Annotated in this window: 41 protein-coding genes and 1 pseudogene (1 of these 42 running past the window's edge); 23 read left to right on the forward strand and 19 right to left on the reverse strand. The window is 57.5% G+C overall.

Features of this window, described 5'->3' with window-relative positions; genetic code table 11:
• Both T518_RS12100 and T518_RS07100 read left to right on the forward strand, forming a co-directional pair.
• Nucleotides 1-492, forward strand: a pseudogene (locus T518_RS12100) (Rpn family recombination-promoting nuclease/putative transposase); the annotation flags it as partial.
• A 42-nt stretch (nucleotides 493-534) separates the two neighbouring features.
• Entirely contained in the window at nucleotides 535-738 is a 204-nt protein-coding gene (locus T518_RS07100; protein ID WP_051652238.1) for a hypothetical protein, read from the forward strand.
• 178 nt (nucleotides 739-916) lie between these two features.
• Here T518_RS07100 and T518_RS07105 read toward each other — a convergent pair whose 3' ends face one another.
• Nucleotides 917-1,558 (reverse strand): MmcQ/YjbR family DNA-binding protein, encoded by a 642-nt coding sequence (locus T518_RS07105; protein WP_248617168.1) that lies wholly within the window; start codon nucleotides 1,556-1,558, stop codon nucleotides 917-919.
• Between the two features lie 56 nt (nucleotides 1,559-1,614).
• Here T518_RS07105 and T518_RS11985 point away from each other — a divergent pair, with 56 nt between their 5' ends.
• The 5 genes from T518_RS11985 to T518_RS07125 all read left to right on the forward strand — a co-directional run bounded on the left by T518_RS11985 (nucleotide 1,615) and on the right by T518_RS07125 (nucleotide 6,016).
• The gene (locus tag T518_RS11985; protein ID WP_155948100.1) at nucleotides 1,615-2,004 is read left to right on the forward strand and encodes a hypothetical protein; all 390 of its coding nucleotides are present in this window, start codon (nucleotides 1,615-1,617) and stop codon (nucleotides 2,002-2,004) included.
• A gap of 116 nt (nucleotides 2,005-2,120) precedes the next feature.
• Entirely contained in the window at nucleotides 2,121-2,666 is a 546-nt protein-coding gene (locus T518_RS07110; protein WP_036377470.1) for a ferritin family protein, read from the forward strand.
• Nucleotides 2,667-2,926: 260 nt separating this feature from the next.
• Nucleotides 2,927-3,448 carry a MoaF-related domain-containing protein gene (locus T518_RS11395; protein ID WP_051652239.1) on the forward strand — a complete coding sequence of 174 codons (522 nt, stop codon included), beginning with the start codon at nucleotides 2,927-2,929 and terminating at the stop codon, nucleotides 3,446-3,448.
• 211 nt (nucleotides 3,449-3,659) lie between these two features.
• Nucleotides 3,660-4,292, forward strand: coding sequence for an NAD(P)-dependent oxidoreductase (locus tag T518_RS07120; RefSeq protein WP_036377473.1), 633 nt, complete (start codon nucleotides 3,660-3,662; stop codon nucleotides 4,290-4,292).
• A 479-nt stretch (nucleotides 4,293-4,771) separates the two neighbouring features.
• The gene (locus T518_RS07125; RefSeq protein ID WP_072003587.1) at nucleotides 4,772-6,016 is read left to right on the forward strand and encodes a replication initiation protein; all 1,245 of its coding nucleotides are present in this window, start codon (nucleotides 4,772-4,774) and stop codon (nucleotides 6,014-6,016) included.
• A 326-nt stretch (nucleotides 6,017-6,342) separates the two neighbouring features.
• On the opposite strand, the gene T518_RS07130 is transcribed toward T518_RS07125, so the two are convergent.
• Entirely contained in the window at nucleotides 6,343-8,265 is a 1,923-nt protein-coding gene (locus T518_RS07130; RefSeq protein ID WP_036377479.1) for an EAL domain-containing protein, read from the reverse strand.
• Nucleotides 8,266-8,505: 240 nt separating this feature from the next.
• Between T518_RS07130 and T518_RS07135 the strand changes: the two genes are divergently transcribed.
• Nucleotides 8,506-9,387, forward strand: a complete 882-nt coding sequence (locus tag T518_RS07135; protein WP_244881905.1) for a L,D-transpeptidase family protein — start codon at nucleotides 8,506-8,508, stop codon at nucleotides 9,385-9,387.
• Nucleotides 9,388-9,470: 83 nt separating this feature from the next.
• Here the strand turns inward: T518_RS07135 and T518_RS07140 are convergent, their stop codons facing one another.
• The gene (locus T518_RS07140) at nucleotides 9,471-10,601 is read right to left on the reverse strand and encodes an ROK family transcriptional regulator (RefSeq protein ID WP_244881906.1); all 1,131 of its coding nucleotides are present in this window, start codon (nucleotides 10,599-10,601) and stop codon (nucleotides 9,471-9,473) included.
• 227 nt (nucleotides 10,602-10,828) lie between these two features.
• Between T518_RS07140 and T518_RS07145 the strand changes: the two genes are divergently transcribed.
• The 4 genes from T518_RS07145 (at nucleotide 10,829) to T518_RS07160 (ending at nucleotide 15,310) form a co-directional block, all read left to right on the forward strand.
• Nucleotides 10,829-11,605 (forward strand): SDR family oxidoreductase, encoded by a 777-nt coding sequence (locus tag T518_RS07145; RefSeq protein ID WP_036377485.1) that lies wholly within the window; start codon nucleotides 10,829-10,831, stop codon nucleotides 11,603-11,605.
• Between the two features lie 69 nt (nucleotides 11,606-11,674).
• Nucleotides 11,675-13,267 (forward strand): xylulokinase, encoded by a 1,593-nt coding sequence (locus T518_RS07150; protein WP_036377488.1) that lies wholly within the window; start codon nucleotides 11,675-11,677, stop codon nucleotides 13,265-13,267.
• Nucleotides 13,268-13,280: 13 nt separating this feature from the next.
• A complete protein-coding gene (locus tag T518_RS07155; protein WP_051652240.1) occupies nucleotides 13,281-14,672 on the forward strand; it encodes a glycoside-pentoside-hexuronide (GPH):cation symporter in 1,392 nt (463 codons plus the stop codon).
• 17 nt (nucleotides 14,673-14,689) lie between these two features.
• Nucleotides 14,690-15,310: a cytidylate kinase-like family protein gene (locus T518_RS07160; RefSeq protein WP_036377491.1), complete on the forward strand. Its 621-nt coding sequence runs from the start codon at nucleotides 14,690-14,692 to the stop codon at nucleotides 15,308-15,310.
• 78 nt (nucleotides 15,311-15,388) lie between these two features.
• On the opposite strand, the gene T518_RS12215 is transcribed toward T518_RS07160, so the two are convergent.
• The 4 genes from T518_RS12215 to T518_RS07175 form a co-directional block, all read right to left on the reverse strand.
• Nucleotides 15,389-16,762 carry a diguanylate cyclase domain-containing protein gene (locus T518_RS12215; protein ID WP_211248192.1) on the reverse strand — a complete coding sequence of 458 codons (1,374 nt, stop codon included), beginning with the start codon at nucleotides 16,760-16,762 and terminating at the stop codon, nucleotides 15,389-15,391.
• The gene (locus tag T518_RS12220; protein ID WP_211248193.1) at nucleotides 16,759-18,144 is read right to left on the reverse strand and encodes an EAL domain-containing protein; all 1,386 of its coding nucleotides are present in this window, start codon (nucleotides 18,142-18,144) and stop codon (nucleotides 16,759-16,761) included. Before T518_RS12220 ends, T518_RS12215 begins: the two co-directional genes overlap by 4 nt.
• A 326-nt stretch (nucleotides 18,145-18,470) precedes the next feature.
• The gene (locus T518_RS07170; RefSeq protein WP_248617169.1) at nucleotides 18,471-21,338 is read right to left on the reverse strand and encodes an EAL domain-containing protein; all 2,868 of its coding nucleotides are present in this window, start codon (nucleotides 21,336-21,338) and stop codon (nucleotides 18,471-18,473) included.
• 367 nt (nucleotides 21,339-21,705) lie between these two features.
• Nucleotides 21,706-23,094 (reverse strand): replication initiation protein, encoded by a 1,389-nt coding sequence (locus T518_RS07175; RefSeq protein ID WP_036377496.1) that lies wholly within the window; start codon nucleotides 23,092-23,094, stop codon nucleotides 21,706-21,708.
• Between the two features lie 217 nt (nucleotides 23,095-23,311).
• Here T518_RS07175 and T518_RS12105 point away from each other — a divergent pair, with 217 nt between their 5' ends.
• Together T518_RS12105 and T518_RS07180 are read left to right on the forward strand one after the other, a co-directional pair.
• Nucleotides 23,312-23,524, forward strand: a complete 213-nt coding sequence (locus T518_RS12105) for a hypothetical protein (protein WP_162177218.1) — start codon at nucleotides 23,312-23,314, stop codon at nucleotides 23,522-23,524.
• Between the two features lie 443 nt (nucleotides 23,525-23,967).
• Nucleotides 23,968-25,155, forward strand: a complete 1,188-nt coding sequence (locus tag T518_RS07180) for an MFS transporter (RefSeq protein WP_036377499.1) — start codon at nucleotides 23,968-23,970, stop codon at nucleotides 25,153-25,155.
• Nucleotides 25,156-25,215: 60 nt separating this feature from the next.
• On the opposite strand, the gene T518_RS07185 is transcribed toward T518_RS07180, so the two are convergent.
• Both T518_RS07185 and T518_RS11400 read right to left on the reverse strand, forming a co-directional pair.
• A complete protein-coding gene (locus T518_RS07185; protein WP_051652241.1) occupies nucleotides 25,216-26,949 on the reverse strand; it encodes a sensor domain-containing diguanylate cyclase in 1,734 nt (577 codons plus the stop codon).
• A 91-nt stretch (nucleotides 26,950-27,040) separates the two neighbouring features.
• On the reverse strand, nucleotides 27,041-31,375 hold the full coding sequence (locus T518_RS11400; RefSeq protein WP_051652242.1) for an EAL domain-containing protein: 4,335 nt from the start codon (nucleotides 31,373-31,375) through the stop codon (nucleotides 27,041-27,043).
• A 313-nt stretch (nucleotides 31,376-31,688) separates the two neighbouring features.
• Between T518_RS11400 and T518_RS11625 the strand changes: the two genes are divergently transcribed.
• Nucleotides 31,689-32,471, forward strand: coding sequence for a DUF134 domain-containing protein (locus T518_RS11625; protein ID WP_036377501.1), 783 nt, complete (start codon nucleotides 31,689-31,691; stop codon nucleotides 32,469-32,471).
• A 270-nt stretch (nucleotides 32,472-32,741) separates the two neighbouring features.
• On the opposite strand, the gene T518_RS07200 is transcribed toward T518_RS11625, so the two are convergent.
• The gene (locus T518_RS07200; RefSeq protein WP_036377504.1) at nucleotides 32,742-33,287 is read right to left on the reverse strand and encodes a glutathione peroxidase; all 546 of its coding nucleotides are present in this window, start codon (nucleotides 33,285-33,287) and stop codon (nucleotides 32,742-32,744) included.
• A 224-nt stretch (nucleotides 33,288-33,511) separates the two neighbouring features.
• Here T518_RS07200 and T518_RS07205 point away from each other — a divergent pair, with 224 nt between their 5' ends.
• Nucleotides 33,512-34,552, forward strand: a complete 1,041-nt coding sequence (locus T518_RS07205) for an alpha/beta hydrolase (protein WP_081828457.1) — start codon at nucleotides 33,512-33,514, stop codon at nucleotides 34,550-34,552.
• A 90-nt stretch (nucleotides 34,553-34,642) separates the two neighbouring features.
• Here T518_RS07205 and T518_RS11410 read toward each other — a convergent pair whose 3' ends face one another.
• The 3 genes from T518_RS11410 to T518_RS07220 all read right to left on the reverse strand — a co-directional run bounded on the left by T518_RS11410 (nucleotide 34,643) and on the right by T518_RS07220 (nucleotide 41,544).
• Nucleotides 34,643-39,373 carry an EAL domain-containing protein gene (locus T518_RS11410; RefSeq protein WP_051652243.1) on the reverse strand — a complete coding sequence of 1,577 codons (4,731 nt, stop codon included), beginning with the start codon at nucleotides 39,371-39,373 and terminating at the stop codon, nucleotides 34,643-34,645.
• A 226-nt stretch (nucleotides 39,374-39,599) separates the two neighbouring features.
• Nucleotides 39,600-40,058, reverse strand: coding sequence for a MarR family winged helix-turn-helix transcriptional regulator (locus tag T518_RS07215; protein WP_036377507.1), 459 nt, complete (start codon nucleotides 40,056-40,058; stop codon nucleotides 39,600-39,602).
• 256 nt (nucleotides 40,059-40,314) lie between these two features.
• On the reverse strand, nucleotides 40,315-41,544 hold the full coding sequence (locus T518_RS07220) for a M20 family metallo-hydrolase (protein ID WP_036377510.1): 1,230 nt from the start codon (nucleotides 41,542-41,544) through the stop codon (nucleotides 40,315-40,317).
• A gap of 149 nt (nucleotides 41,545-41,693) precedes the next feature.
• Here T518_RS07220 and dcuC point away from each other — a divergent pair, with 149 nt between their 5' ends.
• From dcuC to T518_RS07235, 3 genes are all read left to right on the forward strand, one after another.
• Complete coding sequence (gene dcuC, locus T518_RS07225; RefSeq protein ID WP_036377513.1) at nucleotides 41,694-42,956, forward strand: C4-dicarboxylate transporter DcuC; 1,263 nt, start codon at nucleotides 41,694-41,696, stop codon at nucleotides 42,954-42,956.
• 67 nt (nucleotides 42,957-43,023) lie between these two features.
• Entirely contained in the window at nucleotides 43,024-44,337 is a 1,314-nt protein-coding gene (locus tag T518_RS07230; RefSeq protein ID WP_081828459.1) for an amidohydrolase, read from the forward strand.
• 184 nt (nucleotides 44,338-44,521) lie between these two features.
• Nucleotides 44,522-45,673 carry an MFS transporter gene (locus T518_RS07235; RefSeq protein ID WP_036377583.1) on the forward strand — a complete coding sequence of 384 codons (1,152 nt, stop codon included), beginning with the start codon at nucleotides 44,522-44,524 and terminating at the stop codon, nucleotides 45,671-45,673.
• A 62-nt stretch (nucleotides 45,674-45,735) separates the two neighbouring features.
• On the opposite strand, the gene T518_RS07240 is transcribed toward T518_RS07235, so the two are convergent.
• Both T518_RS07240 and T518_RS07245 read right to left on the reverse strand, forming a co-directional pair.
• A complete protein-coding gene (locus T518_RS07240; RefSeq protein ID WP_036377519.1) occupies nucleotides 45,736-46,392 on the reverse strand; it encodes a flavodoxin family protein in 657 nt (218 codons plus the stop codon).
• Nucleotides 46,393-46,476: 84 nt separating this feature from the next.
• The gene (locus T518_RS07245; protein WP_155948101.1) at nucleotides 46,477-47,595 is read right to left on the reverse strand and encodes a metallophosphoesterase; all 1,119 of its coding nucleotides are present in this window, start codon (nucleotides 47,593-47,595) and stop codon (nucleotides 46,477-46,479) included.
• Between the two features lie 259 nt (nucleotides 47,596-47,854).
• Here T518_RS07245 and T518_RS07250 point away from each other — a divergent pair, with 259 nt between their 5' ends.
• A complete protein-coding gene (locus T518_RS07250; protein WP_072003588.1) occupies nucleotides 47,855-50,707 on the forward strand; it encodes a zinc-ribbon domain-containing protein in 2,853 nt (950 codons plus the stop codon).
• An 86-nt stretch (nucleotides 50,708-50,793) separates the two neighbouring features.
• The gene (locus T518_RS07255) at nucleotides 50,794-51,414 is read left to right on the forward strand and encodes a Flp family type IVb pilin (protein ID WP_036377528.1); all 621 of its coding nucleotides are present in this window, start codon (nucleotides 50,794-50,796) and stop codon (nucleotides 51,412-51,414) included.
• 212 nt (nucleotides 51,415-51,626) lie between these two features.
• Here T518_RS07255 and T518_RS07260 read toward each other — a convergent pair whose 3' ends face one another.
• The 3 genes from T518_RS07260 to T518_RS07270 all read right to left on the reverse strand — a co-directional run bounded on the left by T518_RS07260 (nucleotide 51,627) and on the right by T518_RS07270 (nucleotide 53,883).
• Entirely contained in the window at nucleotides 51,627-51,887 is a 261-nt protein-coding gene (locus tag T518_RS07260; protein WP_036377532.1) for a nitroreductase family protein, read from the reverse strand.
• Nucleotides 51,888-51,967: 80 nt separating this feature from the next.
• Entirely contained in the window at nucleotides 51,968-52,921 is a 954-nt protein-coding gene (locus T518_RS07265) for a DUF1848 domain-containing protein (protein ID WP_036377535.1), read from the reverse strand.
• Nucleotides 52,922-52,938: 17 nt separating this feature from the next.
• A complete protein-coding gene (locus T518_RS07270) occupies nucleotides 52,939-53,883 on the reverse strand; it encodes a hypothetical protein (protein WP_155948103.1) in 945 nt (314 codons plus the stop codon).
• Between the two features lie 192 nt (nucleotides 53,884-54,075).
• Here T518_RS07270 and T518_RS07275 point away from each other — a divergent pair, with 192 nt between their 5' ends.
• Entirely contained in the window at nucleotides 54,076-55,440 is a 1,365-nt protein-coding gene (locus T518_RS07275) for a helix-turn-helix transcriptional regulator (RefSeq protein WP_036377542.1), read from the forward strand.
• Nucleotides 55,415-56,365, forward strand: a complete 951-nt coding sequence (locus T518_RS07280; protein WP_036377545.1) for a WYL domain-containing protein — start codon at nucleotides 55,415-55,417, stop codon at nucleotides 56,363-56,365. The genes T518_RS07275 and T518_RS07280 overlap by 26 nt, the downstream gene beginning before the upstream one ends.
• A 171-nt stretch (nucleotides 56,366-56,536) precedes the next feature.
• Here T518_RS07280 and iadA read toward each other — a convergent pair whose 3' ends face one another.
• Nucleotides 56,537-57,671: the 3' portion of a beta-aspartyl-peptidase gene (iadA, locus tag T518_RS07285; protein ID WP_036377547.1), read on the reverse strand. Its footprint extends 56 nt past the window's final position; the window shows 1,135 of its 1,191 coding nt (coding positions 57-1,191); the start codon falls outside the window, past its right edge; it ends in the stop codon at nucleotides 56,537-56,539.

Genomic DNA, 57,671 nt, shown 5'->3' on the forward strand with positions numbered 1-57,671 from the left:
CGAAGCCTCTACACGTTCCGTGAGACGTGCCAGGAAGAGCCTGCATTCCTGATGGGCGATGAGACAGCCAAGATCTTCTTGAACAGCAAGGGCAGCCGCGAGGGCATCAACCATGACCTCGCCGCATTCCTCGACTACATCGAGGGCAAATCCCCGCAGGGAAAATTTACCGAGAGTATCGCTGATGCGGTAGAAGCAGCGAAAGAGAACAAAGAAATGAAGGTGGAGTATATGACGTTTTTCATGGAATTGCGCCGCCGTGAAGAAAAAGGCCGTGAGGAAGGACGCGCTGAAGGACGCGCTGAAGGACGTGCCGAAGGACGTGCCGAAGGACGTGCCGAGGGACGCGCTGAAGGGCTTGCCGAAGGGGCGATAAAGGGTAAGGCAGAGGCATTGATGGGACTCGTGCATGATGGCCTCCTCACGATGAAAGAAGCGGCGAAGCGGGCAGGCATGACGGAAGAGGCGTTCCGCAAGCTGGCCATGCATTGATGGATGCTGATGCATATGTAGAAGCAGCGAAAGAGAACAAAAATGAAGGTGGAGTATATGACGTTTTTCATGGAATTGCGCCGCCGTGAAGAGAAAGGCCGTGAGGAAGGACGCGCCGAAGGCCGAGCCGAAGGACGTTGGGTTACATTGGTGGAACTCGTGCATGACGGCCTTCTCACGGTGAAAGAGGCGGCGAAGCGGGCAGGCATGTCGGAAGAGGCGTTCCGCAAGCTGGTGACGCGTTGATTGGACGGCATTAGACGCCTGCGACAGTCCGACTGTGAACGTCTCAGACGGAAGCATCTCATCTTCCGCCTGATCAGCGACTGAGTCACCAGACTTGACCCGCTGTGGTAGAATACAATATAATACACAGCAAAAATCCCGGCGTACTGCTCATGCGCCGGGATTTTTGTGTCTGCATTCATTTAGTGAGCCGGTAGCTCTCATCGATCCACTTCATGATGGCCGCATCGGGATGCGTGTCATCCAGCACGACGGAGATCCAGGTCTTGTGGTTCATGTGATAGGCCGGATAGACACTTGGCAGCTGGCGGAGGGCTTCCCCCTGCTCCGGCTGTATCTTCAAGTTGATGATATCGACGGGATCGGGATTATCGTCCTTATCGAGCACGGCGCGTTTGACGTGCATGATCAGGGCAAACCATTTCCGATTGGAAGCATGACGAAAGGTTCCGTAGGACTGATAGTGCGTTTCTTTCTCCCATGGGAAATCCGGCGCAACCTGAAAGCGCTCAAGGATGCTCTGCGTCAGTCGGTTAGCCTGGTCGGACGCGAACAGCACATCTTGGCAGCAGGCCGCCGCAACCGCCTCCAGAAGTTCCTCATAGGCTGCGCGGACGGTGTTGACATATGCGCCCGTAGCATTCTTCTGGCGCAGCTGGTAGTACTCCTCATGGGAAATCGCATCAATCACACGGCCTGTGACCATTCCCTTCTCCGTCACCGTCAGGATGGCCTCGAAGTCTCCATTCAAAAAGCGCCGCTCAAGCACATAGTCATCCCCGACTTGTTGGAATCCAAAAGCGAGCATCTTCTTCAGCACCCATCGCTTCCGGGTAAAAATAGTTTCCTCGATTGACACCATGAGTAGTCCTCCCTTTGACAAAACCTGCAATGACACCATTCGCTGCGCCATCACAAATACGAGATACAGGACAAAAAGCAAAGCAAAAGCCGTTCAATCTGTTTCGACTGAACGGCTATTTGCTTTCTGTTTGTTTGTCCATGTTACTGTTCACCGCATGGCACCTTCAGTGGCCCATCGGACTCCCCTCCTTCGGAGAAATCACTTACCCGTCTTTCGAGCTTCGTTTCAAGCATCCGGTAAGAAGTCATCCTATCGATTCGAGCCTTGTCAATCTCTCTATGGCTTTCTTCCTTTTGCTTGACTATATTGTAGCAAAAGCGTGTAACAAAGTCAAGCATTTTCTATTATTATTTTTGGATTTCTGTAATGGCATGTATTATTTCATCAGGCTATTCGATTGATTTTTGTCTTTTAGGAGAGGGGATGCTATTTTATATTTGACAAAATTGATTTTATACAATATAATAAAGCCATATGATGAACAACTGACATGTGCAAGGATTTTAGGAGGACAAACATGAGCTTGAACGGAATCACAAAAGGTACAGAATTCGAGGACATGATGAAGCGCCTGATGCAGGCAGAGGCCAATGGCGTCATGATGTACTACGCGCTGGCACAGCTCGCACGTGAGCAGGGTCTTAAAGATGTAGCAGAGGGCTTTGTCGCTGCAGCCAACGAAGAAGCCGTCCACGCCGGCTTCTACGCCGTACTCAACGGCAAATACCCGTCCGACTTCTGGGGCCTCGTGCGCGCCGTGCAGAAAGCTGAGGAGAACGGCGAGGCACAGGTCAAGACGATCGCCGACAAAGTCCGCGCCGCTGGCTTCGATGAAGCTGCTGACCAGATGGAAATCTTCGCTCGCCAGGAAGGTGGCCACGGTGTACGCCTGCAGGCCATGCTCGACAAGTATCAGCCGAAGAAAGAAGACACGGCTGGCAAGAAAATCTACGTCTGCCCGGTCTGCGGCTACGAGTATGTCGGTGACATCAACGACGAGGACGATTCCTATGTCTGCCCGCTCTGCGGCCAGCCGAAGAGCGCCTTTGTCCTGAAGAAGTAAGATAGACACATTGCGCAGCTGATTCCCCGTGGTTGCAAAAATCCCCAATTCCCAATCAATCCTTTTCCTAAAAAGTGCAGAAACGCCCCGACTGACTGGATCCCCCACCAGTCAGTCGGGGCGTTTGCTATTTTTCCGCCATTACACCAATACGCAAGCATTTCATACTGACGCAAGAAAAAAATCGTACTTGCAGAACGCCTGCAAATAACTTAGCATATAAGTATGTAATACATGACTTTGATAGGGAGGAACCGATTATGAAAATGAAAAAAGTACTTGTCACCATGCTTGCCGCACTTTCTTTTGCCAGCATTTGCTCGGCAGCGGACACGAACGCCAAGAGCGTCGTGCCGACAGCGGAGCAGGTTGCAGCTGCACAGGCTGCGGCAGAAAAGAGCAAGATTGCCACGGCTGCGACGGCTGAGAAGGAGAAAGAGGCCTTTTTCAAGCACGTCCAGGGCAAGACCATCGCTGTGAGCTATGACAGCGGCTTCAAGTTCAACATCGACTATCCGGAAGTCGGCGTGCTGAGATGGACGCCGACGACCGGCCTCTCGCTCGCTCCTTCGGATAACGAAGAATATGAAGTGGCCGAAGTCGGCAAGGATATCTATCAGATCAACTGGATTGAGCAGAAGGGCATCGTCATCTCCCAGGTCATCAACTTCAAGACCCACAAGGTCTTTGCCTACATGACCTGGAACAAAGAAGGCGAGCGCGGTAACCGTGCATCCATCTTCCATCGCGGCACTTTCACGATCCACGAGGCCAATAAATAAGCAACCCGGCAACAACAGACGCTCCCGCCGACTTGTCGTGGACGAGCCGACCGGGCGTATCCCGTTGTTGCCAAAAAATACCTTTTGTTGTAATAAAAACGTTGACATTAAACTAAAAACATGGTATCGTATAGATCACAAGATGAAATTACAGCAATTACAACAATAGCGATTGAGGGCACTAGCCCGTATACGAAAAGGAGCGTTTATCATGAAAATTGCAGTTGTAGCAGCAAATGGTCGTGTCGCAAGAAAAGTCATCGCGGAGGCAGTGAGCCGCGGTCATGAAGTCGTCGCCTTCGGCCGCCATGACGAGAATGACACGCAGGCAAAGATTTACCACAAGAAGGATATCCTCGAGCTTACGAAAGAGGACCTCGCTGGATTCGATGTGGTCGTCGACGGCTTTGGCGCACGGACGGCTGAGCAGCAGCCGATGCACGTCAAGACGTCGCAGTACCTCTGCGACCTTCTCTCTGGGACGGATACGCGTCTCCTCGTTGTCGGCGGCGCAGGCAGCCTTTACGTAAACCAGGAGCACACCGCGGTATTAAGCGATAGCCCGGATTTTCCTGCAGAATTCCTGCCTGTTGCGCGGGCACAGGGCGAGGAACTGGCAAAGCTCCGGGAGCGCAATGACGTCAAGTGGACGTTCATCAGCCCGGCCGCCGACTTCCAGGCCGACGGCGAGCGCACGGGCAAGTATCTCCTCGCCGGTGAACAATTCACGCTCAACAGCAGGAACGAGTCGATCATCTCCTACGCCGACTACGCCATCGCCATGGTCGACGAGATTGAGAGCGGCAAGCACATCCAGCAGCGCATCTCCGTCGTCCGCGCGTAATCCCCACTCTTTGCAAGGATCCCCTAAAAGATCAAGCCCTTCCCCCGAATGGAGTCCCCGCCAGTCGGTCGGAGGGGCTTTGTACATTTTGGGAAAGGCATGCAGGCAAAGATTGTACTATGGAACTGCTTGGGAACTGCTTGTGGATAACTTCTCCTTGCTATGCTTGCTTTCAGCATAAATGCTTTTATATGCTTTCCGCGATTTCAGCCCAGTAATGGCGCGGTTTTGGAGCATTTTCGATTAGGGATTGTGACCTAACTATTAGGGATTGTGACCTAATAGAGTACAAAGTATTAGGAAATGTGACCGGAAGTATTAGGGATTGTGACCTATTTTGAGGTGATTTGATAAAATTACCTATTGAACGCCTAATACTTATTTGGTATAATGAGCCAAAAAGTAGGGATTGTGACCTACGGAAGGAAAAACAGGTCACAATCTCTACTCTAAAACCTAGCGAAAGCGAGGACACATTTATGGGGACATCAGAAGTGAATGAGAAATGTGCCATCTATCAGTCAAATCCCTTAATCGAGGCTAGGAAGCCCTTGAATGCTTTGGAGATGCGGCTGTTCCTGCTGGCTGTAGAAAATGTCAATCCACATATCTCTGGTAGCGACAAGTACTATGACAAGGACTTTGAAGAGTTCCATCTGACGCCTGCGGAGGTTAAGAGTATCTTTGGGCACGGTGAATACCTGAAGCGGCTGGAACATGTCTGTGATGAGATGCTGCAGAAAATCGTCACAGTGCGCGACCACGATGGTGGTTTTGTCAAGTTCTCCGTTTTTGTTCGCATTAAATACACGCCGAAGGATGGTTTGTACATCAAGTTCAACGAGGATATGCGACCCTTCCTGCTCGATATCTACGAGAGCGGTGATGGCTATACGAAAATCAACATGAAGCAGATCTTTAACTTATCTTCGGCCTATGCGATGCGCCTACTGGAACTCATGTTGCAATACCGTGGCACGATGCAGGGGAAAGTCATCACACGCCACATCGAATTGGATAAGCTGCGCTTCTTCTTTGACATAAAGCCTTCGCAGTACAAACAGATTGGTCCATTCTGTAAATATGTGCTGGATAATCCCATTCGTGAAATCAATGAAAAGACACAGTATCATGTGACGTACGTGCGGACGAAGACCGGACGAAAAGTGACGGGATTCACCTTTTCTATGGACTGCCGCCATCTCTTGCTCAATCGTACAGCCGAGGAACAAGTCACGCTGGAAGCACTGCCACCAAAGAAAGACCGTCATGGACTTTCGGAAAAGATGGTCAACAGACTGACGACGTTGTGCGGCAGCAACGAAGAGTTCCTGCGCCGCATGGATTATGCCATCGAACTGACAAAAACACGCAAGGTCAAGAATGTACCTGCTTTTCTCTACAAGGCTATTGCCGAGAACTATCTACAGCAGGATAAGGACATGCAAGCGGCAATTGAACACGAATTCCAGGCTAAGCAGGAAAACGCTGCCTGGGAGCTTGATGCCATCAAGATGTTCGGGGATTCGATTTCCCTCGACGTTGAAGAAATACCATTCGATCTGTCCGATGAGATGGAACGTGCCATGGTCAGCGTCGTGAAAAAGGCACTCGAGGAACGCCATCTCAACATCACAGCAAAACGCTTGCTTGAAACCCACGGCATGTCTGTTGCTCGCTTTATTGCTCTCTATTGCCAAGATGAAACACACTCATCAAAATGACAAATTTATACTGTTCGACAAATTTCCAGAAGGGGACGTATCTTAACCACCATTGATTCCACGGCAATCGAATCGGGTTAAAATCCGTCTCCTTTTCCTGTTATCGGGCTATCTGAGGCAATTTTGGGGAAATGTAGACATCATGGGCAGAGGATTTCTATCTTTAGGCGGCCGCTGGGGTAAAATACGTCGGTGTTTGGCACGGTTGGGGTTAAAATGCGTCACTCTATGAAAAAGTCCAGCACTGGACTTTTTGCCAGTGCTGGACTCTGGGATGAATGTCGACGGTCGGACGGTCGGACTGCTGACGGTCGTGCTGCTGTGTATCAGTCGATGGTGGAGCTGACTTTGGGTGTGGTCGTCTTGAGGTAGTGGAGGAAGTCGTCGAGGGGTAGGGGCTTTGCGAAGTAGAAGCCCTGGAGGATACGGCAGCCAAGGCTGGTGAGGGTGTCGGCCATCTGCTTGTTCTCGACGCCTTCGGCGGTGATCTGGACACCGAAGGACTGGAAGCCGTCGATGATGGCGGGCAGCAGTTTGTTGGTGTGATCGAAGTAGGCGCGGACGAAGGTCATGTCGAGCTTGACATCCTCAAAGGGGAACTTCAGGACGCGCATGAGGTTGGAGTAGCCAGTCCCGAAGTCATCGAGCGAGATCGTGGCGCCCTGCGCCATGAGCATATCGATATTCTGATGCAGGCGCGCTTCGTATGAGAGGGCCGACTCTGTGATCTCGAAGCAGAAGGAGCGGAGGGGGATGTGGTGATGCTGTGCGATGCGGCAGATGCGTTCGGCCATGTGAATATCGCGGCATTGGATCGGCGAGAGGTTGACATTGAGCCGCTTCAGGCCGAGTTCCTGAAGCGGGTGCTCGTTCAGGAACAGGCAGGTTTTCTCGAAGACCTGCTCGCCGATCTGGGTGATGGTGCCACTGCGCTCTGCTGCTGTGATGAAGAGGTCTGGCCTTATGAGGCCGAGTTCCTCGTCATGGATGCGCGCGAGCACCTCAGCGCCGATGATACGCCGCTCCTGCGTGCCGTAGAGCGGCTGCAGGTAAATCTGTACCGCATGGTTCTCAATGGCGCGGTCGACGGCCTGACGGATTTTTATCTTAAGGCGGGCCTGCTGGAAGAGCGACTGCTCCATGATGACGACATCGTGCTGCTGCTCGGCGCGCTGCAGGGCCATGGCTGTGTAGTCGAAGAACTGCTCGACTTCTTCCTGCTGCAGATGGCCGCTGAACATGGCATAGCTGGCCGTCAGATAGAGGTGGGCATGCGTGTCGATCCAAGGCGCCTGCATGCGCGCTTCAATCTCGTCATGGATCCTGGAAAAGTCGTGCTTCTTCGTCGTGATCAGGAGGAAGCGCCCGGCAGCCGCGTAGATGACCTGGCAGTCCGGAAAGGCCGCCTTGAGGTAATGGACGATGGCGCGCAAGCCCTTTGCCATCTGCCGCTCCCCGTAGAGGGCATTGCCCTCGGTATAGTCGTTGAGGCCGATGGCCACAGCAAAGAAATCACCCCTCTGGTTGATCTCCCGCAGATAGGGCGTGGCCGTCGCATAGTTCAGGGCGCCTGTCTTGCGGTCGATGAAGATGTCGGGATTCTGGAAGGCGAAGTACTGGATGAGGATGGCCAGCATGTAGAAGGAGTTCATGACGAGATACGGCGCGGCGTACATGCGCACGATATAGCCGATCACAAGCACGGCCCAGGCCCCGATGAGCGAGGCCTTCTCGACCGGATTCCAGGAGAAGCGGCGCAGGCCGATGTACGAGAGGAGCATCATGAGCAGCAGGTAGAAGTAGGCGTTGGCGTAGATGATGCGGTAGAGAAGGCCGCTGTGGTAGCCCTGCGCATCGATGGAGAAGACGAGCCCCGTCAGCGGTGAACTCAGGATCAGGATCGAGGTCAGGATGGCGGGAAGCTCGACAAGCCAGCGCGGGAACCTGGTAAAGCGCCCCCGCTCGTGCACGAGTGCCTCGATGTACGAGAAATCGAGAAAGGAACGCCAGATAAAGCCGAGGAAAAAGGCGGCGTTGACCGCATACAGGAGCCCGCTCGAGAAGAGCAGGTGATGAGCGTCCATCTCGCTCGACACGATGTCAAAGGCAAGCGTCAGGCCCTCTGCCCCCAGGAGCGCGCGGAAGAAGAAGTTCCGCCGGATGGGGAGGTAAACGCGCCGCAGGGACAGGATGCAGAGCAGGATGAGAACGATAAAAGAAGCCAGTGCAAATTCATAATGGTAAATCATGAGAAATCTCCCAAAAGGTATTAAAAACAAACTGTTTACCACGATTATAGCATAATCTTGTACGCATCTAAATGCTGTCATATAATTTGCCTGAAATTTCATTGGGGTGAAAACGGGATACATGGGAATGATTTTGCGTTTCTCTGCAGAATGTGGTACATTGTTGGAAGAACTGATTTTCATGAAGATTTAACGAAGCGGGCCACACCTGGCGACCTGCTGAAAAGGGATGGAGTGTATATGGAACGAAAACAATGTTACATGCTCCTCGGAGCATTTTGCCTGATTGCCATACTCGTCATGGGCGCGCTGGGCTGCGTCAGCGGCTCGCCAATCGGTGGGCTGGCGGCCAAGAATGTCAAGCCGGTGCCGCTGACACCGATGGAGCAGGCCCAGAAGGACTATGCAAGCGTCACAATCACGTATCAGATTGGGGATGCAAGCGAAGTCCTCGACAGCGACCGTATCCTCTCGTGGCTCAGGGAGAATGAGGACGGCAGCGTCGCCTTTGATGAGCAACAGGCAAAGGCCTTCGTCAAGTCGCTTGCCGAGAAGTACGATACGGCCTACACGACGCGCACCTTCCACACGACCTCGGGCCACGACATCCAGATCGCGCAGGGCGACTACGGATGGCGCATCGACCAGGAGGCCGAGACAGCGCATCTCCTGCAGCTGCTCGCCGCAAAAGAGAGCGCGACCTGCGAGCCAATCTACGCGCAGACAGCCGCCGTGCACGCCAAGAACGACTGGGGCACGAGCTACGTCGAGGTCAGCCTGACGGATCAGTACCTCTGGCTCTACAAGGACGGCAAGTGCATCCTCGAGAGCTACTTCGTCTCGGGCAATCCGACCCGCGGCCATGCGACACCGAGAGGTATCTACGGCCTGACCTACAAGACACGCAACGCGACGCTGAGCGGCGAGGGCTACGACTCGAAAGTCAAGTACTGGATGCCGTTCAACCGCAACGTCGGCCTGCACGACGCCCCATGGCGCTCGAGCTTCGGCGGCCAGATCTACCGCTCGAACGGCTCCCACGGCTGCATCAACCTGCCGCCAGCCAACGCCGCCAAGATCTATGAGAATGTCGAAAAGAACACGCCTGTCATCGTCTACTGAGCGACGGCCCCTGCTCATACAGAAGACCGCTGCAAAAGCCTCCAAGCTTTTGCAGCGGTCTTTTTTGCTGCGCCTTGCGCATATCAGATTTTCTCGAGGAACGCCTGCACGTAAGGCAGTGCTGCGCCGATGGTGATGTTGTGCTTCGGCATGCGGCTGACCTCCAGGAAATCGTGCGCCTCAGAGAACGGCGTCTGCTCGGCAATCTCCTGATAGAGGTAGTCGATGTCGGCCTGCTGCAGGTAGGGCGCGAGATAGCCGCCGAGGATGAAGGTCTTATCGTAGATGAGGTGAAGCATGTTGATGGCCCGCGCCAGGTTCTTGAGGTACGTAATCCAGATTTCCTGTGCCCGCCGGTCCGCAGCGCGCACCTTCTCGAAGAATGCATCGAGATCTTCCAGGTCCCATTGGAGTGTGCGCAGCGAGCAGAGCGTCTCGAGACAGCCTCGCTTGCCGCAGTAGCAGCGCGCGCCATCTGGATCCATCTGAATGTGCTCAATCGTGGCGCTGTGGCCGTGACGGCCTGTGATGATCTTGCGGTCCAGGATCAGCGCAGCAGCGAGGTGGCGGCTCAGCGAGAGGTAGAAGGCATCGTCCAGTCCGGGTGCGGCCCACAGCTCTGCAATCGCAGCGCTGTCGGCATCGTGGGCAAAGCGGCAGGGATACGGCAGGTATTGCTGAACGGCAGAGACATGCAGCCCTGTGCAGTCGAGGATCTTCCCGTAGATGACGCGCTGGCCGTCCGACGAAATCAGGCCTTGCATGGCAAAGCCGACGCCGAGGACTTGCTCGTCGCAGAACTGGCAGTCGTCCTTGAATTGCAGGATGCGGGCACAGACCGCCTTAAAGTAAGCATCCGTCGGCTGGAAGTCGATGGCAAAGACCGTGCGGTCAATCTTCCGGCCGTAGAGGTCGATGGCGATGATCTTGATCAGGTGACTCAGGAGCTCCACGCCGATGCTGACGCGATACTGCGGCTGGATAGCGTAGGCACTAGGCTTGCGCCCGACGACTTCGCTCTCGATCTGCCCCGCTTCGCGGATGAGCCCTTCCTCCTTCAGGGCATTGAGATTCGTCGTGATGGTCGGACGGCTCAGATGCAGGTCATAGGCGATATCCTGCTGTGCGACGCTTTCCTTTTGATAGATGTATTGATAAATCCGCTGGCGGTTCGTCTGGCGGATTTCAGATGGTGTGATGCTCTTCTTCATCATGATCCTCTCTTTTTACAAAATGACTTTTAAAAATGCTGTCATCATTATAGCACACAGCGAAAAAGAACGCCATATCACGGGGTACCTGCCAGATCGACAGGGATTTGCCCCGTGTTTTTTATGTTTTTTTCGATTTTCCTCTTGACAATCGGACGGCATGCGATTATTATATAAACAGATTTGAAAAATGATTTTACAAAATAGATAAACAGAAAGGAAGTCTTATCATGGGTATCCTTGAAAAAATGGCACTGACTGGCAAAAAAGGTTTCGTCACGGGCGCAGCTCGCGGCATCGGCAAGTGCACAGCTACGGCATTCGCTGAGGCTGGCGCAGATGTCGCGATCGTCGACCTCGACATCGAGACGGCCAAGAAGACGGCTGCTGAGCTTGCCGAAAAGACGGGCCGCAAGGTCATCGCGATCCAGACCGACTGCACCAACAAGGAACAGGTCGACGCTATGGTCGAGGAAGTCGTCGCCAAGCTCGGCGGACTCGACTTCTGCCACAACAACGCAGGCATCTGCATCAATGCTCCGGCAGAGGAAATGACGTATGAGCAGTGGCTGAAGGTCATCAACATCAACCTCAACGGCATCTTCCTGACGGACATCGCCGCAGGCAAGTACATGCTCGCACATGGCGGCGGCTCCATCATCAACACGGCTTCTATGTCGGCGCACATCGTCAATGTGCCGCAGCCACAGTGTGCCTACAACGCCTCGAAAGCTGGCGTCATCCAGCTCACGAAGTCTCTGGCGATTGAATGGGCCAAGAAGGGCGTCCGCGTCAACTGCATCAGCCCGGGCTACATGGCAACGGAGCTCACGATGAACTCCCCGACGCTGATCCCGCTGATCGAGAAGTGGAATGCGATGGCTCCGATGGGACGCATGGGCAAGCCGGAAGAACTCGAATCCATCTGCGTTTACCTGGCCGGTGACACGAGCACCTTCACGACGGGCACAGATGTCATCGTCGATGGCGCGTTCACCTGCTTCTGATCGAATCCAGCAAAATAGCGATGGGCCAGCAGAGACTGCTGGCCCGTTGTATAGAAAGAGAGGAAAATCATGACTGCGAAAGAGGCTCTGATTCAGGGAAAGACAGCCTTGGGCATCGAATTCGGATCCACGCGCGTCAAGGCTGTACTGATTGATTTATCGGGAACGGTACTGGCAGTCGGCATCTACGATTGGGAAAATTCCTTTGAGCATGGAATCTGGACCTTCCCCCTCGATTCCATATACAAGGGACTGCGCAGCTCGTACCGTGCCTTGAAGCAATCCGTCAAGGATCAGTATGGGGTGACGCTCACGACCATCGGCTCCATCGGCATCAGCGCGATGATGCACGGATACATGGCGTTTGACCGCCAGGGGACACTGCTTGCACCCTTCCAGACGTGGCGCAATACGAATACGCAAGAAGCAGCGGACCGGCTGACGGAACGCTTCCAGTTCAACATCCCACTCCGCTGGACGGTCGCACACCTCTATCAGCGCATCCTGGATGGAGAAGCGCACGTAAAGCACCTGGATTACGTCTCGACGCTGGCCGGATTCATCCACTGGCAGCTGACAGGCCAGAAAGTCATTGGCGTCGGCGATGCGGCGGGGATGTTCCCGATCGATCCGGCGACGAATGATTACGATGAATCGATGGTATCGTCCTTCCAGGCGCTCTTACAGCCGTATGGGTTCTCATGGGAAATGCGGGACGTATTCCCGAAGGTATTGGTCGCTGGCGAGGATGCCGGTTCCCTGACGAAACGCGGCTGCCTCCTTTTGGATGAGGACGGCGATCTTCTGCCCGGCATCCCGTTCTGCCCGCCGGAAGGCGACGCGGGAACCGGCATGACGGCAACTAATGCCGTGGCGCCGCGCACGGGAAACGTGTCGGCCGGAACGAGCACCTTCGCCATGATTGTCCTGGAGCATCCGCTGCAGAAGCTGCACCGCGAGATCGACATGGTCGCGACGCCGACCGGTGCCCCCTGCGCCATGTCACATGCCAACAACGGCACGACAGACCTCAATGCCTGGGTGCATCTCTTCGGCGAATTTGCCGCGCTCATGGGCCATCCTGCCAGCATGGATACGTTATTCACAAAGCTCTACACGAATGCCATGCAAGGCGATCCGGACTGCGGCGGCCTGCTCCCCTACGGCTATTACTCGGGTGAGAATATCACCATGATCAATGAAGGGCGCCCCATTTTCCTTCGGACGACGAAGAGCCGCTTCACCCTCGCCAATCTCATGCGGGCACATCTCTATACGTCATTGGGGGCCGTCAAGATTGGCCTGGACATCCTGCGCGATGAAGGCGTCGAGATGGACCGCATCATGGGCCATGGCGGGTTCTTCAAGACGAAAGGCGTCGGTCAGCGCTGCCTCTCGGCCGCCTGTGGCGCTCCCGTGACGGTCATGAATACGGCGAGCGAAGGCGGCGCCTGGGGCATTGCGCTCCTGGCTGCTTATCGGATTGACCGGCAGCCGGGCGAGACGCTCGACATGTATCTGGATCAGCGCATCTTCGCGCATCTCGGCGGTGTGACGCTGTCGGCAACCGAAGCGGAAACGCAGGGGTTCGAAGTCTTCATGCGTCATTATCGGGCCGGGCTCTCTGTCGAAAAAGCCGCCATCGATGCGTTAGATTGGTGAGGAGGGATTCTTGATGAGTAAATGGCGTGTTCGCATCGGATACGGCATGGGCGACCTTGGCTGTAATCTGGTGTTCAGTACGATGGCATCGTATCTGATGGTATTCTACACGGATGTATTCGGCATCGCCGCAGCAGCTGCTGGCACGATGATGCTGGTGACCAAGTTCATCGATGCGATGACCGATACCATGATGGGCATCATTGTCGATCACACCCACACGCGCTGGGGGCAGGGGCGCCCGTACTTCCTGATTGGCGCCGTCCCCTTTGCAGTCTTCACGTTCCTGACGTTCTATATCCCCGACTTCGATGCGACGGGCAAGCTGATCTGGGCCTATGTCACCTACTGCCTGCTCTGCACCGCGTACACGGTCGTGAACATCCCGCTGAACACGATTGTCCCGCGCCTGACCTCGGATATCCATGAACGCGATATTCTGGTATCGACCCGCATGATCTGTGCGATGATCGGCACGGCCATCGTCATGTCCATCACCGCGCCGCTCGTCGACTTCTTTGGTGCAGGCGATGAAGCGCAGGGCTATCTCGTCACGATGACGCTCTACGGCATCGTTGCGATGCTTATCTTCTTCTTCACGTTCTCGAGTACGAAAGAAGTCGTTCCCCCGACGGTCAGCAACGAGCACATGAGCCTCAAGGACAGCTTCAAGGGGCTGACGGGACAGGCATGGATCCTGTTTTTCCTGAACCTGTTCTACTTTTCCCTCTACGTGGTCCGCAATACGACGGTCATCTATTACTTCAAGTACAACCTGGACCGCTCGGACTTACTGGCGCTTGTCGGTCTGCTCGGAATCCTGTCAGGTCTTCCTATGCTCCTGGCCTTGCCGACACTTGAGAAACATTTCAAGAAACGCAGCCTGATGTTCTTCAGTGTCGCGCTCTATGTAGCAGGCGACTTACTGATCTACTTCGGCCAGTCCTCGATCTTCTGCCTACTGGCCGGTCTCGTCATCACGGGCCTCGGCATCTACGGCATCTTCGGCGTCACCTTCGCGATGCAGCCGGATGTCATCGATTACTCGGAGTACAAGAAGAACCGCAGCGTTGCGGGCCTGATTGCAGCCTTCCAGGGCTTCTTCGTCAAAGGCGGCATGGGCCTGACGAGCTTTGTCGTCGGCCTGTTCCTGAACATGGGTGGATACGTCCCGAACGCCGTACAGACTGCCTCAGCACTTTCCGCCATCGAAGACTGCTTCATCTGGATCCCGATCCTGCTCTGCGCCATCATCGCGGCCCTTATCTACTTCTACAAGCTGGACAATATCCGCACCGATATGACGGCAGAACTCGATCTGCGCCGCCAGATCCTGGCAGGACAGCACGAGATGCCCGACATCGTGCAGGCCATCCCGCAGTATGATCCCAAAGCCAAGCAGTGAGAAGAGGAGGATTTGCTATGGCAAAGACACTGATTACGATTTCCAGGCAATTTGGCAGCGGTGGACGAGAAATCGCCGAGATCCTGACCAAGAAGCTGCACTGCCACCATTTCAACAGCAAGATCGTCGAGATGGCTGCAGAGAATCTGCACAACGGTGTGGATATCGAAGAGGCAATCGCGCGCTCATACCACACGCCGGAAGAAGCCCAAGGCAATCTCGATAAGTACGAAGGCTTTGAGCGGATGGTGGAGAACAACCGCATGTATGTGGAACAGGCGAAAGTCATCCTCAATGTGGCAGACCGTCCGGAGAGTGCCATCTTTCTCGGCCGCTGCGCCGATTACATCCTGCGCAACCGGCCGGACGTGTTCTCCTTCTTCATCTATGCCGACGATGATTTCCGCATCGCACGCGGAAAAACGAAATACCACGGCATGAGCCTGAAGGAGCTGAATCACGAAGAGAACCGCCGCAAGCAGTATTATGAGTTCTACACCGGGCAGCGCTGGGGCGAGCCGACGAACTACGACATGATGATCAACACGAGCAATATTTCCCTGGAAACGGCCGCGAATACGATTCTTGCGTATATCCAATGCTGCCAGAATGAAGGACGACCGCTCTCTTTCAGATAACGATTGCAGAAAGCAGGGCTGGACTACTTCGAACACCCGCAAACAAAAAAATCGAGGAACACATTGTTCCTCGATTTTTTATTGGCCGTGACGCAAGCGCTCCAGTGCCAGGCGGTAGATGTAGCTGGCATTCCTGCCTGTGGTCTTGTGGTGGGCAAGGTCGGCAGCGTGGACGATGCTGTACTGGAAGTTGACGGTGACAGGATTGCCGTCAATCTGGTGGATGGCCTGCAGGTGGCTCTGTATGGTGTGCGCGAGAAGTTCCGAATCCATGGCATCCTTCTGGCTGTTCTCGCGGCGCAGGATGGCAAACATCGCGTGCTGGACGCGCGCGATGACGGAGTCCTTCCCGACGAGGTCGCGCAGGATGGATGCCTCTTTGCGGATGAGCGCGCGCAGCAGAGGCGAGCCGTATGACCGCTGGATCCGCTCATCGAAGCGGCTCTCCAGGAGGATGAGGGTATAGGGCTGATTATCGATGGCATACGCCTCCTGATACTGGAGCAGGTCGCCGAGGAAGCCCTGGCGGTTGTGCAGGCCTGTGATCGGGTCTTCGTAGGGCGAGGGGAGGTTCTGGTGGAGTTTGCGGTACATGTCATCGGCCTCAAAGAAGATACCCATGAGGCCGATGATCACGCCATCCCGGTAGAGCGGCCACTTGTAGCAGGTGATGTGGCGCAGGACGCCGTGAATGATGCAGTCGCCCGCGACGTTCTCGATGACACGGCCCTTCTGGATGACCTCGAGCTCATCGAGGCGGTACGAATTGTTGTCGAGATGCCAGTTCATATCCTCATCCGTCTTGCCGAGGATCTCCTGATCCGTGCGAAAGCCGTAGAACTTCAAAAAGGCATCCGTCGCGCCGAGGAAGCGGCGCTCGCGGTCCTTCCAGAAATAACAGAACTTCGTATGGTGCACGAAGCTCTGCCAGAGCAAGGCGTCAAGAGAAGGATGATGCGCCTCATGGCTGCCGGAAGGGGCGATCGGCGCGTGGATGCTCTTGGTCGCCGTCAGCAGGAGCGGCGCCTCTTCTTCCCTCCCGTTGTTGAGCAGGATGACGACGCATTCCTGCCAGACATAATTGCCCTGTTTGTCACGCATGCGGAAGCAGTGCTCCAGTCGCCCGTAGGGGCTCTTCTGGATGCGCTCTACGATCGTATCGGGATTGAAGAAGGCCAGATAGCCCTCCTGGTCCTCTTCGTAGATGTACGCACGGCTGACACTCTGCAAGATTTCGTGGAAATCGCCTGTCTGCGCAGCCTGTTCCAATTGGAACAGAGAATCGTGAACGTAGAGGGGTTCGACCTTATGGTGCTTGAGATCCACGAGGTTGATGTACTCGAACATGGTGTAGAGATAGCGCAGGTTGTCGTCGAGCTTGCCCCGCTGCAGATTCGCGGCGCTCTTCGAGATGTTCTCCAGCTCGGAGTGGATGAGCACATGCTGGTTCATCTCACAGACGATGCGCAGGCGGATGTTGACGTAGTCCCCGTTCTCGACGTAGCAGAACGATTCGGGCCTGCCGCTCTGGCGTGACTGGTCGATGAACTCCCGAAACGTGTGGGCAAAGTCGGACGGTTGAACATATCTTCGACATCCTGGCAGGAATAGCCCAGTGCGTGGAGCTGCTGCCGGTAGGGCTTGTTGACGTAAAGGAAATGGAGATACCCGTCCTTGTGCAGGTCAAAGAGCGCACTCGTCCGGTCGGTCTGCCGGATGGCCATGCTGGCCGTATCATAATAGTGGCACCACTTGCGCGGTTCAGTGCGGCGGGCGTCGGCCTCTATGTGGGCCAGCGTGCCGACTAGCGGCTGCGGTTTGCCGTAGAGATAGCCCTGCTGGCGGCCGCAGCCGATCGAGGCAAGGAATTCGGCATGCTCCTGTGTCTCGACGCCTTCGGCAAGCGTCTTGATGCCGAGCTCCTTGGCCATGTCGATGACCGAGCAGATGATGTCGCGCGACTTCTCCGTGAAGCTGCGCAAGAAGCCCATGTCGAGCTTGATGAGGTCGACCGTGTAGTCTTTAAGGATGTTCAGCGAGGAATAGCCGCTGCCAAAATCGTCGAGCCAGATCTCATAGCCCTCGTTCCGCAGGCGGTCGACGGCCTGGTGGACGGCGTCGTCATTCTCGGCGAGCGCGCTCTCCGTGATCTCGACATGCAGGTAGTCGCGCGGAATCTGATATTTGATGCGCGTCTTTTCGACGAGAGAGAAGATGTCGACGGCGCTGAAGTCATAACGCGACAGATTGAATGAGACGGGTGTGACCGGCAGATCGTGGTTGAAGCGCTGGCGCAGCATGCGGCAGACCTCCTCGAGCACATAGGCGTCGAGCTGGTGGATCAGGCGCACCTGTTCCAGGACCGGGATGAAGGACGCCGGGGAGAGAAAGCCAATCTGCGGATCGACCCAGCGAGCCAGGGCCTCCATGCCGCAGAGCTCGCCCGTCAATGTGCGGATGACCGGCTGATAGTAGACCTGGATCCAGTGGTTGTCGATGGCCTCTTGGAGATGGCCGACAATATAGTCGCGGATATCGCGGTCGATGACCTGCCCTGGCTGCGGGACGTCGATCTCCTGCAACGTGCAGTAGAGCACATTGCCATACGCCTGCGTATGGACGAGATGCCCCGCGAAATCCGCATAGCGGATGCGGCTCGTGCGCGTGAAGAGATGCCCCTGGATGTGCGAGAAGCGGCCGTGTCGCTCCAGGAGCGCATGGCTGACCTCCTGCTCGACGCGAGCGCGGTCGTCCAGCGCAATGAAGTTCGGCGCTTTTCCTTCGATATGGCGGTAGAGCTCTTCGTAGCTGCGGCAGTCATACACCCGCATCATCTCATCATTGGCGTAAAGCAGCTCATACGGCTTTTCTGCTCGTGCGATGAAAAAACAACAAGGCAGATTCTCCGCAATGCCGGGGAATCCGCTCAGATCTTTCCGTTCATAATCCATCATGCATTCCTCTTGCTGAACATAGGTGATTCACCAGACAATGTCATTGTCTATTATGACGTCTATTATAGCAACTCTCTCTTAGAGAACCAAGATAAGCCCTCCTCTTTTCGCCACCCAGATGAATCAGAAAATGCGGCATTCTCATCACAAAAAATGATTCCTGCCAGCGCATGGAGCAGGCAGAAATCATCTTGTTGCCGGGACGGTCATGCCTTGTGGCGCAGCCGCTCGCTGGCGAGGCGGTAGATGTAGCTGACATTGCCGTCGGCGGTCTTGTGGATGGCAGGATCGGTCGCGTGGACGATGCTGTAGCGGAAGGTGATGGTGACAGGATTGCCGTCAAGCTGGTGGATGGACTGCAGGCGCTGCTGGAGGTCGCGCGCGATGGCCTCGGAGGCGGTGCAGTCCTCAGAGCTTGTCTCGCGGCGCAGGATGGCGAAAGTCGTGTGCCGGAGGCGCGAGATGACGGTATCCTTTCCCGCATGTGTGCGCAGGATGTCCGCCTCCTGGCGGATGAGCGCGCGCAGGAAGGAAGGGCCATACGTCTTCTGGATCTGCTCGTCGAAGCAGCTCTCTAGGAGGATCAGCGCGTAGGGCTGCTGGTCGACCGCATACGCTTCCTGGTAGCTGATCAGATCGCCGAGAAAGCCCTGGCGGTTGTGCAGCCCTGTGACAGGATCCTCATAGGGAGAGACGAGGCTCTGGTTGATCTTGCTAGAGAGATCCTCCGCCTCGAAAAAGACGCCCAAGAGGCCGATGATCTCGCCCTCGCGGTAGAGGGGCCACTTGTAGCAGGTGATGTGGCGCAGGACGCCCCGGATGATGCACGTTCCCTTCACATTCTCGACAGGCTTGCCCGTTTGCAGGAGCGCGATCTCGTCGAGGCGGTAGGTGTCGTTGTCGAGATGCCAGTTCATCTCCTCGTCCGTCTTGCCGAGGATATCGGCCTCGGAGTTGAAGCCGTAGAACTTCAGGAATGCCTTTGTCGCGCCGAGGAAGCGGAGGTCCTTGTCTTTCCAGAAGTAGCAGAACCGCGTGTGATGCATGAGACTCTGCCAGAGCAGGGTGTCGAGCGTGCTCTGCTCTGGTGTGCGGGACTCCGTCAGGAGGACTTGCTCTTCGATGGTCTTTTCGGCCGTCAGCATGAGTGGGGTATGACCGCTTCTTTCCGTCAGGCCTTTCTGGAGCAGGACAGCCACGCACTCCCGCCAGTGGTAATTGCCGTGCGGATCGCGCACGCGGCAACAATGTGCGATGCGGCTGTAGCGGCTCTTCTGGATGCGCGCGACGGCGGTGTCCGGATTGCAGAAATCCAGATAGCCCTGCCGGTCGGGTTCGTAGACATATTCCTGGGCGAACGACTGCAGATACCTGCGGATGCCGTGGACCGTCTCACGCGTAGGCGCATCGTGGACGTATATCGGCTCAATCGTATCACGCTGGAAATCGACGAGAGAGATGTTCTCGAACATCGTGTAGAGATAGCGCAGGTTGTTGTCGAGCTTGACGAGCTGCTCGCCCGCATCGCTCCGGGAGATGTTCTCGAATCCCGTGTGGATGAGGAGATGATGGTTCATCTCGCAGATGACGCGCAGGCGGATGCGGATGTAGTCCCCGCCGTCAATGTAACAGAACGACTCCGGTGAGCCGGACTGGAGCGAGCGGCTGACATAGTGCCGGAACGTGGCAGAGATCTCGGGACGTGCCTTATGATTGAGAAATCCCTCGACATCCCGGCAGCGATAGCCGAGTGCATGGAGCTGTTCCCGGTAAACCCGGTTGGTGTAGAGGTAGTGGAGATATCCGTCCTCATGCAGGTCGAAGAGTGAACTCGCCTGGTTCGTCTCGCGGATGGCCATGCTTGCGACATCGTAATAGTGGCACCACTTGCGCAGCTCGATCTCCCGCCCCTCTGCCTCGATATGCGCGAGCGTTCCCACGAGCGGCTGCGGCTTGCCGTAGTAGTAGCCCTGCTGTCGCCCGCAGCCAATCGAAGCGAGGAACTCAGCATGCTCCTGCGTCTCGACGCCCTCGGCAAGTGTCTTGATGCCGAGTTCCTTGGCCATGTCGATGACCGAGCGGATGATGTCGCGCGACTTCTCCGTGAAGCTGCGCAAAAAGCCCATGTCGAGCTTGATGAGGTCGACCGTGTAGTCCTTGAGGATGTTCAGCGAAGAGTAGCCGCTGCCGAAATCGTCGAGCCAGATCTCATAGCCCTCGTCCCGCAGGCGGTCGACAGCCCGGTGGACGGCGTCGTCATTCTCGGCGAGCGCGCTCTCCGTGATCTCGACATGCAGGGCATCACGCGGAATCTGGTACGCGGCGCGCGTCTTTTCTACAAGGTGAAAGACATCGACCATATCGAAATCGTAGCGTGAGAGATTGAACGAGACCGGTGTGATCGGCAGGTCGTGGTTGAGCCGCTGGCGCAGCATGTGGCAGACCTCCTCGAGCACATAGGCGTCGAGCTGGTGGATCAGGCGCACCTGTTCCAAGACCGGGATGAAGGACGCCGGTGAGAGGAAGCCGATCTGCGGGTCGACCCAGCGGGCCAGGGCCTCCATGCCGCAGAGTTCCCCGGTCAGCGTGCGGATGACCGGCTGGTAGTAGACCTGGATCCAGTGATTCTCGATGGCCTCATCGAGGTGGCTGATGACATAATCGCGGATGTCGCGGTCCACCGTGACGCCCGGCAGCGGGATATCGATTTCTTGCAGCGTGCAATAACAGACCTTGCCATGCGCCTGCGTCTCGACGATGCGCCCCGAGACGTCCGCATAGCGGATGCGGCTCGTGCGCGTGAAGAGATGGCCGCGGGCATGGTCGAAGCGGTCATTTCTCTCGGCCAGTTCATGCACAATTTCCTGCTTCACGCGCGCACGGTCATCCATCGCGATGACATGGAAGGCATCGCCATCGACATGTCGGTAAAGCTCATCAAAGTCGCGGCAGTCAAACAGCCGCAGCATTTCCTCATTGGCATAGAGCAGCTCATACGGCTCCTCCGCCTGCGTGATGTAGAAACAACACGACAGGTTCTCTACCACTCCTGGGAAGTCGCCCAGGTTTTTCATTTCCTGTTTCATTATGCGTTCCTCTCACGAAAAATCATTTTGTTCTTGCTCGCGGGATTCGTCGTTCAAGGAAAACGTCCAATTCTAGACGTTTTGAGCTGTGCGCAGCTGCATCCCGTTGGTCGTGGATGGAGACTCCACCAGCAAGAGTCCCATTCCTGTAGACGATTACACGAATTATTCTTTCTACGTCTATTATACAAGTACACGCCCGAAAAGAGAAGATGTTGTTTTCAGCTGTAACCATGCGCTCTATGTCAGATTCGGATCGATAAAAAACCAGCCTCCACGGTGATGAGCGGTGAGGCTGGTTTTGTTTTGTGCTCGTATCTAGCTTTTGTTTGCAGTATCGAAAGTACGATGGCATTCATTCAAAAAGCGAGCTGCTGTTCACTGATACCGGGATCTCGCCTGCCATCATCTTTCCGAGTACGACCTGTGTCAGCAGGCGGTATTCACGATACGTCTTCTTGCGCGAGCAGGCATGTTCGCGGTTGAAGCCCCTGCGGCCTGCGAGGTAGTCGAGCTGGGAAGCATGGCGCTTCATGAAGGCGAGGAGATCGGACAGTGTCATAGCGGCGACGTACTCCTTGGCATGTTTCAGATAATAATCCGCGCGGTCCTGGTTGTCCTCTTGTTCCTTAGCCTCACGCATACGCTCCTCGAGCTGCTTATTCTCGATGCGAGCCATGCCCTTCTTTAGGGCTGTTTTCCCCTGGTGCGAGGCTCCAGCCCAGTCCTGCTTGACTGCGGTGATGAAGTAACGTCCGTAAGTATCCGGCCCCTTCTTCTTGCCCATGCGCGCATCTTTGGTGATACGATCAAAGACGAGGTGGAAGTTGCTGACGATGCAGGCTTCTGAGATTCCGTCAAAGCTGTCCTTGATGTAGCTGGGCTCAAAGCCCTCGTCACAGGCCATGCTGAAGAGGACAAGAATGCGCTCACTGAACTTTTCCCGCAGCTGTTTGACGAGTGCAGGCGCGAGATTTGGGAAGTACGTGTCTCCAATCGGCGTCTTGGTAAAGCCGAAGACGATGGTTGTGGCCTTGCGTCCTGGGCCACCGTCGTCATCGATGAAGAAGTCCTTGTACTTTGTATGGCATCGAATTTCCTCGATAGAGGGCGTGATTACTCTGCGTTTGAACTCCTTGTAAGAGGATTCTGGATAGAGTGCAATTTCCCTGCGCAAGCGGTCTACCGAGATTTCATGGATGTTCAGACGACCGAGATTGCGCAGATAGATAAAGAGGCGCATCGATACGATGGTATCTAGGGCTAAGATGTCTTCGATGTCCATCGAGATGTACGTTCCTTCGCGGAGGTTGAAGAGATACTGGTTGAGGCGCGGCGGGATGCTGACTTCGAGGATGTGCGTTTTGCGGTTGTAGGAGAGCTCTGAGATGAAATTGGCGTGGTAGATATCTTGTTCACCGCTGCCATCTTCTCTCGACCGAAGGTCTATATAGTTCTGAGAGAGCTTGGTGAAGATTTCCGCGACAATCATGCCGCGTGCCTTGGTTGCGTTGATGTTGAGCTTGTCCGCAAATCGGACGGCATCGAAGGTGTACATCGTGCCCTGCTCCGGTACATGGTGTTCATCCATGGAAGCGATGAAGAGATACCATGCCTTGAGCTGGTTCTTGCTCAGAGCGTACTTTGCCGTGGCGAATTCCTGTGCGATTGTCATCGGGCCGGTATCTTTCGGGATTAGGAATACCGAGCGATGTACCAAATCCATCTCTTCTTGTGCCGACATGTGTCGTTCTCCTCTCGTTTGCGCTTAATGTTCCCATGCTAGGAATATTATACATGGACTAGATGAGAAAAAGAAGGTGAAGCGGCAACTTTCTCCCTTTGCAATCTGCCTATATACAGTATTATAGTATATTAGTATAGTATAGTAGTGCCAAAGGTGTACCGTTTGGTCGAAGCCGCCAGACCGCATAAAACCTAGATTCTTGCGAAGATGCCAGATGGAAGAAGTCCGGAAAGGTGTACCGTTTGGTCGAAAGGTGTACCAAACGGTCGAAATGCAAAAATGCCCGCAACCCCTTGGTATTGCTGGATTCTTGGACCAAAATACAGCAATGAAAGGTGTACCGTTCGGTCGTTGCCGGAAAAAGCAAGTGCAAAAGACTATTCTGACAAATCAGCAACCCCTTGTAAATCCTCACTTTTTCCTTTGATGAAACATCAAAAATGACAATCGAAAGGTGTACCAAATGGTCGAGGATTTTAGGAAAGGTGTACCGAACGGTCGAGAAAAGGTGTACCGAATGGTCGATTTGTGCACAGGCAAACAGTAGTTATACACAGGATATCCACAAAATTATCCACAAAAGGTTCTTCGAGGGAGTGATTCTAAACTTATGAAAGAAATGCGGGTGCTATTCAAAGCCCCTGAGAACGCTGGATGGCGGGGAAAATGAACTTGTGAAAGAAATGCGGTCCCGGGCCTGAGCCCTTAGGCGTATTGGAAAGCGGCATGCATGAACCTATGAAGAAAATGTGGTTGTGCCCTAGGGAACTGGTGCCTGTAAGAGCAGCATGAATAAACCTATGAAAGAAATGCGGGTGCCGAAAGGTGTACCGAATGGTCGTGAAGGAAACGGGAAGGTATGGTGAAGGTATGGATTCGGATTTACAGGTATGGCGGCGGAATCTCTACATCTGCTGTGTGGCGTCATTCGTCGTAGCGGTGGGGATGAGTCAGATGGCGCCGATCCTGCCGCTCTACATTGAGGAACTCGGCGTAACAGGGGCGGGAGAGGTCGCGCGCTGGTCGGGTATTGTCTACGGCTGCAACTTCGTCAGCCTCGCGATTTTCTCGCCGATATGGGGGCGCCTGGCGGACCGCTATGGGCGCAAGCCGATGATCCTGCGCGCGTCGTGCTGGCTCGGCCTCATCATGATAGGAATGTCGTTTGCGCAGTCGGTCTGGCATCTCGTGGCGCTGCGCCTCCTGCAGGGATGCCTGTCGGGCTTCCAGGCGGCTGTCGTGCCGCTGCTCGCCCAGGAGACGCCGAAGGAGCACTCGGGCTGGGCCATGGGCCTGTTCTTCTCGTCACAGGTCACAGGCGCCCTGCTGGGGCCTCTGCTCGGCGGTTTCCTTGCGGAGTTCACAGGCATCCGCGCGAGTTTCCTCTGCATCGGCACGCTGTGCCTGCTCGGCTGCCTCGCCCTGACGCGCGTCCGGGAGACGCACCGTCCGGCTGTCCAGAAGGCGACAGTCGGACTGCGCGAGATGTTTGCCAAGCTTCCGCACCGCAGGGCCATCGTCGGACTCTTCCTGACGACGCTCATCATGCAGTTCTCGCTGACCTGCGTCCAGCCGATCCTGACGGTCTATGTCAAGGAACTGGCTCCGACGACCGAGCACCTTGCCGTCGTTTCAGGTGCTGTGTTCTCGAGTGCAGGCTTTGCGAGCATGCTGTTCGCCTCGCGCCTCGGGCACCTCTCCGACCGTATTGGGTCGAACCGCGTCCTGCCAGCCTGCCTGCTGCTCGCAGGCCTTGCCGCCATCCCGCAGGGCCTCGTGACCGCACCGTGGCAGCTCGCCCTGCTGCGCTTCGTGCACGGCATCGCCGTCGCAGGCCTCATGCCCTCCATCAACAACCTCATCCGACAGCTCGCTCCGGCCGCCTGCATGGGTCGCATCTACGGCTTCAATCAGTCCTTCCAATTCATCGGCATGTTTTCCGGCGCCTTCTTTGGCGGCCATCTCGTCGCCATCTTCGGACTGCGCCATATGTTCTATGTCGTCGCTGTCCTGCTGCTCGCCGACGCTCTCTGGTGCCACCGGACGGAGCGGAGCTGACACTTGCCCGCACCAAAATAACCCTGCCCCGAGAATGGGACAGGGTTATTTTTTGTATTGTCACCAGTTGCTCTCATCGATCATGAGCACATAAAAGACCTTGCCGTAGACGTCCGTCTCGACGAGGCGGCCCTTGTCGAGGATGCACTTGACCTGGCCGCTCTTCGTGATGATGCGGTAGCGAACGGCGTCGTTGCCGTCGCTGTTCGGCTGCTGGACTTGCTCCCAGATGCTCTGCTCGACGGCCTCGTATTCCTCCGGATGGACGATGCCGCGGAAGGTGCCGCCGGTGAACTGCTGGAATTCCTCGAGTGTCCGGCAGTCGAACAGCCGGATGAGCTCGTTGTTGGCAAAGAGGATTTCCTCCTTGCCCGTGGCCTTGTAGATGAGGATTGCGCCCGGGAAGTGCATGATAATGTCCTTGAGGCCGAATGCCAGCTGGCTGCGGTCCTCCTTGGCGACGCTCGGTGCATACAGTCGGACCCCGTGCTTTCCGTGAAGTTTCACGGCGTAGAGCGCCGCATCGGCGCAGCGGAAGAGGTCGGTGCGTGAGATCCCCTGCGACGGATAGGCGGCGTAGCCGATCGAGATGGTGTAGGCATGCTGCTGGTCGCCGAATGTGAACGTCAGGTCGCGCGCGCTGAACCGTTGCAGCAGGACATTGGCTTCCGATGCCGTGCAGTCCGGCAGGAAGATGCAGAACTCATCGCCGCCGTTGCGCCCGACGATGGCGGGCGCAGGGAATGCCTCGCGCAGATCATTGGCCAGACTGCGCAGTGCTTCATCTCCGGTATTGTGGCTGTAGAGATCGTTGATGCGCTTGAAATCATCGATATCGATCATGACGCCGACGGCCCCGATCTTGGAGACCTTGTCCAGATACGCATCGACAGCCGTATCGAAGCCCTGGCGGTTGTTGAGCCCCGTCAGCGCATCGGTATCGGCTAGCTGGCGCAGGTAACGGCGGCCGTCCTGCAAGTGAAGCAGGGCATGCGTCAGGAAGGTCACCAGAAATACGAGAATCAGGCCGATTGACAGGGTGATCGCGAGAGGCGGCGGCATCCGCCAGCCCCAGGCGGGGGCGACCTCCAGCTTCCACTTGCACCCGCCGTACGTGAAGACCTGCGCCTCTGTCGGCTCCGGGAGGTCATCCGAGGCCAGGATGACCTGGTACGTATCCTGCCCTGGAGAGGTCTTGGAGATGCGGTAAGCATGGTGTGTCGCCTCGAGCGACTTCACCGTCGCTTCAAAGACGTCCGGCACTTTGAGGACGGCAATCGTAAAGCCCCAGAACTCCTGCTGTCCCGCTGCGTTCTCTCGGTAGACCGGCTGGCGCATCGCAATGGCCGTGTAGTCGTCCGTCACCTGGAAGGGCCCCTGCATGGTCGCAATCCCCGTGTCACGGCTGTAGACGAGGCTTCCCAGCCGGTCTTCCAGCGAGAAGAGGTCGACCTTCCCCAGGCCCGCCGCATCTTCCGGGTAGATATCCGTCACGCGGCCCTGCGGCGCCAGCTGGATGCTGGCCACATAGGGGCGCGTCGCGAGCATCTCCTTGGCCAGCTCTTCAAAATGCTGCGGCCGCTCTCCTGTATCGGCAATCATGTAGGCCAGCGTCTCCGTTACCGAAAGGCTCGTGCCAAAGTCCTTCTCGAGCTCATCCGCGTAGATCTTGGCTGCCTGTGCGCATTCCTCCCGCTGCATGACAGACTGATTCTGCACGATGTGCCCCAGCAGCGCCAGGTATATCGTAATCCCAATCAAAAAGACAGCCGTAGTGATGATATTGCGTCTCATGCTCTCATCTCCTCCTCTGCCATGCAAAAGTCCCGTCCTTGTCCGGACCGCGTCTTGATATGCTAAATTATACGGTAAAAGAAACTTTTTTTCAATTATCGATATCGATGTGCTGGTGGCGTGTCTGGTGGTGCTGGATCTTTTCCTGGTACATGTGGCGGTCGGCCGTGGCCAGGATGGTGTCGATGTTGTCGATGGGGGTGGTGGCGAGGGCGTAGCCGAGGGCGATGCTGATGCCTGCGGTGCGGAAGCGGTCGTGGAGCTGGGCGCAGATGGCACCGGCCTGCGCACTGTCTTGGATTTCTTCTACCATGAGGAATTCGTCGCCTCCCATGCGGAAGACGGCGTCTGTGGGGCAGGCGGATTCCAGGAGGCTGGCAGCGGCCTTGATGAGCGTGTCACCGGCTTCGTGCCCAAGGCGGTCATTCGTCTCCTTGAGGCCGTTGAGATCTCCGAAGAAGAAGGCATACTGGCGGTTGTCGGGCAGATTTTGAAGATAGTCGAGCAGGCCGCGGCGGTTCATGATGGCTGTCAGCGGGTCAATCTTGCCCAGGCGGTCGATGTGCCGGATCAGGTTGCGGTTGCGCAGCAGGATGGAGAAGAAGCGCGCGAGTGCCTGCAAGAGCGGGAGCGCTTTTTCCATCTGTTCGGGCGCGGGATTGATGACCTCGAGGTAGCCGTAGGCGCGGTCGTCGAGGCGCAGGCGCACGAAGATCAGGCGCTGGAGGTTCGGCAGGCGCGGCGCGTAGCCGTTGTCGCGGCAGAAGGCTTCGACGTCGTCGATGGTGAAGACGGGCTCTTTAAGGAAGTGCTCGTAGAGCGAATGAATCTCCTCGCGCGGGAAGGGCTGGATCTCGCGCGAGAGTGGCAGGGCATCCTGTGCATCCCAGAAGTGGGAGCAGCGCAGCATCGTCGCCGTTTCTTCGGCGATGAGGAGATGATCGGCTGAGAGCAGGTGCCCGAGGCGGTTCATCATCTTGCGGATGCCGCTCTCCGGGTCGATCTCGTACATGCCTGCGCGGATGATGTCGTTTATGGAGAGCTCCTGATAGAGGACCTTGTCGTGCGCGGCATGGCGCTGCTGGTATTTGTCGAGGTTGATGGCCATGCAGAAATGGCAGGACTTGCCGTTCCACGGGACGAGCGTGTGGCAGAGCAGGAGATTGGCGTTCATGGTATCGTTGTGGTAGATGTGGACCTGGCAGACGTTGTGCCGGAGCTTGCTCTCGTTGCAGTTATCGCACGGGGCGTTCGCTCCCATCAGGAGGCGGTAGCAGGTCTTCCCGGCAAGCGGCTCATCGTAGGTCAGGCCGAGCTCTCTGCGCTGGGCCTGGTTCAGGTAGAGGAGCTCGTGTGTCGCGGGGTCGGAGATAATCACGCCGAAGGGCAGCGTATCGAAGAGATCCCGTGAGAATAGGAGGTTGTCGTTGCTGTAGGGGGTCAGCCCGTAGCGCTTTTCTTCGGCGCGCTGCAGGCGCTGGATCAGCAGGCGCATGAGGCTGTCGAGGCTGCGCACCTCGGCGCCGTGCGCCTTGGCGTAGTGCATGTAGAGCGTGCAGGGATGGCCGTCGACCTCGCGGATCGCATGGACTTCCTGTGTAATCCTGAGTGCGGCTTCCTGCAGGCCGTTGTCCTGTGCATTCTTGGACAAGATGATGAAACAGCAGCTGCCGACGCGGGCGATGCTGCAGGCGGCAGGCAGGTCCTTGTGCAGTAGTGCGACAATCTTCTGCAGCAGGTGGCGCCGGAAATCCTTGCCGTACTTCATGCCGATGCCATCGAACTCGGGCACGTCGAGCAGCGTGGCCGTGTAGTCGTTGCCGTGCAGGCGGTACTCGTCGGCGTACAGCAGAGCATCGCGCAGCATGCCGCAGTAGCTCAGCAGGTGTGTTTCCTCGTCGATGAGGCCGAGTGCGGCGTCCTGCTCCCGGCGCGCCGGTGCATCCACGAGGGTGCTCAGCTTGATGAAGATGCCGATGACCTGGCCGTCCTGACGGATGGGAAATTTTGCCGCGCGGATTTCCTGGAGGCGGTGTCCAATATCAATCTGCTCGCGCACGCCCAGTAGAGGGGTGCCAGTGCGCATGACGGTCTCTTCTGTCTCGTAGGCCTGCTCGGCGAGCAGCTGCCAGCCGAGCTCTTTGTCGGTCCGGCCGCGGATCTCGGCGATATCACGGACGCCGCGGGCCTTGAGGAAGGCGCGGCTGGCCCCACAGAAACGGTGCTGGCGGTCCTTCCAGAAGAATTCGACATCCATGTCCTCGAGCATGGTCGCAAAGGCTCCCTGGTACAGGGGGTCCTGTCCGGCGGCGAAGAAGTCTTTGGCGATGCCGTAGCTCTCGAGCATCTGGCGGATGATGACCGTGCGGTCGGGGATTTGCTCTATGAAATTCCTGTTGAAGCAGATGAGCATCTCGCGCGAGGTCGATTTGAAGAGTGCCATGCTCGTGAAGAAGATCCAGACATAGTGGCCGTCCGACATCAGGATGCGGAAGGGCGCTGTGATAAAGGACTTCGGGCTGGTCGAGGCACGCTCGTACAGGGCAGCGGGAGCCGCGAAGGCGAGGAAACGCTCGCGGTCGGCCGGATGGACGTAGCGGCTGGCGAAGCGCTGCATGGTTGCCGCTGTATCGTGGAACTGCATGCCGACGCGCGTCTCTGTCAGTGGCTCAATGATTTCAATGACGTCCTGGTCGAGGTTGATGTACCAGATGGCATCATAGGTCTGCAGCACATTGCGCACGATTGTGTCGAAGCGGTGGGAGTGGGTGTCGTCGAAGGCCTTGTCGGCACTGATGTTGGAGAGGTGCAGCTGGTGGACTGAATGGGTGCCGCGTGCGGCAAGCTCCTTGATCTTGACGCGCATGTATTGGCCGTTGTCGACATACATCATCGACTCCCACTGGCCCGTCGCCTTGCCGCGCTCGAGGAAGCGGCGGAACTTCTCGTTCATCGGGAAGTTCTTCGAGCGGAAGTTGATGTTGACGCGCTCGACGCTCGGCGTGCCGATGCTGTGCAGGGCGTCGAGGTAGAGTGCATTGGCCTGCAGCATGGTCATCTGCTCATTGTCGTCGTAGAGAATGGCGACCGGGGCCGTCTGGTTCATGTCGACGAGCCCGGCCTTGTTGAGGAGTTCGGTATCGTCGCGGATCTCCAGGTGCAGGTCGTTATCCAAGCAGTATTGTTGGAAGTCCTCGCATGGAACCGGTTTGCCATAATAGTAGCCCTGTATCTTCTCGCAGCCGATTTCCCGCAGGAAATCGCACTGATCCTTTGTCTCCGCGCCTTCAGCCAGCGTGTGGACGGAGAGGTCCTTGGCCATACTGACGAGGTACTTGAGGATCTTGCGGCTTTTCGCGGTGAAGGGATGCAGGAACTTCATATCAAACTTTATCGTATCGAAGTCGTAGTCCTTCAGGACATTGAGAGAGGAATAGCCGCTGCCGAAGTCGTCGAGCAGCACGGGATAGCCTTTTTTCTGGAACTTCTGGATCCCGTTCAGTACCGAGTCCATTCTGTCGACCAGCGCGTTTTCCGTGACCTCGATCTGGATGAGGCCGAGCGGCAGGCGGTATTCTTCGCGGATCGTCTCGGCGACGGCGAACGGGTCCTGGAGCAGGAAGTCAAGGCGTGAGAGATTGACCGAGATGGGGAGAACAGGGAGGTTCGCATCGAGCTTTTCGCGCGCCATCTTGGCAACGGTGTGGAGGATGTAGGCGTCGAGCTTGTGGATGAGATGCGCCTCCTCGAGCACGGGGATGAAGATGCCCGGCGCGATCGTGCCGTACTGCGGCGACTCCCAGCGTGCGAGTGCCTCCGCGCTGACGAGCTCGCCCGTCAGCGTGCGGACGACGGGCTGCAGGTAGACGCGGATGTAACCCTTGGCCATGGCCTGGTCCAGGTGCTCGCGCACGTAGTTCTGCATCTGGTGGCGCAGGCCGAGTTCTTCTGTGTAGACGGCCCAGTGGCGCGAAGCATCCTTCTTGATCGTGTCGCAGGCGATCTTGGCCTCGCTGTCAAAGGCGACATTGAGGTCCTTCGTTGAGGGCAGTCCCGTGAGGAAGCGGATGCCTGCCTTCAGCGCAATGTTGGGGTTCCCGATGAAGGCCAGCACGCGCTGGCAGGCCGTGTCAATACGCACCTGTACATCTGCCGTATCTGCGAGAACGGCGAAGGTATCTGATCCGAGGTGCACGACCAGCTGACAGGGGAACACCTCCTGCGGGATGTTCTCGATGTGTTGCAGGCAGAGATCCCCCCGCCGGAAGCCATGCGCGGCATTGTAGAGATGAAAATTCGTGATGTTGAAGAAGACCGGGCAGGACTTGATGTGGTGCCCCTCACGCCACTCCTGCTGCAGGTGCTCAGCCGCTGCCTGCAGGAATTCCTGCCGTCCCAGATGCGTTCGTCTCGTGTGTGTAATCATACCGTATTCCTTACTTTCCCTTGCCAGTTGTAACTCGTATCCTCATTGTAACACAAAGCCCCTGAAAAAGAACGTACTGTTATGAGAATTCGTCACTTCTGTGGTGAAAAAGTCCAGCGCTGGACTTTTTGGCGCGGAAGGTCCGACTATCAAACTGACCGTCCGCCTGCCCGACTATCCGACTGTCAGTTTGTCGGAGTCCTCCGACACATCCCTGTGCCCTCATTTTATGTTGACATATGTCAGCAAATTCGCTATACTGACAGTAGATGACATATGTCAAGAATATGGAAGGCGGATTGAGGTGAAACGTATGGGGAGAGTGACAAAGGCGCGGCGCGTCTGCGCCATGCCCTTGTATGCGCGCTTTGCGCCGCAGCCGGATGAGGCCAAGGCACCCGTGCGGATGGAGATCGAAGACTATGAGTGCATCCGCCTCATGGATTACTTGGGCATGACGCAGGAAGAATGTGCTGTGCAGATGGGGGTGGCCCGCACGACGGTGCAAGGCATCTACACGAGGGCACGGCGCCGCCTGGCAGGGGCTCTTGTCGAAGGACGCCCACTGCAAATCGCAGGCGGGAACTTCGAGCTCTGCCCGCAGCAAGGCCATGGCTGTGGTCAATCCCGCTACCTGCCGCAGCCCCATACCGCAGGGGGCGCATCGATGGATGTGCCGCCAGATCTCAGCGCAACGAAAGGAAGGATTCTTATGCGATTGGCAATCCCTTATGATAACGGTCAGGTCTTCCAGCACTTTGGCCGTAGCGAGCAGTTCAAGATCTACGAAGTGGCAGATGGCGCCATCGAATCGACGCATGTGCTGGAGAACAACGGCGAAGGCCACGGCGCACTCGTCACGCTCTTGCAGCAAGCGCATGTCGATGTCCTGATTTGCGGCGGCATCGGCGCGGGCGCACAGAACGCTCTGAAGGCAGCAGGCATCCGCTTCTACGGCGGCGTGCAGGGCGAGGCTGACAAGGCAGCAGCCGACTTCCTGGCAGACCGCCTCGCCTACGACCCCGCCGTCCGCTGCGAGCATCACGGCGAAGGGCACGGTCATGGGCATGGGCACGGCTGCCATCATCAGGCTTGAGCGAGACGCTGCGGAAGTCAGCAGCAGGCCCCACAAACGCACTGCTAGGATTTGCCTGCTGAATGCTCCGCTGATTGCCCAATCCGATGACAAGCAAAAGCCGCATAGATACAAAGATACCGGCGTATGAGCAGTACGCCGGTATCTTTGCTGTGTATTATATCGATTGTATTCTACCTCAGCGGGTCAAGTCTGGTGACTCAGTCGCTACTCAGGCGGAAGATGAGATGCTTCCGCCTGAGACGTTCACAGTCGGACTGTCGCAGGCGGTCAGAGCAGTTTCTCGATATCTGCGGCGATGGCCGACGGGACTTTCGTCGGCTCGAAGCGCTTGACGACCGTGCCGTCGCGGTCGATGAGGAACTTCGTGAAGTTCCACTTGATGCCGTCGCCTTCGAGGTACTCCGGGAAGTTCTTCTTGAGAACATCCTCGAGCACTGCGGCGTTCGGATGCTCCTTGTCGAATCCCTCGAAGCCTTTCTCCTTCGTGAGGTACTGGAAGAGCGGCTGGGCCGTCTCACCGCGGACATCGCCCTTCTCGAAGATCTGGAACGTCACGCCGTAGTTGTAGCGGCAGAACTGCTGAATCTCTTCGTTGCTGCCCGGATCCTGTGCGGCGAACTGGTTGCACGGGAAGCCGAGGATCTCGAAGCCCTTGTCCTTGTAGGCGAGGTAGAGTTTCTGCAGGTCATCGAACTGCGGCGTGAAGCCGCACTTGCTGGCCGTGTTGACGATCAGCAGGACTTTGCCCTTGTAGTCTGCCAGCGACTTTTCCTTGCCCTGGCTCGTCTTGACGGTGAAATCGTAGATGCTCATGATGATCTTCCTTTCTGTTCGGGTATTCTGGTTCTATGCACGCCGCAGAAGCGCTCGGCCTGCTGCGGGTATGTCTCATCTCTATAGCTTCATTATACATGCTCTCTTTTATTTTGTCAAATTTAATTTTGCAATACAATCATAAGCGACAGACATGATGGCCATACTGGTGTAATGTGTGTTATACTAGTACTATATCGTAGTATTAAATCAGGAGGATTGCAATGAAAGCATCATACAAGAAGATGGTCAAGATGGCGATGACGACGGTGATGGCTGGCGGCATCATGATGATGGGGCAGTCGGCCATGGCGGCACCAGCGCAGCCGCAGGTGCATGTGGATTCGGCGACGAAGGACATGCCGGGCCATGTGGCGAGCAAGGTCCTCGATGTCAAGGCGGACAAGACGGAAGTCGGACTGATCTCGAACGTCGTCTATGAGCAGGTGCCGAGCCGCGGCTATGCGAATGTGCCGATGCAGATGGACATCCTGCAGCCGAAGACGAAGGAGAAGAAGCCCGCCATCCTCTTTGTTACGGGAGGCGGCTTCATCAACGCCAACAAGGACAATGGCATCCAGCTCCGCATGCACCTGGCGGAGAACGGCTATGTCGTCGGCAGCATCAACTACCGCGTCGCGCCGACGGCGAAATTCCCGGAGCCGCTCGAGGATGTCAAGGCGGCCATTCGCTACCTCAAGGCGAATGCCGACCGCTTCGGCATCGATCCGGCGCGCGTCGGCATTGTCGGCGGCAGTGCAGGCGGCTACCTGACGGCTATGGCAGGTACGACGAGCGGCACGAAGACATTCGACAAGGGCGAGAACCTCCAGGTCACGAGTGATGTCAAGGCTGCTGTAGACCTCTACGGGCTCTCCGACCTCACGCAAGTTGGCGCCGACTTCTCCGAAGAAGTCCAGGCAAAGCACCGCTCTGCTGGCGCGACGGAAGCCCTCTGGGTCAACGGCTCGCCTGTCTTCGGCGGCCGTGACGGAGGCATCCTCGCCGACAAGCAGGCAGCCGAGGCGGCCAACCCCATCCACTACATCAGCAAGACGAGCGCCCCGATGCTCCTGATGCACGGCACGGCCGACACTGTCGTCTCCCCGAGTCAGACCGACCTGCTCTACCAGGCCCTGCAGAAAAGCGGCATCCCGAGTGAGCGCTACCTCGTCACCGGCGCCGCACACGGCGGCAAATACTGGGTCCAGGAACCCGTGCTCAAGATCATCACGGATTTTTTCGACCAGTATCTGAAAAAATGATCATTGTGAAAGGTATGATATAATAATAGCAGAAATGCCAGCAACATGGGGATTCGAGTCTACCTTGTTGCTGGCATTTTTTACGCGTTTTTATAGTTGACCGGCCTGCTCGTGCATGCGGCGCTTGTTCTCGTACATGAGGGCGTCTGTCTCGGAGAGGACGGCGTCGATGTTGGTGATGGGGCTTTTCTTGACGGCGCAGCCGAGGGCGACGCTGAGGTGGCGCTCGGCGTAGATGGCCTGGAGCTGTTGGAGGAGCGCGTCGGCTTCCTGCGCGGTCTTGTTCTCGGCGATCAGCAGGAATTCGTCGCCTCCCATGCGGAAGACGTGCTCGCGGTCTGCGGTTTCGGCGAGGACGTCAGCGGAGCGCTGGATGAGGCGGTCGCCTGCTTCATGGCCCTTTGTGTCGTTCTCTTTCTTGAGGCCGTTGATGTCCCCGAAGATGAAGGCGAGCGAGGTGCCGTCAGGAATGGTGCGGATGTAGGAGAGGAGGGCGCGGCGATTGCCGACGCCGGTGAGCTGGTCGCGGTAGCTGTAGCTCTCGAGGCGGCGTATCATGTCACGGTTGCGCAGCATGATGGCGATGACGCTCGTCAGGGAGCTCAGCAGGAAGGTGGCCGAGGCAAAGGTTTCGGAGGCCGGATTGATGACTTCAGTGAAGCCGATGGAGCGGCCCGACTGCATGAGGTGGCCGGAGACGAGGCTCGCGATGCCGCGCAGAACGGGCTGGAAGCCCGGGTGGAGCTGCACGAAGGCGTCGGTGTCGTTGAGGATCAGCATGCGGCTGTGGGCGAAGTGGTCGTAGAGCGGCTGGAGCCGCGCGCGCGGGATGTCCTGTGCGTCTTTCATGACGGACCCTGTTGTGTCGCGGCGCCATTCGTATGTCGCGCTGACGGTGTCGTTTGCGCCCTCCTCGAAGATCAGGACGCGTTCGGCCTGCAGGATCTCGCCGACTTTGGCCATGATCTTGTGGATGCCCTCTTCGGGGTCGGACTCCTGGATGCCCAGGGAGATGATGTCGTTGATGACTTCTTCGCGGCGCAGCAGGCTATTGCGCTCCTGCTCATTCCCCATCTGGCCGTGCTGCAGGTCGGTGGTGATGGAGAGGCGCGCGGTCCTGCCCTTCCACGGCACGAGGGTGTCGCGCTGCAGGACGGACCCGCTCGTGAAGCGCATGGCGTGGCGGCAGGTGCGGAAGGCATCCCGCGCCAGGATGCTGTTGGCACAGTCGGCACAGGGGGCTGCGCGCCCGGCCAGCAGCTCATAGCATTTCTTGCCCTTGTAGGCATCGGGTGTATCCGGCAGGTGCATCATGCGCAGCATGGCGTGATTGAGAAAGAGGAAGTCGTAGGTGGCGATGTCGGTAAGCGCGATGCCATCGTCTAGGCTGTCGAGCTGGCTGACGTTCAGCTCGATGATCTCGCCGTGCGGCCGCTCGAAGTGCCAGCGCTGGCTGGTGACATCGTTGAGGCGCTTAGCGAGCTGATAGAGGAGCGTGTTGAAGCCATGGGCTTCTGAACCGCGGATGGTGGAGTAGTTGAGCGTCAAGGTGCAGCTGACCCCGGCGATTGAGGTGAGGCCCTCGAGGTGCGCCTTCAGCTGTTCGATTTTTTCGGTCAGGCCGTCGAGGAAGCGTGTCTTGCCGAAGCAGATAAAGACGCCGCTACCGATGTAGGAGGCGATGCTGGAAATCGGCCCGAGCTTGAGGATGCCGTCCCGGATGGTCTTGAGGATCTCCTGCTGGACCTCGAGGCTGTATTGGTGGGCGAGCGTCTTGATCTCGGGGACCTGCAGGATGAGGGCCAGGTAATCCTCTTGGCGGTGGATGCGGTCCTCTTCTATCTCCATGCCCGCCATGATCATGCCGCGGTAGCCGAGGAGTCCCGTCACATGGTCGCGGATGCCGAGCAGCTCGAGCTGGCGCTGATCCTCCTTGTCATCTGCCGTGCGGAAGTAGCCGAAGACGCCTGTGATCTTGCCGCGCTGGTAGATGGGGAAGGAGGTCATCAGGATGCGCTTCGGGATGCCATGCACGAGGATGGTCGTAGCGTAATCCTTGCAGGTCTTTCCTTCCTGCAGGACAGCGAGTTCCGCCTGCTCCTCGTCCTCATCCTGCAGGCACCAGCCGAGCTCCGCATCCGTCTTGCCGAGGATTTCGCTGGCGTCTTTCATGCCGACGTACTCGAGGAAGGAAGGCGTGACGCCGCGGTAGCGCAGTGCGCTATCTTTCCAGTATACGGGGTCGGGCGAGAAATTCCAGACGGCGCGCCAGAGTGCGGCATCTTCGTCTGCGGGAGACGAGGGGAGCCTGTCCGGATTCAGGTCGGACAGGAACTGTGGCAGCAGGGCGTGCAGGTTCTCCTGGCGTTCCCAGATATTCTCGCGCACGCAGATCAGGATGTCCTTGGTGGCGCTCTTGTAGATGACGATGGCGTCGAAGATCATCCAGACGAAGCGCCCATTCGGCTTCCGCACGCGGAACATCTCGATGGCTTCGGAGCGGCCGGACCGCTCGGCCTGACGGCAGATTGCCTCCGGGTCGAGGAACTGGTGGAAGCGCGTGCGGTCGTCGGCGTAGATGAATTGGCGGGCATAGGCATCTCTCTTGCCTTTGAAGTCCGTGATGACATCACCGGTCTGCCAGAAGGTATTCATGCTCTCGATGATGTGGAGCGCTTTCTTTTTCCGATCCAGGAAGTAGATCTCGTCGTAGACGAGCATGAGATTGCGGAAGACGGTCTCGTACTGCTGGAATGACGTGAGGTCCTGGTCGTAGGTGATGTTTGCGAGACGTGCGAGCACGAGCGTGAAATCTGGTGTAGCGGCGAGTTTCTCGGCACTCAGGCGCAGGTACTGGCCGTTCTCGACGAAGGTCATGCGCCGCTCGCCGCTGCTGTGCACCGCGGCCGCGAGGAACGCCATGAACTTCTCGCGCATCGGATAGCTTTGCTGCTGCATGTTCGCATTGAATTCCTGAAGGCTGCTTGTGCCGGTCGTGGTGAGGACATTCTGGTAAGCCTCATTCTCGCTGAGGATGACAGCGCGGTCCTCGCGGTACTGGAAGATGGCGACCGGGGCATCGGTGATGAGGTTGACGAGCCCTGCTGCATCGAGGGCCTGCTCCTCTGGCAGGGTCTCGACCTGCCAGCCTGCCTCCTGGAATTGCTCACGCAGGAGCTCGTAGGGCATCGGACGGCTGTAGTAATAGCCCTGAATCTTCTCACAGCCGATGGCGCGCAGGAAGTCAATGTGTTCTTTTGTCTCAGCACCCTCTGCCAGCACGTGGATACCCATCTCTTTGGCCATCAGCACGATGGAGCGGATGATCTTGCGGCTGTCCTCGTTGAAGTAGCGCAGGAGTCCCTGGTCGATCTTGAGCTCGTCGAACTCGTAATTCTGCAGGACGTTGAGCGAGGAGTAGGCACTGCCGAAGTCGTCGAGCCAGACCTGATAGCCCGACTGGTGAAACTGGTGCAGCTTCTCGATGAGCAGGTGACGGTTCTTGACGAGCGCAGACTCTGTGACTTCGATGCGCAGGTAATAGCGCGGGATGTGGTATTGTTCGACGATGCGCTCGACGAAGGCGAGCGGGTCCATCAGCAGGAAATCGTAGCGCGAGAGATTCACCGAGACCGGAATCATCGGGAAGTGGTTGTCGATCTGGTAGCGCAGGAGTTTGGCGACTTCCTCGATGACGTAGCAGTCGAGGCGCGAGATCAGGCGCGATTCCTCGAGCACGGGGATGAAGCTGTCTGGCGGCAGGAGTCCTTTCTGGGGGTCAATCCAGCGTGCCAGGGCCTCACAGCCACATAGTTTGCCGGTCATGGCGCGCATGACGGGCTGGTAGTAGACCTTAATATGGCCCTCGCGGATGGCCCGGTCGAGGTTGTCGAGGATGAAAATGCGGTCGGCGATGCTCTGGCGCATGGACTCGTTGTAGAAGGCAACTGAGCGCGTCGCATCCTTCTTGATGCTGTCGGAGGCGAGCTTCGCCTGGTCGAAGTACGTCGTGATGGGACGGCGGTGTACGCTGACTGCCGTTTCAATCGACCCGATGCCAGCTTTCATTGCGATGTTGGGCATGCGGACTTCGTTGTTGACGGCCTGGCAGACTTCCTTGAGCTTGGCCTCGAGGTTGTCGCGCGGCACGAAGAGCGCGAAGTTGTCGCCTGAGAGGCGCGTGATGTATGAGGCGGGGAAGGCTCCCTTTAAGAGCTGCCCGATCTTGCGCAGCATGCGGTCGCCCTCGTAGATGCCGTGCATCTCGTTGTAGACCTTGAAATTCGTCAGGTTCAGGTAGACCGGGCAGTAGCGCACCTCGAGGTTGCCGGGCTTCATGGCCTTGCGCAGGGCGTCTACCTTCTGCTGCACGCGCTGGTAGAAGGCGTGCATGTTCAGGAGGCCCGTGACGGGGTCGAGATTACTGACGGCCAGGTTGCGCTCCTTGTTGACGAGGCTCATCATCCAGACCTTGCCGAGCTCCGGGATGTTCACCTTGTGGAACGTCCCTTCGAGGTGACGGTAGCTGCCCGTCTTTGTGTAACAGCGGAATGTCAGGAAGGTATATCCCTCATCTAAATCGCCGTGTCGGCTGTTCGTGCGCGCTTCAAGCGGGACGTAGTCCTCCGCCTCCATCAGCCCCGCAAAGCGCCCCTTTGTCAGCTGGAAGAACTCGTCCTCCGTTGCGCACTGGTAGATCCGCAGCATCTCCTCGTTGACAAAGAGAATCTGCTCTTCCGCCGTCTGCCGGATCAGGCAGACACCGCCAGCAATCAGGTCGTAGTACCGGTGCAGTCTTTTCTTGATTGGCTCCTCGTCCATGCAAAAACTCCCTTTCACGCGCCCTGACACGACAGAGCACGCGCCGTGATTTCTTGTATCCATTATACCATTTCGTTTTCAAATGAGATATCCCTGCTGGTAAAATGCGAAACTTTGTCCATTGAAAAAAGACCTGCCCAGCGGGCAAGACTGTCAACTGGAAGAAAAGAACCCCCGTCGAGCGGTGCGGATGGCACCGTGCTCGGCGGGGGTTCTTTTCGGCCGGTTATTTGAGTCCGTTGAGGATCTTGTAGAGCTCTCCTTTCAGTGCAGTGACTTCGTCCGGGGTGAAGGTTACGCCCTGGTCGGTGAGGTGGCAGCTCATCTGCTCGGGGACCTGGCGGGCCTGTTCTTTGAGGGCCTGTCCCTTCTCGGTCAGGATGGCGATGACGACGCGCTCGTCTTCGGTGCTGCGGTGGCGCTCGATGTAGCCGAAGGATTCGAGCTTCTTGAGCACGGGCGTCAGGGTGCCGGAGTCGAGGTAGAGGCGCTCGCCGAGGTCGTGGACGGAGATCTCTTTCTTTTCCCAGATGACCATCATCGTGACGTACTGGGTGTAGGTCAGGCCAATCTTCTTGAGGAAGGGGTGGTAGGCCGCAACAATCTTGCGCGCGCAGGCGTAGAGCGGGAAGCAGAGCTGCTTGTCGAGCAGCAGGAGGTCTTCTTTTTCGTTTATTTCAGTCATGGGGCTGTCCTTTCTGATGCAATAGTGATTCGGATTTATGATGCATGGATGGAGCGCTCCGCAGGGGGAACGCTGCTCAGATGTATTCTCTGTACAATTCTATTGTATCAGATTATCTTTCTGACGTAAATCCAATCCCTTGAGATTGGATTTGTGACGAGCAGCATCAGGCAGTCGGGAATGGTTGTAGTATCTTGCGTATGATCTGCTTCGTGTGGTCGGACAGTCGGCTAGTCGAAGAGTCGGACGGTCCGACTTACTCGCTGGCGAGCTTGCGCACGGTGGCGGAGAGCAGCTCCGTGCCGCGCACGATGTCCGCGAGCTCAGCATGTTCTGCGGGATTGTGGCTGATGCCTGCGCGGCACGGGATGAAGATCATGGCCGTCGGTGCGTAGTCGGCCCAGTGCATGCTGTCATGACCGGCGCCGCTCATCATCCGGCGATAGGGAAAGGCGAGCTCTTTGGCTGTGTCCTCGAGCAGTCCGACGAGCGCCGCGTCCATGCGCGCAGGCTCTTCTTTGCTGACAGGCTCGATGTCATACGCCAGCTGACGCTTTTCGGCGATGTAGGCGATGTCCTGCCGGACGGCCTGCTCGACGGCGTCCTTGGCCTTGCCTGAGGTGCTGCGGAGGTCGACGCCGAGCCGGACTTCGCCTGGGATGACGTTCATCGCGCCCGGCGTGACCTCGAGGACGCCGACCGTGCCGACGACAGGGGATTCCGTGTACGACGAGGCTTCGCGCTCTACAGCCAGTACGACTTCCGCTGCCGCGCAGAGACCGTCGTGCCGCAGGTTCATCGGCGTCGCGCCGCTGTGGTCGGCACTGCCGTGGATATGGACGTAGAAGCGCGTCGGCGCTGCGATGCCCGTGACAAGGCCGATGGGCAGTCCTTCGTGTTCGAGGACCTTGCCCTGTTCGATGTGGAGCTCGAGGAAGGCGCGCAAGGGCTTCGTGTAGCGGGCCGATTCGATATGGTCGGGGGCGAGGCCGCGTCCCTTGAGCACCTCGTAGAGCGTGTGGCCTTCCTTGTCGTGCAGCCGCACGAGGTCTTCCTGCGAGAGCTCCCCGCGCATGGCCCGGCTGCCGAGCGTCGCCGCCGAGAAGCGGCTCGACTCCTCGCAGAGGAACAAGACGACTTCGAGCGGCCGCTTCGGCATGAAGCCGTCCTCGCGCATCGAGCGGACCGTCTCGATTGCCGCCAGGATGCCGACGATGCCGTCGAAATTGCCGCCTTCCGGCACACTGTCACCATGCGAGCCGAACATGACAGCAGGCAGGCTCTCGTCCGCGCCCTGCACATGGCCGATGACATTGCCAAACGCATCCTCGCGCAGCTCCATGCCTGCCTCACGCATCAGCCCCATCAAATACGAGCGCCCCTGCCAGTCCGCATCCGTGAACGCCAGCCGGTTGATCCCCCGCCCCGGCGCAGTAATCTTCTCCAATGCCGCAAGCTGCCGCTGCAATCGTTTGCTTGAAATCATGTGAAATCCTTCCTCTCGTCTCATCCATTTCTATTGTATACTTAGCGATTTTCATTTCGCGTTTGTTGACATTATTATACCGCAACTTTATAATGATGTACTAAATGATATAATTACTTTTATTTATTGCAAGAAAGGTGGAATCCTGCATGGTAACACTCATGCTGATTGTTGGTGCTATCATCGTCTGCGGTGTCGTCTACGCGCTCGTCAAGGGCGCGGATGCGCGCATCACGCTGATTGGCTCCGGCATTCTCATGGCAGCCATCGGCGGTGTGCCGATGGCTGCACTCGATGCCTTTGCGAAGAGCATGACGAACAGCGGCTTGATTCAGGCGGTCTGCTCGGTCATGGGCTTTGCACTGGCTGTGCGCTTCACGGAATGCGATAAGCATCTGATCAATGCAATGGCCTCTGTGATTTCGCGCGTCCGTTTCTTCTTGATACCGGGCGTCGTCATCTGCACGTATCTCGTCAACATCGCACTGCCGAGTGCCGCTGGCACGGCGGCTGCGGCTGGTGCCATCTTCATCCCGCTACTCATGGCGGCTGGTGTCGGTCCTGCTCTTGCGGCTGCCGCCGTCAAATGCGGAACGTACGGCAGCATGCTGAACCCTGGCCTTGCGCACAACCCCTTTGTTGCGAAGATTGCTGGAGTCGATGTCATGGATGTCATTGGCTTTCACTACAAAGCAAACCTCGCTTCTCTGCTCGTAGCGACCATCTGCATCACGATCATCGCGCATGTGCTTAAGGAAGATAAAGGGCATGTCCCCGAGCACCTGCAGGTCGATGCGAACTTCAAGGTCAATTATCTCTACGCGCTGATGCCGGTTGTCCCGATTGTCATCCTGTTGCTCGGCTCGACGAAGATTGTGCCAATCTTCAAGATGGGCGTACCACAGGCTATGATCATCGGTGCACTCCTGACGCTCGTTGTTACGCGCACCAAGCCGAAAGCGCTCTGCGATGCTTTCTTTGAGGGCATGGGCAAGGCGTATGGCAGCATCATCGGCATCATCATTTCGGCAGGCGTCTTCGTCGCAGGCCTCACGTCGATTGGCCTTGTCAAGTGGTTCATCGATGCGATGCTCAACAATCCGGCCATCGTCAAGATCTGTGCGGCTTTTGGCCCGTTCCTGCTCGGCCTTTTGACTGGTTCTGGCGATGCGGCTACGTTTGCCTTCAATGAAGCCATCACGCCGTATGCACCGGACTTCGGCATGTCGCAGGTCCAGATGGGCAGCATGGCGACGCTCGGCGGCACGCTGGGGCGCACGATGTCGCCAATCGCTGGCGCGACCATCATCTGCGCTGGTATCGCTGGTGTCAACCCGATGGAGATCACGAAACGCAATGCAATCCCGATGCTCTGCGCACTGACGGTTGGCATGCTGATCCTGCTCTTCTGATGAATAGGAGGTGCTGCTCTGCGGCACCTTTTTCTTGTCTTAGGGATAACGTATAGGAGGAATTACGATGGACCTCAAAGAGACAATCTTGAAATTCGCCGATGATATGCAGGAGAACATGATATCCTGCCGACGTGATCTGCACGCCCATCCGGAGCCGGGCTGGACGGAGTTCCGCACGGCGGCCAAGGTAGCCAAGACGCTTGCGGAGCTCGGCTACACGGTCAAGACGGGGGCTGATACCATTCGTCAGGATGCTATGATGGGCGTGCCATCGGCTGAGAAACTCGCCAAGGAGCAGCAGCGCGCCATCGCAGAAGGTGCTGATCCCGACTGGGTTAAGAAAATGGACGGTGGCCGCACGGGCGTGCTCGGCGTCATGAAGTTCTCGGAGGACGGTCCTGTTGTCGCGGTTCGCTTCGACATGGATTCCAACGATGTGACGGAGACGAGAGAGGCGGCGCACCGTGCCAATAAGGAGGGCTTTGCCTCCTGTCATGCAGGGGCGATGCATGCCTGCGGCCACGACGGCCACACGACGGTCGGCCTCGCGCTGGCCAGGCTGCTGGCCAGCCTCAAAGACCAGTTGCGCGGTACCATCAAGCTCTGCTTCCAGCCGGCAGAAGAGGGCGTGCGCGGTGCGCATGCCATGGTCGAGAGCGGCATTGTCGATGATGTCGACTACATGCTCGGCGCGCACTTCGGTTTCAAGATGCGCAAGACGGGAACTGTTGCCTGCAACGTCACGGGCTTCCTGGCGACGAGCAAGTACGATGCCCGCTTCCAGGGTGTTCCGGCTCATGCCGGCGCTGCGCCGGAGCAGGGCAAGAACGCACTGCTGGCCGCTGCCTGTGCCACGCTCAACCTGCATGCCATCTCGCGCCATTCGGCAGGGGCTTCGCGCATCAATGTCGGCCGTCTCGATGCGGGTAGCGGCCGCAATGTCATCGGCGACAAGGCACTGCTCTGCCTTGAGACGCGCGGCGCAACGAGCGAGATCAATGCCTTCATGGAGACGGAAGCCCAGCGCATCATCAAGGCCGCGGCCATGATGTACGACGTCAAGGTCGACATCGAGAAAGTCGGCGGCGCAGCCGGCGGCAGCAACTCGCCAGAGCTTGCCGCTTTCCTGGAAGAAGAGGCGAAGAGCCTTGGCATCTTCAATGAAGTCGTCGGTGCGTGCCCGTTCGGCGCCAGCGAGGATTTCTCCTACTTCATGGAGCGCGTCCAGTCGCACGGCGGCCAGGCAGCCTACATGATGGTCGGCGCCGACCTCGCTGCCGGTCATCACGACTCCCATTTCGATTTCGATGAACGCGCTCTCGGCTACTCTCTCAAGCTCATGGGCTGCGCCGTCTGCAAGCTGCTCTTGAGTAAGTGATTGGCATCTCGTCCAAGCCAAATCGCCACACAAAACGTCCGGTACCGTGAAATGTCTGATGCCGGACGTTTTTTCGTTTTTTATGGATCGATTCGTCCCTGTGCGAAAGGCGATGGCAAAACGTGTCGGTCTATGCTACAATGGGCGTGTTTACTGTGTTTACAGAAAGGGAGAGGATTGCGTGATACAAGAATATGAAAAACCTGGCCTGGCGGAACAGCATGCGACGCGGGCTATCTTTTTTGTCGGGGGGTTCGGTGCGGCCTCGTGGGCGCCTCTGGTGCCACTTTTGAAGGCGCGGCTCGGCATTGCGGAGGATGTGCTCGGCATGCTGCTCTTATGCATCGGCATTGGCTCGCTCCTGACGATGCCGCTCTCGGGCGCGGCGGCGGTGCGGCTCGGCTGCCGCAGGGTGCTGACCGCTGCGGGGCTCGTCTATGGCGCGCTGCTGCTCGCGCTCTGCACGGTGTCCTCATTCCAGCTGGCCATACCGCTATTGCTGATCTTCGGTGCGACTATGGGCTGCATCGACGTCGTCGTCAACATCCAGGCGGTCATCGTCGAGAAAGCGGCGGGGCGACGCCTCATGAGCGGCATGCACGCGCTCTGGAGTGTCGGCGGTTTTGCTGGCGCGGGGCTCTTCGGCATCTGGGTCGGTACGTTCTCACTGACGCCTCTTGCCTCGACGGGGATTGCGGCCGCCGTCATGGTGCTCGTGACGCTCACGGCCTCGCGCCATCTGCTGCCGTACGGCGGCGATGCTGGCGGTAAGCTCCTCGCCCTGCCGAAGGGCATCGTGACGTTCGTCGGCATCATCGCCTGCATCGCCTTTCTCGTCGAGGGCGCCATCATGGACTGGGGCGGTGTCTTCCTCACGACGGTCCGCCACTTTGACATGGCGCTGGCGGGCACGGGCTTTACCGTCTTTTCGGCAGCCATGCTGACCATGCGCCTGCTCGGCGACTGGACGGTGCAGAAGCTCGGCCAGGAGCGCGTCGTCATCGGCGGCAGCCTGCTCGCCGTCGCGGGCTTCCTGTTCATCATCTTTGCGCCGACCGTCGTCCTGCTCTACCTCGGCTTCTTCTTCATCGGCGTCGGCTGTGCCAATGTCGTGCCCGTCTTCTTCTCGTTGCTCGGCAAACAGCACGTCATGCCCATCAGCCTCGCTGTGCCAGCTGTCAGTACGCTCGGCTACCTCGGCATCCTCATGGGGCCTGCCGCCATCGGCTTTATCGCCCACCAGACGAGCCTCTACGCTGCCTTCACGCTGCTCGCCACACTCGTCTTGCTGCAGGCCGTCATCGCGGCCTACGTCTACCGCCATATCGTAGAGTAAGGGGTTCCGTCGGAAAAATGCACAAAAAAAGCGCTCGCATGAGCGCTTTTTTCGTGTCATCCTCACAACTTCTGTGCATCCAGGATCAATTGCTTGCCCAATTCATACGCTTTTTCTGCCACTTCAGCACTGTGCTTCTCATGGTAGTCGCGCTTCTCTTCTTCGGAGAAAATCGAGGACTCGTACTTGCTGTAATCCTTGAACTGCAGCGTGTTGAAATCGTAGAACAGGTAGGGCTTTGCGCCGAGGATACCGGCTGCTGCCCATTCGTAAGCGGCCAGGCTGTCCTTCAGGTGGAATGCGTCTGCCTGTTCTTCCGTCGCATTCATCGTGTAGAGGAACGCAGAGGGGATGGTCTTCCCGAGTACCGAAGGGATTTCCCTGCTGTAGATGTACTGCGAGAAGAAGAAGCGCTCGAGGAACGCCTGCATGCCCGATGTCAGATTCATGAAGTAGATCGGAGACCCGAACAGCAGGGCATCTGCCTGCTTGGCGCGCTCCAGCACCGCTGTGAGATCGTCCTTGACGATGCAGACACCGTGCTCCTTGTCCTTGCGCTTGCAGTAGAAACAGCTCAGACATCCCTTGTACTTCAGCGGGTAGAGGTCGATATACTCCGTCTCGGCTCCAAGCGAAGCGGCCCCTTCCAATGCCTTGTGCAGCAGTCGCGCCGTATTCTCCGCACGGCGCGGGCTTCCATTGATCGCCATGATTTTCATGAATATTCCTCCTAGATATCACATAATTTATTGAAGCAAAATCTCCCGACCTTAGCCATGAGGCGTGTCAAAAGCGTCAGGTCGTCAGACCTTGCTTGTCGGCCTGATGTTCACCAGCACGATCTCCGGCGCCGGGCCGAGGCGGAAGAGTTGGCCCCAGGCGCCGTAGCCGCTCGAGACGATGGCGAGCAGGTGGCCGAAGCGCTTTGCGCCGTAATCGAGGGCGAAGATGCGCCTGGTCACGAACCGGTTGGGCCAGAACTGTCCGGCATGCGTATGGCCTGCGAAGTAGAGGTCCATGCCGCGTGAGGCGGCCTGCTCGATGCGCAGTGGCTCGTGCTCCATCGCAATCGTGAAGGCGTCGGGCTCTGCCTGCGGGAACTGGGCGTGCGGGGCAATCATGTAGTCTTCCATGCCCACGAGCGATACACCGGCGACAAGATGCACCGTGCCGCCGCGCAGGCAGCGCACGCCGTTCTGTTTCAGGCGCTTCTGCTCCTTGCCGAGGTTCATCCCGTACGTGTCGTGGTTGCCGAAGACCGCATAGACGCCCCAGGGGGCCTTTAGTCCCGCAAATCCCTTGAAGCTCTTGTCGCGCAGCACATAGCCGAGGTTGCCGTCGATGATATCGCCGCCGAAAAGGATGAGGTCGGGCTGCAGATTCATCATGTCGCGGCGCAGCTCTGCCGCAAACGAACGGCCCAGCACGGCTCCGAGGTGGATATCACTGGCAAATGCCACCGAGAACGCCCGCTCGATGGGCTTTTCGGTCTCCATCTCGATGCGGCGCACCACCGGATGGCGTGCGCGCCAGCTGCCGACTGCGAGCAAGGCCGCCAGTCCCAGTAGGGAGGCCTGGCCGTAATAGACGGCAAAGACGGTATGCCACCAGTCAAGACCAAAGCCGAATGGCTGTGCAAGGCAGACGAGCCAGACGATAAAGGTAGGCAGCAACAGGAGCGTCATGTAGTAGCCGTAGATGAACCAGTAGCCGCCAATTCTCGCCAACAGCCGCGTCACGCGCAGCGGCAGGTGATTCCCGAGGATGTTCGGTATGAGATAGATAAACGGCAGCAGCAAAAAAATCAGGAGCAGCCCGTGCTCCGGGACGGGCAGTGCCCAGCGCAAGAGCAGCCACTGCCCCAGCCCTGAGAGCTCGCCGAGGCCCCATAGGATCCAATAGAAAGTGTAGCGGTGTTTCACCAAAGTTCCCCCGTTCTTGTTTCCCTTTATCTAAATTTAATTCGACGAAGTGCGGCAAAGTCCTGCTGACCGTTCACGCAGATAGATTTCCTTTTCGATTCGCCATCTTCCTGATCAAAAAGTCCAGTGCTGACTTTTGCACAAGCTGACTCACCTGCAGTGATTGACATTGCAGGAAAACTAGCGGTGGAAGCAGAATCTATACCTAGTATCTAGTACTTAGACCAATGACCATCTGATTCACTTGGGGGTGTAGAAGATGTTTTGCATGAACTGCGGCACGAGGCTGCCGGATCACGCTAGATTCTGTTTCAACTGTGGAGCCAAGGTCCCGGAAGGGCCGGATGATGGGACTGCTGCTGACGAAGGGCAGGCACCTGTAACATGGCCGAAGGATGAACCGCTCACAGATATCCCCGGCAGCCATTTCACGCTTCTCGGAAAATACGAAGTGGAGCTGCCGCGGGCCACGGCCATCTACAACCAGCTCTGGGCGCCGTTCAATCGGGAGGGGACGCGGATTGCGCTGCTCGCCCGATATGAGATCCGCAAGCATCTGAAGGAGCATGCGGTGGAGAATCCCGTGGAGTTCTCAGCCCAGGTGCTCGCGTACTGCATGACCGTCTGCGACCCGCTTTTCGAGAAGGCCGTGGAGCTCCTGATCGACCGCGGCATCGACTATGTGACGAAGAAGGACCTCTGGGACAGGCTCGACGATTCCGCCACGTCGACGGACCTTGTCAAGGCCATGCTGGCAGACAAGGCGGCCATTGAGGACTATGAAAAGGACTTGGCGGTGGAGAGGCAGGCCGACAAGGCGAGCTGGCGTGGCGGCGGCTTCGGTATCACGGGGGCTATCACGGGCACCATCAAGGCGTCGATGATGAACACGGCGCAAGATGCTCTGAGCGCACTCGGGCGCAGCATCACAGGCAATTCCTATTCCGACCGTCTCGAGCGCTTCATCCAGGACAGGAGTGCCAAGCGGAATTATCCGGCCATGGCCCGCGATTTCATCAATTCGGTCTGCCGGTTCGACCTGTTCAACGAGGTCTATCAACTGTTGGCGGAAGAAGGCCGCGTGCCGAAGGTGTCGTTTGAGACGAGCAAGGCAGACAGTCGGCGGAAGAACCTGCTGGAACGGTACGCCAGCGGCAAGCTTGAAAAAGAAGAGGTGCTCAGAGGTCTTTGCAGCTGCCTGGAGATAACCGGTGAGACGCAGTCGGTCTATGAGGCGCTGTTGGAGCTGGAGCCATCTGCCGCAAGGGATGTGTTCCATATCGCAGCGTCCGAAGGTGAGGAGCTCGAACTGGCCAAGTCGGTCTGGCAGACGTATGAGATTGACAAGAAAGTCGGACAGGATTTCCATTTCCCTGACTGGATGCCGAACTTCCTTTCCCGTCCTTTTTATGTGGTGGCAGGGCCAGCCATGCTGATGGCTCTGCTGATTGAGCTCCGCGACTTGCCTCAGATGTTCCGCAAGGAGGGAACGGCTCCTATGTACATCGCCCTGACGGCTGGCACGTATTGGATCCCGGCAGATGCCAACGATGTGAGCTTTTGGGGGATGGACCGCGAGGTAGAGCTGACTCTCGACCATCCAGGAGATACCGACTGGATTGGTCATGGCGTCCACTTTCATCTGGTGCAGTTTAGAGGTAACGCAGCGGCATGGTCTAAAGAGCTCCGCGAGAAGAAGCTCCAAGAGGCAGAGGCTTTGCTAGGCGCCAGAGACAAAGCGCGCGCCTTATCTGCCTTTCTGCTTGCCGCAGAGATGGGCAGTGCCGAAGCGGCCTGGCAGGCAGGAATCCTGCAGGCGAAAGACGGCCAGCAGGAAGAAGCGCAGTGGTCTTCTGTGGAAGCCGCTGTGCTGGGCAAGAAGGAAGCGGCCTGGGTGCTGTACCAATATCTGAAGAAAAAACAGAATGAACAGTGTGCTGCTTACCGGAGATTGGCTGCCAAGGACGCGCAGGCGCTAGTAGATGCGGGAAAGTACGACGAGGCCTTGGCCTGGTACGAGACGTTGGTCGCAGAAGACGACGGCACGGCCTGCCTCTATCTGGGCCAGATGGCCGAGCAGGGCAAGGGCATGGAAAAAGACGAGGCCAAGGCCATGGACTGGTACGAGAAAGCCAAGGCCTATGGCTGCGAAGAAGCAGGGCAGGCCCTCGGAGCGCTGGCCTTTGCCTGGGGCCAAGCGCTGGAAGAAAAGGCCAAGGCAGAAATGGGACCGCAGGCTAGGACAGACTGGCAGCAGACCTGGCACGATTACCAGCGCGCCTTGGCGGAGGACTATCCGGGAGCTGCGGAGAAGATCCGCGCATTGGGACTCCAGCTCGGCAAGGAAATGGAGGACGAGGGTCAGGATGCAGAGGCATTGGCCTACTATCAAGCGGCCCTGGATCTCGGCAGCCAGGATGCACTGCTCCGTGCAGCCCGGCTCTGCGTCGACCCGCGAAGCGAGGCATTCGACTTCACGGAGGCTTGGCAGCTCTATCGGAAGGCCGCACAGAATGCGGAGGATACAGATGCCGTCAGCGACGAGTGGAACAGCCGCAAGGCACTCGTGCCCCTGGATGTACGAGTGGCCTGCCTGAGAGGCGTCGCGGCAGACAAGATGGCGGATGCCGTCTACTATTATTGGGGGGAAAAGCTGTCCAATCCGTTGGACAATGCCATGAAGTCCTACGGCGCACGAGCAGGCGTCACGCCAGAACAGGTGGTGCTGCTCTGCGATTCCACCCATTCCCTCTTCTGGGGCAAGGGCGAGGAAGGCTTCCTGATTACCGAGGACGGCCAGCTCATCTGCTCACTCGGGACCAAGATCTCCTTGGATGCGCTGGGGCCCTTGGAATACCGCGAGGAGGAACTCGTGGCGACCACCTCCGGCACCGTGCTGGCCCGCTTCAAAGGGGAGTCGGATGAAGACCCGACGTTCTGCGACCTCCTCAATGAGATCGTCCTGCTTCGCCATCCGCAAGGACAGGAACAAGAGGCCTCAGCCCAGCAGCCCACATCCTTCTGCCCGCAGTGCGGAGCCCCTGCCGATCCCGGTGCCCGCTTTTGCGGCCAGTGCGGCAGCCCCCTGCCGTTCACAAAATCAAAATCGTAATCTTTATGCGGTAAAGGTAAAAATTAAGGCTCTGCAAACTGCATAATATGATAAAATAAAGGAAATGGAATTGGAGATGAAAACAGATGGGGAGACAAAAAGGACAGGGTATTGTTGAATATGCGTTGATACTGGCCTTCGTTGTGGGCATTGGAGGTGTGCTCTTTGCCAACGGGAACTTGGCTGACTCCATCCGCTCTGTTTTCAGCAATGTCAACACCCTGATTGAAGAGGCGTCGAAGCCGCCTCTTGCGGCGGCCACTACAGCAAAGGACATCATTGAACGGCTCAGGCAGGGGCGGTATGACGGATTGGCTGATGAGCTGCAGGGGAAACCGAGCAAAACTTTGGAAATTACCTCAGACAGCGAAAAAGGACAAGAATTGGCCAAGAAGCTGAATATCAAGACCAAACCGGGAGATGCCTGGTTTGTCAGGGTCACTACCCATGGTCACACGGTGTTCACTTATTATTCGGCAGATGCTAATGGTGGTCAGACTTACGGTGAATTGAAAGAGATGTACAATAGTAATCCAAGTAATTATTACACGAAGGATAAGGGAAATGCTCATCCAGTTAAGATTGATGAGGGAAACTATAATGGTACCGGATCAGGACGCTACTATTCTAACGTTCCAGGCTACGTGGGCCCCTCTCCAGATGGAAATGGGATGATCATCGACCCCACCCCAACAAACAAGCTGTAAACAGTCTTCAGATGAAAGATAAACTCTGCGGTGGACTCCTAGGACAGGAAAATCGTCAGCCTTGGTCAACGAGACCGAGGCTGATTTTTTCGGTAGAGCAGATAGCAAAAAATTGACGGATGAATTTCCTTCACTATGATGGAGAAAATTCACCCGTCGATTTTTTGCTGCTGTGTGTAGCAGCCTTTATAGTAGAAGATGCTAGAAGCTACTTATTTCCAGAGGACAGATTCTTCGAGGGGGCGACGGCGTTTGTCGCGATGCGGAGCTTCACCGCGGTAGCCGAGCGCGGTCATGCAGGCAACACCGAAATGTTCGGAGTTATAGAGATGGTAGGTATCCGATAAAATGGACTCAACCTTATCCTTCGTAAAGCCTTCGATGGGGCAGGAGTCGATGCCCAGATAGGCAGCTGCGAAGAGGACATTGGCCATGACGATATTGTGAACGAACGGGATCCGGGGTGGGGTCAATAGAGTGACTAGAAAAATTCGACGGGTGAATTTCCTTTACTATGATGAAGGAAATTCACCCGTCGAATTTTTAACGTCGATCAAAACAAGGAATCCATCTGGCTCTCGGCTGTCGGCTGGATTTTCAGATGTGTGACTTTGCGCGTGGTAATGGTCTCGTCGCCGCGCAGGGTGCCGGAGAGGATGGTGGCGTCGCTGTGGTGGTCGGCGAAGCTGGCTTCGGCCATGCGCCCGTTGGTGTTGGCATAGCAGTAGCGGCAGCGGTGCAGGCAGGTGTCATACTGGCCGATGTCGACGCTCTTCATGCAGTGGCAGACGTCGCGCTGAGTCGGGTCTTTTTTGACGTCGATGGGTGTGCCGATGACGCGTTCGATGCGTTCCTTGTCGATGCAGGCCCCGTGCTCGATGCCGTAGGCGGCGAGGTCGATTGCCTCAGAGCATGACTGCAGGGTGACACCGGAGCCTTTGGCGAGCCGAGCAAAGCCCTCGGCCAATATATTCATCTCAGGGATGCCGAGCGGGTGCAGCGCGAGTGGTTTCGTGTTGCGCTCGGTCTTGCGGTAGAGGTCGAGAAAGCTGATAACGCAGCGGTCGGTGTACGGTGCGAGCATTTCGAGCATGACGGCAAAGTCGTGCAGGTGCCGCTCGATGGTGTAGTGGTCATTGAGCAGGATGGGATCGTAGCGCCAGACCATGCGCGTCTTGCCGAGCTGCTGCGACATCTGCTGGAAGGTGCGGATGACCTCGCGCTTGTCGGGCAGGCCCGGCTCGACATCGTGGCCGTACGGCGTGATAGTGAACTGGAAGTAGAACGGGTACTTCGCGCGGAGCTCTGCGAGATGCGGCAGCATCGGCGCGGCGTTCTTGGTCCAGAAGACGATGCAGTCGACGTCCTCCGGCCGCAGCGAGATGCGGCTGACCTGTTTGCGGTTAAATGGGTTGATCGCGTCGACGAACCCCGCGCGGACGCGGTTCATGAACCACGGTGTATAGAAAGCCGGAATGTCGGTCCGGCGGCTGGCACTGATGATCATGGATGATTCCTCTTTTCTCAATGTTTCTGCAGGACGAGGTAGTAGTACCGCGTCCACTTCTTAGGCATGAAACCGCTGTCACCGCGGAAAATCTTGGCCTGGACCTCCGCAGGCATCTCGTAGGGGCAGCGGCTCCAGGCTGGCGCGCCGCCTGTAAAGAGATTCGTGCCGATGACCTCGGCAGGTACATCCCACTCCGCCTGCACGCGAGCTGCGAGCTCGCGCATGATGGCCTTGCTGCCCGCATACTTCAGGTCGATGATGACAAAGACAGCGCCGGGCTTGGCCTGTTCCACCGTGGCGCGCATCTTGCTGAGGAAAGTCTCCTGCTCCGTCGGCCCAACATGGCTCAGATAGTTCTGCAGAAAGTAGACATCGGCCTGCTCCTGGATGCGCTTGCGGCAGCTCCTGCCGTGCATGCACTGCTCGCATGGCACTAGGTTGTCGCAGCGGTAGATGAGTGTCCCTTCATCGCCGCGGTGAATCAGGCCATCTTCCTTGCAGAGCTGCCAGCTGATCCGCTGCTCGCTCTTCCAGCCGCATTCCCAGTCGAGGATGGTGATGGCCGTCCTGTCGTGGAGCTGTGCGCCGCGCAGGGCTTTGAGTGTGCCGTACATTTCGGGGCACGGTCCCCCGGCAAAGAAAGCCAGGTTGAGGACCGGGTAGAACGACTGGCGTTCCTGCAGGGCCGGGATGACATAGTCGCGGACGACGCGGCAGGCTGGCTCGACGTAGTACGGGTAGTAAGCGAGCATGTACGCCTTGCGGTTTTCCTCGGTATGGTAGCGGCTTACACAGGCCTCATTCGCGTACTGCGGCTGATAGCTCTGACGCAGCGACTGCACTGCCTCGCGCACGCGGATGGTTTCCGCATCGCTGAGACGGCCGTACGGCATAACGGCCGGACCATATGTCTTATCGAAGACGCGGTCAAAAATATTGTGCTCCATCATACGTTCCATGAGGCAGGTCCCCTTTCCTTCTTTTCTTCGTGCTTCTTTTCCGTTGACATGTTCATTGTAGAAGAAATGCAGATGGCTTTCGTGTCAAAAAACATGTGAACTTTCGCGGCGGGGCTAACGGTTGCTGCTTGACCTATGTTAGAATAGGAAGGAATGATTACAACTGGCAGGCTATTGAAAGGGGATGATGGTATGGCAGGCAGGAAGCGACGCGGTTGGAACAAGTACATCGCGGATTACGACAAGCTGCGGATGTTCCTGCGGTACATCTCGTATGGCTGCTATCACAAACAATACCTCGCGCGGCAATTGGGACAGAGTGCGCGGAGTTATGAGGACAACTGGGCGCGGGTGCGATCCTTTCTGCCGGAGGACCGTCTTCAGGCGGTGCGGCAGGGCCACCGCGAGATCCACAGCCTCAAGGGCGATTCGTATCACAGTTCGTTCAACGACCTTGCGCGCACGTACGCCATCAAGTCGCTGAAGAGCTCGTCGGCCTTTGCGCTCCTTTGCCTGCTGCAGGTTTTCTCGGGCAAGGCTGCCCGCTCCGGCAGGGAAGCCCGCTTGGCGGACGCAGCCGACACGAATGGCGCCAATGCTTCTGCAGGTGCCTGTAGTGCTGCTGATGATGGCCGTGGCTTTCTCGACGAGAAGACACTCCTGCAGTATGAGCTCGTCCCGACGGACCGGCCCTTCCCGAAGCGGGTCGAGGACATCAGCCGCAGCACGCTGCACCGTTACCTCTGCGACCTGACGGATCAGGGGCTCTTGGAGCGCCGCGAGGAGAGCGGCCGCTACAGCTACCGGCTCGCGCCCGACATCCTCGGGGGCCTGCGCGAAGACGAGGCCAGCGCCCTGCTCCCAGCCATCGCCTTTTACCGCAATGTCTCGCTGATCGGCATGCCCGGCTACTTCCTCGAGCAGAGCCTGCGTGCCCGTTATCCAGCCGCACCCTGCGTCGAGGTGCCGTGCCAGTTTAAGCACATGACGATCACGCGCATCCTCGACGATGATGTGCTCTACGCGCTCGCCTGCTGCATCGCGGAGCGCCGCGCCGTGCGCTTCCGCTACCGCGGCAAGGGCGTCTTAGCCATTCCGTTGCGGCTCATCACGGACTTCGAGTCGGGCCGCCAGTATCTGCTCGCCATCCGCAAGCGCTGCACCGTCTCGAAGCGCTTCACGATTGCGCAGTCGTACCGCATCGACTTCATGCAGGAGGTCCAGCCTGCTCGCACCATCAAGAATCAGCCGGACGTCACGCTCCCGGAGCGCCACACCCTGCAGCTCGCCTTTCGCTATGATGACGAGCGCGGGCGCGACCGTCTCATCTACCGCATCCGGGAGCACGAGCCAAAGGCCACCATTCACGACGACGGCCTCGGCACACTGCACGTCGCGCTTGAGACGGTCGACGACCTCAAGCTCATGCCGTGGCTCAGGACTTTCTACCCCATCGTGCGCGTTGAGAAAGACGGCCCCGCACACCTCGCCGAACGCATGAAGATTGACATTGAGGAGGCATTGAAACATTATGGCATACGCCCCGCTCTTCCATGAAGTCCACTCGGAGCTCTTCTTGGCGCTCTGCCGCATCATCAACGCGATTGCGGCAGGGACGCGCATGACGCGCGCGGACATCCTGCAGCAGCTGCCGAATCTCGACTGGGGAGGACTTGAGCGGGCCAATGCGCTCATCGATACGCTCTTTCTCTTCCAGCCCGACGGATCTGCCTGTCTCTTTCTCGACAATGGCATTGCCGCGCGAGCGACGACGGCGGAGCTCGTCTGGCTCCGCGCAATGCTCGAGGATCCAGGCGCCGCCTTCCTGCTGCCCGACGATCTGCGCGAGAAGCTGCGCCAAACGCTCGCAGCCGTCCCCGAGTGGCCGCGCGAAACAATCTGGCAGACGGTGCAGGAGCAGGGCGATGACCGCACGGCCCTGCAGGGGCGACTCGCCACCATCTGGCAGGCCCTGCGCGAGAAGCACCAGCTCGCCTATGCCAACCGCGACAGCAGCGGCCAGATCCACGAGGGAATCTGCTCACCCTGCCGCCTCGAGTACGACGCGGCGGCCAACTGTTATTATCTCATCATCTGGCAGCCCGACGAGGCACGCGCCATCAAGATGCGCGTTGCGAGACTCGCGTCGGTCCAGTGCCTTGACGCGCCAATCCCCGCAAGTACAGAGGAAGCCTTCCATCAGTTTCTCGCGGACCGCCGCCAGAGCGTGACCTTGCGCATCGAGCGTCAGAACAACGCCGTCGAGCGCAGCTTCATGATGTTCGCGAGCTACGACAAAGAAGCCAGCTATGACGAGGAGACAGACACCTATACCATACAGCTCTACTATTACGATTTCGACCGCCGCGAGATCCTGCAGCAGATCCTCTCCCTCGGCGCCGCCGCCACCGTCCTCGCCCCGGCAGACATGCGCGAAGCCATCATCGAGCGCCTGCAGGCCGCCTGGCAGAACCTGCAGTAGATGGTGCGCTTCAACGTAGATGAAGCAAAGGAAATCTCATAAAAAGTATTGACTAGAAATTTCCATAAAGAAAAAATTCACCGGGTGAATTTCCTTTAATGCGATGAAGGATATTCACCCGGTGAATTTTTGATAATGCAGGTGTATGAAGAAGCCTGCATCGAATAGAGATTATGCTTCAAAGGTTCCTTTGACGATGGCCTGGCCGTCCTCGACCATATGCTGGCCTCTTGCCCAGACGTGCTGGAGCTCGAAGTTATCGGTGATGACGATGAAGTCTGCATCGCTCTGTGGAGCCAGGATGCCCTTTTTCGGATGGATATGGAGTGCCTTGGCTACGTTGGTGCTGAGAATCTGGATAGCCTGGTCGATGGCAATGCCTTCTTCTTCGACCATGTCGCGGAATTCCGTGAACATGGAATGCTGATCGCCGACGCCGACGCCAATCGGATTGCCAGCATCGTCAAACACTGGCATGCTGCCATTGCCGTCGGAACTCATGGTGATGTGGGAAAGCGGAACACCGGCATCCAGGGCTGATTTAGCGGCTTTGCTTGGCTTCACGGCATTTTCAGAGCCCGGATGGCTTGGGTCAATACCGGAGGTGATGTCCATGTAGCCCCCTTGCTTAGCCCATTCAATGCTTTCGGCAAACAGACGCTTATTGCGGTTGACGTGTGTCGGCAGGAACTGCGTCTTAGGAATCTCTCCGTCTTCTGTAATCTCGAACAGGTATTTCATACCATTGCGTCCGTCACCCATGTGCATGTTAATGATGCCGGCTTTGCCGCTGATCATGCCGCCAACACGTGTTTCGGCAGCGAGACGGCGGTAATCCTGAGCCGTTGGCTGGCCCGAACGATGATCGCTCATGGCAATTTCACCAGCGCCGATAATCTTGTCAATCATGACGATATCCTTGCGGACGCTGCCTGTGATGGTCGGTGTGGGAAGTTCATAAGCACCCGTGTAAATATAGGTAGACAGGCCTTCATACTCCAGCCCGCGTGCTTTCGCGAGCAAGCTCTCAACATGACGCGTTGTGCCATCCGTTCCGAGCAGACCGCAGACTGTTGTGACGCCAGAGGTGGTTACTTTGGAGAGCAGAAGCTCTGGCGTGCGCGTATGATAGCCGCCTTCACCGCCGCCACCAATCATATGGACATGACCGTCGATGAAGCCTGGCAGCACGCGGGCACTCTTGAGGTCAATCTCACAGCAGTCGATGCCTTTTGGCGGCTCGATATTTTTGCCGATGCCGGCAATCTTCTCTCCGGCAATCAGTAGATCCTGAACACCCTGATCT

Source organism: Mitsuokella jalaludinii DSM 13811 (genome assembly GCF_000702905.1).
Lineage (GTDB): Bacteria > Bacillota > Negativicutes > Selenomonadales > Selenomonadaceae > Mitsuokella > Mitsuokella jalaludinii.

What these genes read in the sequence shown, in the direction of transcription:
- T518_RS07100 (WP_051652238.1), top strand. Translation starts at nt 535, where the DNA reads ATGAAGGTGGAGTATATGACGTTTTTCATGGAATTGCGCCGCCGTGAA.
- T518_RS07130 (WP_036377479.1), bottom strand. Translation starts at nt 8,265, where the DNA reads ATGATTTACCATTATGAATTTGCACTGGCTTCTTTTATCGTTCTCATC.
- T518_RS07240 (WP_036377519.1), bottom strand. Translation starts at nt 46,392, where the DNA reads ATGAAAATCATGGCGATCAATGGAAGCCCGCGCCGTGCGGAGAATACG.
- T518_RS07215 (WP_036377507.1), bottom strand. Translation starts at nt 40,058, where the DNA reads ATGACTGAAATAAACGAAAAAGAAGACCTCCTGCTGCTCGACAAGCAG.
- T518_RS07145 (WP_036377485.1), top strand. Translation starts at nt 10,829, where the DNA reads ATGGGTATCCTTGAAAAAATGGCACTGACTGGCAAAAAAGGTTTCGTC.
- T518_RS07270 (WP_155948103.1), bottom strand. Translation starts at nt 53,883, where the DNA reads ATGGAACGTATGATGGAGCACAATATTTTTGACCGCGTCTTCGATAAG.
- T518_RS07140 (WP_244881906.1), bottom strand. Translation starts at nt 10,601, where the DNA reads ATGATGAAGAAGAGCATCACACCATCTGAAATCCGCCAGACGAACCGC.
- T518_RS07250 (WP_072003588.1), top strand. Translation starts at nt 47,855, where the DNA reads ATGTTTTGCATGAACTGCGGCACGAGGCTGCCGGATCACGCTAGATTC.
- T518_RS07220 (WP_036377510.1), bottom strand. Translation starts at nt 41,544, where the DNA reads ATGATTTCAAGCAAACGATTGCAGCGGCAGCTTGCGGCATTGGAGAAG.
- T518_RS07160 (WP_036377491.1), top strand. Translation starts at nt 14,690, where the DNA reads ATGGCAAAGACACTGATTACGATTTCCAGGCAATTTGGCAGCGGTGGA.
- T518_RS07125 (WP_072003587.1), top strand. Translation starts at nt 4,772, where the DNA reads ATGGGGACATCAGAAGTGAATGAGAAATGTGCCATCTATCAGTCAAAT.
- T518_RS07135 (WP_244881905.1), top strand. Translation starts at nt 8,506, where the DNA reads ATGGAACGAAAACAATGTTACATGCTCCTCGGAGCATTTTGCCTGATT.
- T518_RS07180 (WP_036377499.1), top strand. Translation starts at nt 23,968, where the DNA reads ATGGATTCGGATTTACAGGTATGGCGGCGGAATCTCTACATCTGCTGT.
- T518_RS07280 (WP_036377545.1), top strand. Translation starts at nt 55,415, where the DNA reads ATGGCATACGCCCCGCTCTTCCATGAAGTCCACTCGGAGCTCTTCTTG.
- T518_RS11625 (WP_036377501.1), top strand. Translation starts at nt 31,689, where the DNA reads ATGGGGAGAGTGACAAAGGCGCGGCGCGTCTGCGCCATGCCCTTGTAT.
- T518_RS12215 (WP_211248192.1), bottom strand. Translation starts at nt 16,762, where the DNA reads ATGAACCAGCATGTGCTCATCCACTCCGAGCTGGAGAACATCTCGAAG.
- T518_RS07200 (WP_036377504.1), bottom strand. Translation starts at nt 33,287, where the DNA reads ATGAGCATCTACGATTTCACCGTCAAGACGAGCCAGGGCAAGGAAAAG.
- T518_RS12220 (WP_211248193.1), bottom strand. Translation starts at nt 18,144, where the DNA reads ATGATGCGGGTGTATGACTGCCGCAGCTACGAAGAGCTCTACCGCCAT.
- T518_RS07170 (WP_248617169.1), bottom strand. Translation starts at nt 21,338, where the DNA reads ATGAAAAACCTGGGCGACTTCCCAGGAGTGGTAGAGAACCTGTCGTGT.
- T518_RS07175 (WP_036377496.1), bottom strand. Translation starts at nt 23,094, where the DNA reads ATGTCGGCACAAGAAGAGATGGATTTGGTACATCGCTCGGTATTCCTA.
- T518_RS11395 (WP_051652239.1), top strand. Translation starts at nt 2,927, where the DNA reads ATGAAAATGAAAAAAGTACTTGTCACCATGCTTGCCGCACTTTCTTTT.
- T518_RS07110 (WP_036377470.1), top strand. Translation starts at nt 2,121, where the DNA reads ATGAGCTTGAACGGAATCACAAAAGGTACAGAATTCGAGGACATGATG.
- dcuC (WP_036377513.1), top strand. Translation starts at nt 41,694, where the DNA reads ATGGTAACACTCATGCTGATTGTTGGTGCTATCATCGTCTGCGGTGTC.
- T518_RS07150 (WP_036377488.1), top strand. Translation starts at nt 11,675, where the DNA reads ATGACTGCGAAAGAGGCTCTGATTCAGGGAAAGACAGCCTTGGGCATC.
- T518_RS07255 (WP_036377528.1), top strand. Translation starts at nt 50,794, where the DNA reads ATGGGGAGACAAAAAGGACAGGGTATTGTTGAATATGCGTTGATACTG.
- T518_RS07230 (WP_081828459.1), top strand. Translation starts at nt 43,024, where the DNA reads ATGGACCTCAAAGAGACAATCTTGAAATTCGCCGATGATATGCAGGAG.
- T518_RS12105 (WP_162177218.1), top strand. Translation starts at nt 23,312, where the DNA reads ATGGAAGAAGTCCGGAAAGGTGTACCGTTTGGTCGAAAGGTGTACCAA.
- T518_RS11410 (WP_051652243.1), bottom strand. Translation starts at nt 39,373, where the DNA reads ATGGACGAGGAGCCAATCAAGAAAAGACTGCACCGGTACTACGACCTG.
- T518_RS07265 (WP_036377535.1), bottom strand. Translation starts at nt 52,921, where the DNA reads ATGATCATCAGTGCCAGCCGCCGGACCGACATTCCGGCTTTCTATACA.
- T518_RS07155 (WP_051652240.1), top strand. Translation starts at nt 13,281, where the DNA reads ATGAGTAAATGGCGTGTTCGCATCGGATACGGCATGGGCGACCTTGGC.
- T518_RS07205 (WP_081828457.1), top strand. Translation starts at nt 33,512, where the DNA reads ATGAAAGCATCATACAAGAAGATGGTCAAGATGGCGATGACGACGGTG.
- T518_RS07120 (WP_036377473.1), top strand. Translation starts at nt 3,660, where the DNA reads ATGAAAATTGCAGTTGTAGCAGCAAATGGTCGTGTCGCAAGAAAAGTC.
- T518_RS07185 (WP_051652241.1), bottom strand. Translation starts at nt 26,949, where the DNA reads ATGAGACGCAATATCATCACTACGGCTGTCTTTTTGATTGGGATTACG.
- T518_RS11400 (WP_051652242.1), bottom strand. Translation starts at nt 31,375, where the DNA reads ATGATTACACACACGAGACGAACGCATCTGGGACGGCAGGAATTCCTG.
- T518_RS07275 (WP_036377542.1), top strand. Translation starts at nt 54,076, where the DNA reads ATGGCAGGCAGGAAGCGACGCGGTTGGAACAAGTACATCGCGGATTAC.